This is a genomic window from Streptomyces sp. NPDC055013 (genome assembly GCF_053608645.1).
Map to the genome: position 1 here is coordinate 1 of NZ_JBSGVW010000036.1, position 57,671 is coordinate 57,671.

Sequence of the window (57,671 nt, forward strand, 5' to 3'; positions counted from 1 at the left end):
ACGTGGTGGCAGCTGCCACCACGGCCCCCTCGGCACATGGATCACCTGTCCAGCTCGCAGGGACCTGCCATCGCAGCCTCCTGACAAGGCGAAAGCCACCAAGCGGGCCTCTGTGATTGAAGACTGGAGCGCCAGAAGCAGCCAATCAGGGGGATGCCATGGAGTTCCGAATTCTCGGTCCGGTGGAAGCCCGCAGGCACGACGAGCGCGTCGTCCTGTCGGGAACCAAGATCAAGACCGTGCTCGCGGCCCTGCTGCTGGCCAGGGGGCGAGTGGTCTCCGATACGCGGCTGAGTCATCTGTTGTGGGGGTGGAACCCGCCGGCCACGGTGAGCGCGCAGATCTACACGTACATCTCGCGGCTGCGGATGCAGCTCGGTGACGGCGTGCGGATCGTCCGCCAGTTGCCCGGCTACACGTTGGAGACCGCGAACGCCCGGGTGGACTTCCTGGACTTCGAGCGGCTGGCCCGACTCGGCGCCGAGGCCTACGAAGCAGGCGACCTGGAGCGGGCCGACGCACACCTTCGGGGCGCGCTCGAGCTGTGGCGGGGGACTGCCCTGTCGAACGTCACGGAGCCCCTGGCGGACGCCGAACTGCCCAGGCTGGAGGAGGCACGGGCCGCCGCCACCGAGCTGCGGATCGAGGTGGACCTGGCGCTGGGGCGGCACCGGCAACTGATACCCGAACTGACCTCGCTGGTAGCCGAGTTCCCGGTGCGGGAGCGGATGCGGGCCCAGCTGATGAAGGCCCTGTACCTGTGCGGCCGGCAGGCCGACGCGCTCATCGCGTACCACGAGGGGCGCCGGGTGCTCGCCGAGGAGCTGGGTGTGACCCCGGGCGCCGAGCTGGCCGAGGTCTACCAGGCGGTCCTGGCGGGGGAGCCGGTCATGGAACCGTCCGCGCTCCCGGCCGCCACCCGGGCGGTGACACCGGCGATGCTCCCCCCGGACATTCCCGATTTCACCGGCCGCGAGGCCGAGTTGGCCGAACTGCGCAGGCTGCTGCCGCCGAGCGGGCAACGCACCTGGCACGCCCGTCGGTTCCTGCTGACGGGGATGCCGGGGAGCGGCAAGACGGCCCTCGCGGTGCGCGCGGCCAACGAGGTTCTGGGGGCCTTCCCCGACGGGCAGTTGTACGTGAACCTGAGGTACCAGGACGGCTCGCCCCGCAGCCCCCGGGAGGTACTGGTCAGCCTGTTGCGGGCACTCGGGGAGCCGGTGGGCGCGGCCGAACCGGATCTGGACGAGCTGATCCGGCTGTACCGGACCCGCACGGCCCGGCGCCGGCTGCTGATCCTCCTGGACAACGCGGTCAGCGAGCTGCAGTTGTCCGGGTTGCTGCCGGGGGCGCCGGAGCCTGCCGTGCTGATCACCAGCCAGACCGCCCTGGGGCCGATCGGTGGACTGCACACCATGGTGCTGCCCCCGCTGAGCGGCGCGGAGAGCCTGCGGATGCTGTCCACGGCGGTGGACCCGATCCGTGTCGAGGCCGAGCCGGAGGCCGCGCGGGAGATCGCCCGGCACTGCGCCGGACTCCCGCTCGCCGTGCGCATCGCCGCGACCCGGCTGGCCGGCCGGCCACGTTCCTCGCTGCGGCGCCTCGCGGACCGACTGGCGGACCCGCACAGCCGCCTCCAGGAGCTGCAGGTACGAGGGTTGTCGGTGCCTCGCAGCATGGAGCTGTCGCTGCGCCGGCTGGGCCGCGCGGACCGCGAGCTGCTTCTGCTGCTGTCGGGGTTGAGGCACGAGGTGTTCTCGGCCCGCTCGGCCGCCCGCTGCCTCGGGCTCGAGGTCGCCGAGGTCGAGGAGGGGCTGGAGTCACTGGTCGACGAAGGGCTGCTGGCGTTCTCGGACGAGCCGGGCGAGTCCGTGTACCAGCTCAACAGTCTGCTGCGGCTGTTCGCCGAGAGCGGTCGTTCCCGGCACGAGCCGGCGGCCTGAGAGCCGCTGCCCGTACCCCGCCCGCGGCCGGGTCGTCATGCTCGGGGCGGGGTCGGGCACCAGTCCGACATGGCGGCGCGGACGTGGCGTGTTCCGGTGAAGGGGCGGCGGCCGTGGGCGAGAGCCACATTGTCGAGGAGCAGCAGATCGCCCCGGTTCCACGGGACGTCCACCGTCGCCACGGCGCCCGACTCGCAGATCTGGGTCACCTCGTCCCTGGAGATCGGGGAGCCGTCGGCGAACGTGACGTTCCAGGGCAGCCGGTCCACCGGCAGGACCCGGGACAGGACGTCCACGGGGCCGCAGCCGGCCGGATGCCAGCGGTGGATCTGGTTGAACCAGACGTCGCCCGTGACCGGGTGCGTGATGACGGCGGGGCGTATCCGTGAGACGTGGATGCCGCCGTCGGCCGTCCAGCGCCACTCGGTCCCGGTGCCGTCGAGGAAGACCTCGACCTCCTCGCGGTGGGTCGTGGCGAAGGCGTTCTGCCAGCTCACGCCGAGGCCCGAACCGTCGTGCAGGTAGCGGACGTACCGGACGCCGGGGGAGAACCGTTCGCGCAGGTCGAGGGCGAGTGAGCTGAGCCAGCGTGCGCCGTCCACCAGCATGGTGGCGCCGCCGGCGGCGGGGGCCGTGTGGCAGAACAGCGCGATCCGGGCGGGCCAGGCGTGCGTACAGCTCATCTTGTTGTACGGCCGGACCGCGATATGAGGCTGTTCCCCTGAGACCTTCCAGACGTTGGCGGTCTTACGTTCGCGTGCGGGCCGCAGAGCCCGTCCGAACCTGTTGGGCAGGATCCGGTCGAGTACGTCGTCGAGGGTCTCCGAGGTGATGTCGAAGCCCCGGAAGACGACGGCCTTCTCCTCGGTGAGGAGTTCGCTCAGCGCTGCCGGGCCCATGGCGTCCAGGCGTTCGACCAGCTCTTCCGGGCCGCCGACGCCCTCCGGGTCGATGTCCAGAGGAGTCCAGGGCTCCACCATCGCCACACCGGCCTCTCTCGGAAATCTCGACAGCCGGCCGGAGCAGGGCCCCGGCAGCCTACGGCACGTCACCCATCGAAGAACGACCCCCTACGGGGTTCCTATGGCGTGGGCTGCTGCCCGGCCCGGCTACTCCCCGGAGCCGATCGTCTCGCGTCCGGGCCGGGTGCCGGGTGTAGCTGTCGTGTAGAGGACGAGGGGAGCGTGAGCCGTCGACGTGACCGTCCGTCCCCTGCCCTGTGAGGTACGCGTGAACTCGACCGCCACCGCCCTCCGCTTCGACCGGAGCCGTTTCCGGGATGTGCTCGGCCGGTTCTGCACGGGGTTGACGATCATCTCCGCCGTCCATGAGGGCGAACCGGTCGGCTTCGCCTGCCAGTCCTTCGCCTCGCTCTCGTTGGAACCGCCGCTGGTGTCCGTCGCGGTGGCGCAGGCCTCGGCGACCGGGCACCGGATCGAGCAGACGGGTGCGTTCTGCGCAACGGTGCTGCGCGCGGACCAGGCCGAGCTGTGCCGGGGGTTCGGTCGCAGCGGAGCGGACAAGTTCGCCGGGGTGGCCTGGAGTCCGGCCGAGGTGACCGGCTCCCCGCGCATCGGTGGCGGTCTGGCCTGGGTGGACTGCCGGGTCGAGAGTGTGGTGCCGGCCGGGGACCACCGGATCCTGGTCGGCCGGGTGGTGGACCTGACCGTGCCCGAGGAGGGCGAGGACTCCGGCCCGCTGCTCTTCTACCGCGGCTCGTTCCTGGGTCTGGCACGGGACGTGGCTTCGGTGCCCGTCCGCAGCGCGGCGCCGGTCCGTACCCGCGAGGTGTGACCAGGGGACCGCGGACGTCAGGCGACGGCCGGACCGTCGGGCGGCACAGCGCGGCGTGCCGCACTGCGGAGCCCAACAAGCCTTCAGAGCAAGGAGGTTCAGCAGTCCGCCAGTCGGCGGCCGACCACGCCCGGGCCGTCCGTGGAGTCGGCCCGTGTCGGGTCCAGCAGACCGGAGTGGTCGGCGTCCGGTTCTCCGCCGGTGCCCGGAATCTCGTCGATCCAGCCGAGGCCGGCCGCGCGCAGTCCGGCCTGGAACCGGCTCTTGGCCCCGAGCCGCCCCATCAGGTCGGCGGTGATACGTCGTCCGGTACGGACCGAGACCCCGAGCTTGCGCGCCACGCCCTCGTCGGTGAAGCCTTCCCCGAGAAGGCGCAGGACGGCCTTCTCCTGACTGGTCAGCCCCTTGTCGTCGGTGCTGGTCCGCTGACGACGGGCACTGGTGACGGGCGCCGCCCGGTCCCACACCAGCCGGAAGAGCTCGGACAGGCCCGCGAGTACGCCCCTGCCGCGGAAGAGGAGAGCCCCGTCCCCGCTGTTGTCCGGGTCCATGGGCAGGATGGCGGCCTCACCATCGAAGATGATCATGCGGGCCGGGAGCCAGGCCACGGTTCGGACATCGTTTCCCAACTCCACCAGCCAGCGGGCGTGTTCGACCGTGGCGGGGTCGTTGTAGATGCTGTCCAGATAGATGGTGCGCACCGTCACTCCGCGGTCCCTGAGGGACTCGGTGAGCGGACGGCTGGCCTCCCGGTTGTCCGAGGTCTGGTGCCCGCCGGGGGCGAAGCTGACCAGGCTGCGCTCACAGCCCAGGGTGAGTTCACCGATGCGATCGCGAATCTGGTCGAGCCCTTCCAGCTGCTCGACCTCGTTGTGCCGGCGGCGGCTGCGGGTGGCGGCGAACTCCTCGGAAAGGCGGGCCACTTCCACCCGGGTCTCGGCTATCTGGCGCTCCCGGGCCAGCAGCGCGGATTCCTGACGGGCCAACAGGGCCTGGAGGGCGACATCCGGGCTGACCGCGTGCACGCGGCCGGGAGTCTCCCAGGACGGGCGGATCAGGCCCAGCCGTACGCATTCGTCCAATGCGGCGCGTACGACCTCTATCGGGCGGCCGACCAACCCGGTCAGTTCCTCGACCGAACCGCATGAATTAAGTAACGAGGCCCTGTATACCTCTGTGGCTTCCGCGCTCAATCCTATCGGTTCAAGCAAGTCTCCCCACCCCCGTCTCAGGAAACCCCCGAAGTCCTTCAACGGCGGCAGGGTAACACGGGTCACACGCAGAAAGATCACCCCGTACCGGCGTCTCCGGGACGGGGTGATCCTGTTCGTCAGGTGCCGGAAAGGATCATTCGGTGGAGTCCGCCGGAGGGTTCTGCCAGCCCGGCTCACCCGGCAGTCGCTGCCAGCCCGGCTCGTCGAGTAGGTCGGTGACGGTCTCCCCGACGCGCGCCACCGGCGACTGCCAACCCGGTTCATCGGCCGATGCGGTGCCCGCGGTCACCGGCACGAGCACCAGTGCGACCACGGCGACACTGATGGCGGAGACCTTCTGGAATGCGGACTTCATTTATGAACTCCAAATTCTTCCGTACGTGGATCGCCGAATAATTCCCGTATGCGTCGCGTTAACCTCGGTCCGGAGGCGGCATCGCGTTTGCATGAGAAGAGTCTTGCTTCGCGCATCGCGCTCCACCAGGGAAAAGGCGTGACAGCCTACTGCGTTGGCAGCGAACTGACAGAGGTCGTGAACCGAGCTCTACGCGCGTTGGCCCCGGCTGCCAGCGAAAACCGAAAGTGGAATCTTCACGTCCTGCTCGTTCGGCTCGAGCGGAACACTGCATTCCTCATAACTGCCCCATGCGGCTGGCAGGTTGTGGCCAGGAGATTCAGGCAAGGTCATTGTCATAGGAATGCCGTAGGCCTGCGTCCGAAGGTCGTTCCGACCGCAGTTCCGCCCGCATTTGTGAGGTGTCATCGTGGCCAATCCGTTCGAGAACGACGAGGCGTCGTACTTCGTCCTCGTCAACGACGAGGGCCAGCACTCGCTGTGGCCGGCGTTCGCCGAGGTCCCGGGAGGCTGGCGCACCGTGCACGGCCAGGACACCCGTGCCGCCTGCCTCGCGTACGTCGAGGAGAACTGGACCGACATGCGTCCGCTGAGCCTGGTCCGGGCCATGGAGAGCAACGCGGCCTGATCCGCGAACGGGCAAGGGGCCGAGGCGGTGTTCCCGCCTCGGCCCCTTGCCCGTGGTCGTGTCCGTCAGGCGGCCTGCGGCCGTCGCTCGGCCAGCTCGTCGGCCAGGTACTGGGCCAGCTCGCCGACGGTCGGGTAGTCCCATATCGCGGTGGGATCGACGGGTATCCCGAGCTGCTCCTCCACGTCGGCGGCGAACGCCACCACCGCTATGGAGTCGAGGCCGTACTCACCGAGCTGCCGAGAGGGGTCCACGGCCTCGCCGAGGTCCGGCAGGTACTCGGCGACGCGCTCGAGGAGCCAACTCTGGATCTCGGACGGGCCGGCGGGGTCGAAACCGTACGTGGTCATCGGTATCTCCTTGGAATGTGCGGTGGTGGATGGGGACTTCACGCGTACGGGCGGCCGGTGAGGCCGAAGGACAGGCCGCGGTCGTCGCGGTCCAGCAGCTCCTCGATCAGCGCGTCCTCGACCGCAGGCGACAGGCCGGCGGGGATGACCCGCTCCATGCCCGCGAGCCGGGTGAGCGCGGCCTGAAGCCACTCCGGCCGGGACAGGAACCCTCCTGCCGGGGCCGTGCGTCGGACGCCCAGACACGCGGCGGCGGCGAGCGACACCGTGTAGCGGGCGGCCAGCTCGCGCACCGGCACCTCGGCCGTGATCGACAGCTCCCGAGGCCGCAGGGTCGCACCGGCCTCGCACAGTGCCGCGAAACCGCGTACGTGCTCCTCGGCGAGCGGCCGTACGGCCGTCGGCAGGTCCTCGTCGAGGGCGGTGCCGAGCGAGGCGGCGAGCGGGTCGCGGCCGCCCGCGACCAACCGCAGCCCGGGCAGGTCTGCCTCGGGCAGCTCGGCCTCCGCAGTGAACAGGGCTGCCGGGGCCGGGGCCGGAGCGCGACGGGCGCGGCCGAGCAGTCCGGGCAACTGGGGCAGCAGGGCGGACAGGCACGCCGCGCGGGCGATGTGACCGAAGCCGACCGGCCGGACGTCCCGGACGATCTTCTGGAACACGGCGTGCTCCCCGTCACGGCGGTAGAACTCCGCACCCATCACCGTCGACAGCCGTTGCACCGCGTCCGTGAGCACTCCGGCCACCAGGTACTTCACCGCGGGCGCGTGGACGCTGCCGGCTTCGGGGCACAGGTGCAGGGCGCGGGCCGCGCTGCGCGAGAGGGCTTCGCAGAGCAACAGGTCCGTGAAGGCCTCGGCCAAGGTGGTGCGCACCATCGGTATGGCGGCGGCCTCGCGGCCGTACAGCCGTCGTCGACGGGTGTGATGCAGGGTGACGCGCAGGGCGGTGTCCAGCAGGGCGGTGCTCATGGCGGGCAGCGCCAACCGGGTCACCTGGAAGGCGCGGGAGGCTGTTTCGACACCGGTGCCCGGTGCGCCGAGCAGCACTCCGTCGGGGACCGGCAGACCGGCCACCTCCATGCCGCCCAGGCGTACTCCGCGCATGCCGACGGAGCGGAACCTCGGCAGCATGCGCACCTGGCCGGTGGCGAGCAGGTCGGCGGGCAGGAACAGCTGCGAGTGGGCGCGAGGCCCGTCGGCCGGGTCGGTGCGTGCTAGGACCACCAAAGCATCGGCCCGGTCCAGGTTGGCGATGGACTCCTTGCGCCCGTGCAGGCTCAGTCCGGAGCCGGCGCGGTGGGCGGCGAACTCGTTGCCGGCGATGTCGTTGCCGTGGGCGAGCTCGTGGAAGGCGCAGGCGATCCGGCGGTTGTCGAGCAGCAACTCGGCCGCGGTCCGGCGCTGTTCGGGCGAGCCGGCGGTCCAGACGTTGACGCTCGCGAGGAGTTGGCCGACGCGCGCGAGGCCCAGGGCCGGGTCCCGCCGGTACACGGACCGCATCAGCTCGATCATGTGGTCGATACGGTCGAGACGGCCGCCGAGCGCCCGGGGGACGAACTCGGCGAGCAGGCCGAACTCGTCCAGAACCGCCTCCGCCGCCGGTGCGGTCTCCTCGCGCTCGTCGGCGGCCACGGCCGCGGCGAAACCGGCGGGGTTGTCCGCGTCCCAGGGTGAGCCGAGCAGTTTCTCCAAATGGTCCGCGCGGGTTGCGACGTCGGTCATGCGGCGGGCACCTCCATCGATCCGTCGCGCGCCGGCTCGTCCGGCACGGTGTCGTCGAGCACGCTCACCGGGACGCCCGGCGTGCAGCTCAGGAGCGTGCCGAGCCGGTCGTAGACCTGCATGGCCGCGGTGGGCCTGTTGCCCAGGCCCTCCAGGACCAGGGCGAGACAGCCGCGCAGCCACAACCCGTCCTGCCCCCACAGGCCGTCGTGCAGGCGGGGCCTTGCGCGGTGCAGGGCGAGCGCGGCGGCGCCCGCGAAGCACCACTCGTAGCGTTCGGCGAGTCGCATCGCGGCGGTGCTCGGCGCACCACCGGTGGGGCGCACACCCTCGAGGTCGGCGCCCAGGCTTTCGTACGCGGTCAGCAGGGCGCGGGCCAGGGAGGCGGTCTCGGCCGCCGTGCTCGACGTCCCGTCCTGCTCGGCGAGTTCGGCCACCAGCGTGGGCAGCGCCCCGAGAACGGAGTCGCGGGGAGCCGACAGGCGCAGCCGGCGTGCGTCGAGGGGGGCGGGGCGGTGCTCCTCGCGCAGCCAGTGCACCGGCGACGCGGCCGCGGACGTGGTGGCCCGCCGGCCGGGCCGCAGCAGGGGCAGGACGCCGGCCAGGCCGGCCCGGTTGACCCAGGTGCTGCCGTCGAAGAGCGGGACGACCTGGTGGTCGCGCTCCAGCTTGGCGAAGCCGCCGTACCCCTCGACGCCGGTGAGGAAGCCGCGGGCGCCGAGCAGGTCGCCGACCAGCCGCAGTTGGTCCTGCACCAGGGACGGAACGAACGCCTTGGCGACGGCGGAGATCACGCTCAGCTGCTCCGGCACCTCGTGGGCGGCCCGGGCGGCGGTGTGGGCGACGGCCTCGGCGAGGAACTGACGGGCCACGGCCCGGCCGGCCGTGACGCGGACATGCGGGAGTGCCGCCAGATCCCGCCCGTAGAGCCGCCGTTCACTCAGGAAGCGGCGCAGCAGCCCGAGCGCGTGGTCACCGGCGCCCAAGGAGAGGGAGACACAGACGATCCGGGTCATCTGGAGGGACTTGAGGACGAGTTCGAGGCCGCCGCCGAGCGTGCCGACGAGAGCATGGGCGGGGACCCGGGCCCGGTGGAACTCCACGCCGCTGATGTCGGCGCCCCGGATGCCGTGGGTGGGCATCTTGGGCAGGGGGCGCACGGTGCCGGCGGCGGTGGCCCGCTTGTCGATCAGGAAGACGCTGAAGCCGCGGGGACCGCCCTCCGGGGCGGTGCGGGCCAGGACGCACAGCAGATTGCCCCGAGTCGCGTTGTTCACCGGCCACTTGCGGCCGCTCAGCTGCCAGCCGGCGCCGTGGCGGGTCGCGGTGAGCGAGCCGGCGAGCAGGTCGCTGCCGCCGTCGGGCTCGGTGAGTCCCCAGGCCACCGGCTCGCCCGCGAGCACGTGCCGGGCCAGCAGGTCGGCCGGGCCGTCCTCGCCGGCGACCCACGCGCAGACACTGCCGAGGAAGGTCTTGCCGTGGGCCACGGCAACTGTCAGGTCGCGGGCGGCGATCCGGCGCAGCAGGGCGAGGAACTCGTCGAGGCGGTCCTGGCGGCCGCCGTGGCGGACCGGGACGTAGTGGTCGGGCAGCCCCCAGGTGTCGAGGGCGGCACACGCCTCGGCGGGGAAGGACTCCGCCTCGTCATGGGCGGTCAGCACAGCGGGGTCGAACGGGCCGCCCGGCCGGGACCACTCGGTGAGCCGTGCCTCGAGGTCGGCCGCACTCATATGTGCTCTCCCGCCCCGACGGCGACGGCCTGCTCGGCCGCCGGGTAGCCGTCGGCCCACAGGGGCTCCAGTTCGCCGTTCGCGTACAGGGCCTGCATGGCGGACCGCTGGACCTTGCCACTGGTCGTACGGCGGACCGCGCCGCGGCGCACCAGCAGGACCGAGTCGGCGCGCAGACCGAACTCGCGGGCCACGGTGGTGCGCATGCTCGCGGCCAGCCGGGCCAGTTCCTCGTCGACGGCGCGGCGGCGGACCTCGTGGATGACCACGAGCCGGCCCTCGGTGTCGTCGACGTCGGTGGGGACGGTGACGACCGAGCCGACGGTGTCGCGCAGTTCCTCATGCTGTCGGCGCAGCTCGTGCTCGATGTCGTGGGGGTAGATGTTGCGGCCCCGGACGATCATCATCTCCTTGATGCGTCCGGTGACATGGATCTCGCCGTCCACGAGGGCTCCGAGATCCCCGGTGCGCAGCCAGCCGCCTTCGTCCTCGGGGTCGTCGGCGAGCCGGTTGCCGAAGGTGGCCTCGGTGGCCTCGGCGTTGCGCCAGTAGCCGTCCACCACCAGTTCGCCGCGCAGCCAGATCTCGCCGACCGAACCGGCCGCAAGGGCGCGGCCGGTGGCAGGGTCGACGACGCGGGCCTGAAGTCCGCGCGGCTCACCGCAGCTGACCAGGGCCCGGCCGGCGCCGTCGGCGGCGGGCACCACACGGCCCGCTTCCAGCGCGGCGACATCGCAGGTGAGCACGAGCGGGGCACGGTCGGACGTGGTCGAGATCATCAGGGTGGTCTCGGCCATGCCGTAGCAGGGGGTGATCTGTTCGGTGGTCAAGCCCGCGGCGGCGAAGCGTTCCGCGAAGTCCTCCAGGACGCTCGCCTTGACCGGCTCCGAACCGCTGATCGCCTGGCTCCAGCGGGACAGGTCCAGGTCGGCGATCGAGTCCTCGGGGACGCGGGTGAGGCACAGCTCGTAGGCGAAGTTGGGGGCGGCGGACAGGCCGATGTCGAAGTGGTCGATCAGCTCCAGCCAGGCACGGGGGCGGCGCAGGAAGGCGGCCGGCGTCATCAGGGCGATGCCGTGGCCGACGAGCAGCGGGGACAGGATGTGCCCCATGAGGCCCATGTCGTGGTAGTTGGGCAGCCAGCCACCGTAGCGCTGGCCTTCCCGGACCGGCAGGTAGGTGTCGATCGCGACGGCGTTGAGCAGGAGGTTGCGGTGGGTGACCTGGCTGCCCTTGGGGTCGTTGGTGGAGCCCGAGGTGTACTGGAGCAGCGCCAGGTCGGTGGGTCCCGCGGCGTGCGGGGTGAACGGCTCGGTGAGCGGGGCCGGGTCGACGTCCGGGATCAGCACCGGGACGTCCAGGTCCTCCGTCTCCGCCCAGTTGCGCACGTCGCCCAGTTCGTCGGGGGCGGTGAGCACGCAGCTCACCTCGGCGTCCCGCGCGATGCCGCGTACGCGGCGCTGGTCCTGCTTGAAGCGGCCCGGCATCGAGGAGGGCACCGGCACCACGCCGGCATAGAAGCAGCCGAGGATGCCGACGACGAACTCGGCGGAGTTCGGCAGGAGCAGCAGGGCCCGGTCGCCGGGGCGGCAGGAGCGCAGCAGCTCCCGGGCGCAGACCCGGGCCGCCCGGTCCAGCTGCTGGTAGGTCAGCCACTGGGCGGTGGCCGGGTCGGAGGGGTCGCGCACGATCGCGACCACGCGGTGTTCGCCGCGCGTGCGAGCGTGCTCCGTGAAGATCTCGACGACGTTCGAGGCGCCGGACAGGTCAGCCATGCTGCGCGTACTCCTGTGATCGTGGGGTCGGGCAGGGCCCGGACGGTGCCGGGTCACGAGGCCCGGTGGGCTGTCGAGCGGCGGTGCGGAAGCCAAGGGGCGAGCACGTCGAGGACGGGTGCCTCGTCGGCGAGGTAGAAGTGGCCGCCGGTCAGCACTCGGGTGCCGAAGGCGCCGCCCGCGCAGGCCCGCCAGTGGGTGAGGTCCGCGGGGGCGACATCCGGGTCGGAGCTGCCGCCGAGGGCGAGCAACGGCGCCCGGACGGGTACCGGCGGGGTCCGCAGATAGCGGGCGACCACGCCGAAGTCGGCGCGGATGGAGGGCAGGACCAGGTCGAGGAGTTCCGGGGAGTCCAGCAGATCGCCGAAGTCGTCGTTCAGCCGACGCAGCTCCTCGATCAGGGCGGCGTCGTCCAGTTCATGCCGCTCGTGCTCCTCGCGCTGGTGGGGAGCCCGCGAACCGGAGACGGCGAGCAGATCCACGACCTGCCCGTGCCGGCGTTCGAGTTCGAGGGTGACCTCGTAGGCGACGACGGCGCCCATGCTGTGGCCGAACAGGGCCAGCGGTTCGCCGAGGAAGGGCTCCACCGCGTCGGCGACCGGGCCGACCAGGTCGTCCATGGAGGTCGGAACGGGTTCGCCGAGCCGGTCCTGGCGGCCGGGGTACTGCACGCCGAGCACCTCGACGTCGGCCGGCAGACCGGTGGGCCAGGTGCGGTACGCCTGTGCGGTGCCGCCCGCGTGCGGGGCGCACACCAGCCGGCACCGCGGCCGCGCCACCGGCTTGAACGCCCTGAGCCACCGTGATCGCGTGTGCAGGTCCGGAACGGTCACTGTCATCGCCTCCCATCGCGCTTGCGCCGCTCAGCACAACCAGGAGGGCTATGGGTGCTCTATACGCGCACACGCGGAAGCGGCCCCGGGGAGATCCCCGGGGCCGCTGTGCAGCGAGGTGTGCGTCTGTGACGAGGTGTCTGTTACGCCGCCTGCCTGCGCAGCGTCTTCGCGGTGACGGCGAGTCCGGCGAGGACGGCCGCCACGAGGGTGCCGATGACGGCGACGGTGAGGGTGCCGGTGCTCAGGTGCAGGCTCACGTCGGACGAGGTGGCCTGGGAGAGGCCGGAGGCCATGCCCGCCAGCGGGGGCAGGGTCACCAGGATGCCGAGGGCGGCGCCGATGACGATGACCAGGCACGTCTCGCCGACCGAGACCAGCAGCAGCTGGCGGACGGTGCCGCCGGCGGACTTCATGACCCCGAAGTCGCGGCGCCGGCCGTGGGCGGCCATGGCCATGCTGTTCGCGACGGCGATCACGCTGTAGCCGACGGCGATGACGATCAGCATCATGGCGAGGCTGTCGGTGAGCTTGGCGTCGGTCTCGTAGTCGGCCAGCGCGTACTCGGCGGCGTCGTGCAGGGCGGTGCCGGGGACGGCGGCGGAGGCCTTGGCGTCGCCGGGGACGAAGATGTCGTCGGTGAGCGCGGCCGGGTCGTGGGCGCGGACCAGGTCGCGGGCGACCACGAAGGCGCCGCGGGCCGGGTCGTCGGGCAGGACCGCGCCGACGCGCAGGGTGACGGCGGTGCCGTCGGCGAAGCGGACCGGAACCTCCTGGCCCTTCGTCAGGCCCAGCTGCTTGGCGGTGCTCTCGCCGAGGACGGCCTCGCCCGGCTTGCTCCAGCGCGGATCCCGGCTGCCCAGGATGTCCAGGACAGTGGCGTCGGCCGTGTGCTGCGCCTGCTCCGGGTCCTTGGCGGCCTTCGCGTCCTTCAGCACGAAGGCGCGGGTCGGCAGGGCGGCCTTGCCCACCGGGTTGGCGGCGACGACCTCGTCGGTGTTCCCGGGCGTGCCGTCCGGGGTGACGATCGTCTGGCCCGAGACCTTCAGGGCCTCGCCCGCCGGGTAGGCCACCCGCATGGTCTCCACCATGCCGCTGAGCAGTACCGCGAAACCGACGGCGGCGATCACCGGGGCCACCAGGGAGGCGGCCCGGCGCGGGTTGGCGACCAGTTCCGCCCGGATGAGGACCGGGCCCGCGGAGCCGCTGCGCTGGAACGGGGCGGTCAGGAACCGGCCGACGGCCCCGATGAACACGGGGGTCAGCAGGGCGGCCGCGACGATCAGCGTCATGGTGGCGAAGATCGCCATGTTGATGCGGTTGTCGGCGCTGGAGGTGGCGGTGCCGATGGCGAGGAGCACACCGGCACCGAGGACCGTGAGGCCCGCGATCCAACGGCCACGCCCCATGCCCTTGTTGGCGGAGCGGCTGTCCAGGAGAGCCTCGATGGGGGCGACCTGGGCGGCCTTGCGGCCGGCGGTCCAGGCGCCGATCACACTGACACCGACACCGATCACGGAGGCCGTGAGCAGCGGCCAGGCGGCGACGGTGACCTCCATGCCCGGCGGAGCCACCTCCAGGCCTTCGAGGATGGAGTGCAGCAGCGGGGCGGCGGCCACGCCGGCCAGGCAGCCGGCGATCGAGCCGAGCAGGCCGACCACCGCGGCCTCGCCGATGATCATGCGCTTGACCTGCTGAGGGGCGGCGCCGATGGTGCGCAGCAGGCCGATCTCGCGGCGCCGCATCCCGGTCGCGAGGACCAGCATGGAGGCGACCACGAACACCGTGGTGAACAGGCCGAGGATGGCCATGGCGCTGATGAGCTGGACGCCCAGGAACCGCTTGTGCTCGATGTACTGCGGCTGCAGCTCGGACCGGCCGTCGCCAAAGACCACGTCGCCCTTGTCGCCGAGCACCTTCTTCGCGGCGGTGACGATCGCGCCGGTGTCGGCCCCCTTGTCGGGGATCAGCGCGATCGTTCCGACACCGGGCTGCTGCCGTGCGGCGAACGCCTCGCTGAAGTAGTAGCCGGGGCCGTCCACGGTGCCGACGACGGTGAACTGCTCACGTCCCTCGGTGATGTTGACGGTCAGTTCGCTGCCCACGGTCGCGCCCAGGGCACGGTCCACCACGACCTCGTCCGCGGTGCTCGGGGCGCGGCCGGAGAGCAGCTTGTAGGGCGCCATCTGCGCGCTGCCCCAGCCGTGCCCGGACTCCAGGGCACCCTCGTCGGTGACGGGCTTGCCGTCCTTGATCGCCTGGGCGTAGAAGGAGCGGTCCACCACGGCGTCGGCGACGCCCGGAAGCTTGTCGAGTCCGGCCACCAGCGGCTCGGCCTCGGCCTTGCTCCACGCCATCCGGTCCTCGGGGCTGCCGTCGGCGTCGACGGCCTGCTGGGGCAGCGCCAGGGCGGCGGTGCCGGTGTAGCGGGGCTGGACCTCGGCCCGGGCGGAGTCGTAGATGACCAGGGTGGTCGTGATCAGGGCGACGCCGACCAGGACGGCGAGGAAGGCTCCGAGGAAGCCGGACCAGCGTTCGCGTACGTTCGCGAGGATCAGCATCACGCCTCCAGCCGGGCCATGTGGGTGGCGATCGCGGCGGCGTTGTTGCCGCCGGAGTGACGGTCGAGCGGGATGCGGTCGGCGATCCGCCCGTCCTTGAGGAAGACCACGACGTCGGCCATGGACGCGGCCACCGGGTCGTGCGTGACCATCAGGGTGGTCTGGCCCTCCTGGTCGACCAGCATCCGCATCATCCGGAGCACCTCCTGGGAGGTGACGGTGTCCAGGGCGCCGGTGGGCTCGTCCGCGAAGAGGACGTCGGGGCGGGTGACCAGGGCCCGGGCGAGGGCGACGCGCTGCTGCTGACCACCGGAGAGCTCACTGGGGCGGTGCCCGGCGCGGTCGGCCAGACCGACCGCGTCGAGCGCGCCCGCGACCTGCTCGCGGCTGACCTTGCGGCCTGCGAACCGGGACGGCAGCTCGACGTTCTGCGCCGCCGTCAGGGACTCCACCAGGTTGAAGGCCTGGAAGACGAATCCGACGTGGTCCCGGCGGAGCTGGGTGCGCTCCTTCTCGTTCTGCTGGCCGATGTCCACGCCGGCGAGGACGATCCGCCCCTCGGTCGGCTGCTCCAGCCCTGCCGCGCACTGCAGCAGGGTCGACTTCCCGGAACCGGAGGGGCCCATGATGGCGGTGAAGGTGCCGCGGGGAAAGCCGAGGGAGACGCCGTCCAGCGCGGTCACCTGGCGTCCGCCGGTGCCGTGAACCTTGCGCACGCCCTGGAGTTCGACCGCGTCCTGTACGGGGGTTTGCCTCGTTGTCGTCATGCGTCGATTTCACTGCACGGGGGGTGGCCGGGGCACTGATCCGCTCTCTACTCCTGAGGTAGAGGTAGCTCTACCTTTGCGGCCCTCGGGCGGCTGCCTCGGCGGACGCGTCTCCAAATCCCTTTTCCCGCGGTTACGTTGATCGCATGCAACCCACAACAGCCTGGCAGGCCATGGCTCAGCGTCCCCTGAGCTTCCTGACCTCGAGCTGGCCCTGGCGGTCGCTGGCCTATCTGAGCGGGGGCGTCGTGGTCGGCGCCGCGGCCGTGCTGGTCTTCGCCCTGGGCCTGGCCGCGGGGCTCGCCCTGCTGGTCGTGCTGATCGGCGTCGCACCGCTGGTCGGCATGGTGCTGGCCGCCACGTTGGTGGCCCGGGTGGAGCGCCGCCGGCTGCGGCTGGTGGACCTGGACCACCTCCCCGATCCGCACCGCGCCCCGGACGGCCGCGGCCTGCGTGCCTGGGCGGCCACCCGGCTCAAGGAGCAGGTGACGTGGCGGGAGTTGATGTTCACGCTGCTGTCGGCGGCGGCGCTGTGGTGGATGGACCTGATGGTCCTCGGGTTCTCCTTCGGGATCCCCGCCACCACCATCGCCTCGACCGACGGCGACACCTGGCCGTGGACGGTGTTCGGGGCGATCGTGCTGCTCGCCTCGCCGTACACGGTGACCTCATGGGCGGGGGCGCGGGCCGCCATGGCCCGCACCTTCCTCGCGCCGCGCGACAAGGAGCTCGGGGAGGAGCTGCGCGAGGTGCGTGCCACGCAGTCGCGGCTGCTCGACTCCTTCGACGCCGAGCGGGTGCGCATCGAACGTGACCTGCACGACGGGGCGCAGCAGCGGCTCGTCTCGCTCGGGATGACGCTCGGGCTGATGCGCCTGGAGGTCCCGGAGGGCTCCGCGCAGGCCGAGCTGCTGACCCAGGCCGAGTCCCAGCTCTCCACCGCACACCAGGAGTTGAGGGCGCTGATCCGCGGCCTCAACCCGCCGGTCCTCGCCGACCACGGACTGGTCGCGGCGATCGAGGACTACGCCGGCCGGTTCCCGATCCCGGTGACGGTGGATCTGCAGCTGCCCGAGCGGCTGCCCAGGAAGCTCGAGACGACGATGTACTACCTGATCAACGAGGCCATGACGAACATCGCCAAGCACAGCGGGGCCAGCGGTGCCCAGGTGCGCGGGCGCTACCATTCCGATCTGTTGATCCTCGACATCACGGACGACGGTCACGGTGGGGTCGATCCCGAAGCGGGCAGCGGCGTGACCGGGCTCGCGGACCGGGTCACGGCGCTCGACGGCCGGATGCGGGTGTCGAGTCCCGTCGGTGGTCCCACCCTGCTGCATGTGGAGGTTCCGTGTCGCTTCGCCTGATCGTGGCCGAGGACGCCGTCCTGTTGCGCGAAGGCCTGGTCGGGCTGCTGCAACGGGTCGGCCACGAGGTGGTGGCGGCCGTCGGGGACGCCGACGCGCTGGTGGCGGCGGTGCGCGCCGACCGGCCGGACCTGATCGTCACCGACGTACGGATGCCGCCGTCGCTCAGCGACGACGGGCTGCGCTCGGCGGTGGCTCTTCGCGAGGAGTTCCCCGGCCTGCCCGTGCTCGTCCTCAGCCAGTACGTCGAGCGCTCCTACGCGCTGCGCCTGCTCGACTCGGGCGCCGGCGCCGGTGTGGGTTATCTGCTCAAGGAACGGGTGAGCGCGGTCGTGGACTTCGTGTCCGCGATCGAGCGGGTGGCCGCCGGCGGCACCGTGGTGGACCCGGAGGTCATCACCCAGCTGGTGCGGCTGCGCCAGGACCCGCTGGAGCGGCTGAGCGCGCGGGAGCGCGAGGTGCTCGCGCTGATCGCGGAGGGCCGCACCAACGCCAGCCTCGCCAAGCATCTGTTCATCAGCGAGGCGGCCGTGAACAAGCACATCGGCAACATCTTCAACAAGCTGGACCTGCCGGTGGACACCGAGGGCCACCGCCGGGTCCTCGCGGTCCTCGCCTTCCTGCGGGCATGACGGCGCGGCTCCGCCCTCCCCGGTCACCGGGGCGGACGGAGCCGCGCTGCGCCGCGCAGGACGGGTCAGTCGGACATGGCGACCAGGATGCGGCGGGTGCCCTCGAAGGGGCGGCGGCCGTGCCCGGTGAGCACGTTGTCGATCACCAGCACGTCGCCGAACCGCCAGTCCACGTCCACGGCCAACTCCAGGCCCCGGTCGCGGATCTGGGTGATGTACTCGTCCGGTATCGGCGTGCCGTCGGCGAACGTGACGTACTGCGGGAACTCCTCGGGCGCGAGGATGTCGTACAGCTCCCTGGAGGTCTCGTCGCCGAGGCCGGCCGGGTGCCACTGGTCGGCCTGGTTGAACCAGACCTCGGTGCCCGTCACCGGGTGCTTGGTCGTGGCGCTTCGGTGCTGCACCACGCGGATGCCGTCCGGGCCCCATTCCCACTCGGCCTCGGAGGCCTTCAGGAACCGCTCCACCTCGGCACGGTCGTCCGTCTCGAAGGTGTCCTGCCAGCTCTTGCCGAGTCCGTAGCCGTCGTGCAGGTTCTGCACGTAGCGGATCCCGCCGGCGAAGGCCTCGCGCACCTCGGCGTCGAGGGACTTGAGCCACAGCTCGCCGTCCACGACCGGGGTGGCGCCCCCGGACTCGGCGGCCTTCTCGCAGTAGAAGGCGAGCCGGGCCGGCCACTTGCGGGCGTAGTTCAGCTCGTTGTGCATGGAGATGGTGAAGCGCTGCGGGTACTCGGTGGAGGTGTAGAGGTTGCCCCGCACCCGGGTGCGGGGGGAGTTGCCGTGCACGTAGGGCAGCCGGTTGGGCAGCAGCCGGCCGAGGACGGGCTCGATCGAGTCGGGCGTGACCCCGAACCCGCGGAAGACGAGCGCCTTGTGCTCCGTCAGCAGTTCCGTGAGACGGTCGGCGCCGAGTTCGGTGAGGTGTGCGGCCAGGTCCTCGGCCCCGGCGTCGGTGATCTCGTGCGGGGCCCAGGTCCGGCCCGCACTCAGGGTGGTGCTCATGACGTCTCCTGTCTCATCGGGAGATGATCTCGTTCAGCTTTCCGAGCTTGTCGATGCCGTCGAGCACGGCCCGGGACTCCACTCCGAAGTCCACGAGGCAGCCGATCTCGTCGACGCCCAAAGCCCGTATGTGCGGGAGAAGTTCGGCGGCCCGCTCGACGCTGCCGAAGAGCCCGCCGGTCTCGAAGTAGCGGTCGAACGCGCGGGCCGCGAGGTAGTCCATGTCGTCCGCGTTGAGCTCGGACAGGTCCATGTCCTTGCCGGTGAACGACTTGGCGGTGAGGTTGGCGGAGCTCTTCAGGTAGTTCGTGAAGGGCTCGCGCACCTGCTCGCGGACCTGGTCCAGATCGTCGCCGAGCAGGGTGTGCAGCATCAGCACGACATGGCCGGACCAGCCGTCGTGCTCCTCGGCTGCCACCCGCCGGTACTCGGCGATCTTGGCGGCCACTTCCTCCAGGGACTGGCCGAGCAGATGGGTGAGGATGCCGGCCCGCATCCGGGCGGCGGCCCGGAAGGTGTCCACGCCGCCGGCCGACGTCAGCCACACCGGCAACTCGGGCTGGACGGCGGGCGGGTAGGCACGGATGTCGACGGGCCGGCCGAGACCGTCGGTGGTGGCGAGGGACTCCCCGCGCCACAGCCGGCGGACCTCCTCGGCGGTGTCGCGCACCAGGGTGCGCCGGTCGGCGTGGTTCTCCGGCCGCAGCGCGAAGTCCACGGTGTTCCAGCCGGAGGCGAAGGCGACACCGGCACGGCCGCCCGAGAGGTTGTCCACCACCGACCACTCCTCGGCGATCCTCGCCGGATGGTGGAGCGGGGCGACGACACTGCCGGCCCTGATGCCCACCCGCTGGGTGCACATGGCCACGGCGGCGCCGAGCACGGCCGGGTTGGGGTAGGCCCCGCCGAAGGGGTCGAAGTGCCGCTCCGGGGTCCACACGGCGGCGAGCCCCGACCGGTCGGCGAGTTTCGCTCCCTCGATCAGCAGCTCGTACCGGCCGGCTTGCCCCGGCGCGGTGGAGTCGTGCGCGAAATAGAACAGGCTCAGATCCATGGACGGTCCTTCGGGTGGTCCGGGTGGTTGCGACGGGCACAGGCTGCGGACGGTGGTGGGCGGGCGGGGTCAGGCGGCCGGAGCTGTCTCGGGGCGCGGCGCGGCCGGGATGCGGGCCCGCCGGACGGCCGGGACCAGCCCGGCCACCAGGGCGGTCAGGGCCATCCCGGCGGCGGTCACCAGCAGGGCGGACCGGCCGCCCCAGGCGTCGAGGAGCTCCCCGGCGGCGAACGCGCCGGCCGTGCCGCCCAGGGCGATGACGAGTCCGGACAGGGCCGCGACCCGGCCCTGCAACTCCTGCGGGGTGGTGGTCACCTGGTAGACGGCCGTGGCCACCCCGAAGACCGCCCCGATCAGGTTCATCACGGCGAACAGCACGCCGAGCAGCACCGGCCCGGTGCTCCAGGCCATGGCGGCCATCAGCGCGGCCCACAGGGCCAGGCCGCCGACCAGGAGGGCGGACAGGTGGAGCCGGGCCATGAACCAGCGTCCGGTGAGGGCGCCCAGCAGGCCCCCGCAGCCGCTGATGCCGAGCACCAGACCCACCGTGGACTCCGGCTGCCCCTGTTCCTTGACCAGCACCACGACCAGGCCCAGCATCACCACCTGGAGCAGTGCGGTGGACACGGTCACCACCGGCAGCATGGCGCGCAGCGCCTGCTGTCCCCGCAGCCAGCGCAGGGCGTCGGTCAGGTCCCGGTGGATCGGGCGGCGCCGCGCCGGGGGCTCGGTGCGCAAGTCGGCCCGGATGTAGCGGAGGTTGACGGCCGCGATCACGGCGCCGACCGCGGCGGCGAGAAACGGGCTCCAGCGTGTCCAGGTGAACAGCACGGTGCCGGCCGGCCCGCCCAGCAGGCCCGCGATCCGGCCGCGGGCCTCGTTCTGGGAGAGCGCGGCGGGCAGGTGCTGCCCCGGCACGACGGTGCGTACGGCGGCCCGCTCGGCGAGCGAGGCGACGATGGCCAGGGACACGTCGGCGGCGATCAGCGCGAGGAGCAGGCCCATGCCGAGCCCGTCGAGGGCCATGGCACCGGCCACCGTGCCGAGCACGAGGATCCGGCCGAGCGCGCACAGGCGCATCACCGCGCGCCGGTCCCAGCGGTCGACCAGAACCCCGGCCGGCAGCTGGACGACGGCCTGCGGCAGCACGGCGGCGGCCGAGGCCAGGCCGACCGCCTGAGCGGACCCGCCGGAGATCTGCAGCGCCAGCAGCGGATAACAGACGCTGCTCATCCGGGAGCCGAAGAACTGCAGCCAGTTGCCGGTCCACAGCAGGAGGAAGTCGCGGTTGCGGCGCAAGGGGATCGCCGCAACCGCCGTCTTGTCGACCACCGTCATGCGCCGAGCCTGCGCCCGGGGTCTACGGCGTTTCTACGTGCCCCGGCCGCGACCTCGTCGAGTGCCGCGAGGCGGTCCGCGAGCAGCCGGCCGACGTGGGCGATCGGCCCGGGCCGGGTCATCAGGCCCTCGTGGTCCGAGTCCACGTCGTGGTTGACGATCTCTCCCGCGACGTGCGCGCTCCAGGCCCGGTGCCCCCGCTCGCGGGCGAGGGCCCCCTGGTCGCGTCGGGCGGTGACGAACAGCATGTCCCCGCCGAAGCGGCCCGGGGTGTGGGACCACATGAGCCGGGTGTTGTTCACGTAGACGTCCTTCATGGCGAGGATCTCGTGCTCGTCGAACCGCGCCATCACCTTGTTCTCGCGCGCCAGGAAGGCCCGGTAGCGCTCGATGGGGAAGGTTTCCGGGGTGAGTTCGTGCTCCTGGAAGTCGAAGCCGATCGCCCGCAGGTTGCGCGCGATGATCGCGGCCTCGGACGGCGGCTCGGTGCCTGCCGCGTCGGCCACCGGGTAGGCGTCGAGCACGGCAAGCAGTTCCACCTGCTCGCCGCGGCGCTCCAGTTCGGCCGCGATCGCGTGGGCGATGGTCCCGCCGACCGACCAGCCGAGCAGCCGGTAGGGGCCCTGGGGGGCCGCGGTGCGGATCCGGTCGGCGTAGTCGGCGGCCATCTCCTCGATCGAGACGGGCAGTGGCCCGGCGCCGTCGGTGCCGCGTGCCTGGAGCCCGTACAGCGGGTACTCGGGACCCAGGTGGGCGAGCAGTCCGAGGTAGCACCAGCTGAGGCCGGCCGCCGGATGCACGCAGAACAGCGGCACCCCGGCACCGGCGGCGCGCAGCGGCACCAGAACCCCGTGCCCGTCGCGCTCACCGTCCGGCTCGAGGTCGCGCAGCAGCTCGGCAGGGGTGGGCGCCTGGAAGAGCCGGCGCAGCGGCACCTCCGTGCCGAGGACGGCACCGACCCGGCCGACCAGCCGCGTCGCCAGCAGTGAATGCCCGCCGTGTTCGAAGAAGTTGTCGTCCAGGCCCACCCGCGCGAGGCCGAGGACCTCGGCGAACAGGGCGCACATCAGCTCTTCGCGCGGGGTGGTCGGGGCCCGCCCCACCGTCCGTGCCCCGAAGTCGGGCACCGGCAGCGCCGCACGGTCGACCTTGCCGTTGGGGGTCAGCGGCAGGGCGTCCAGGACGACGACGGCCGCGGGCACCATGTGCGCGGGCAGGGTGTCCTTGAGCCGGTCGCGCAGGACGGGACCGAGCCCGGTGTCGTCGCGGCGGCTCGCCGGGTCGTTGGCCTCGGGCCGGGCGTCGGGCCCGGGTGCGGGCCGGTAGGCCCCGGCGACCGCCAGGTCCACGGGCCCGGCGCCGCGGACGAACAGGGCTTCCAGTGCGCCGTCCTCGGCGTCGGCGGCCGCCCAGCTGACGGCCACCTGGTGGCCGGTGCGCTCGGCCAGGGCGTACAGGTCCTCGGGGTCCACGGCGCCGACGTCCGGGGCCTCCTCGTCGAACAGGGCGTGCACGGAGGCCACTTCGTCGCGCACCCGCAGGTTGGGGATGCCCGTGACGCGCAGGGCCGTGTCGCGGGCGGCCAGTTCGGCGGCCAGTTCGTCCAATCCGCTCAGCTGCTCGCCCCAGGTGACGACCGCCCCCTCGGGGCCGTCGGCGGCGGGAGCGGTGTGCAGCACCACGTCGTAGCGGTGCCGTGTGAGCTCGTTGTGGTGGACGCCGCGCCGGACGCGCAGGTCAACGCCGCTCACGCCGGCGAGGCCGGTGAACCACTCGGGTGCGAGCAGCAGTTCCTTCTCGCGGGCCACGGCCCGCTCGACCCCGGCGCGCAGCATGTCTCGTCCGGCACCCTTGGGCAGAGCGTCCTGCCCGGTCAGTGCGACGGCCCCGCGCAGCGTGCGCAGCGTGCGCAGGTTGCGGACGTCGCCGACGAAGACGGTACCGCCGGGGGCGAGCAGCTGGGTCACCTTGGCCAGCACCTCGGCGAGGTAGTCGGCGCTGGGGAAGTACTGGACCACGGAGTTGAGCACCACGGTGTCGAAGGCGCCCTTCGGCAGCCCGCCGATGTCGTGGGCGGGCTGGGTGGTCAGGGTCACCCGGCCGGCGAGCTCGGGCCGTTCGGCGACCTGGGCGCGCAGCCGCTCGACGACGGAGCCGGACAGGTCGGTGCCCCAGTAGCTCTCGCAGTGCGGGGCCACGTGGGCGAGGATCAGACCGGTACCGGCGCCGATCTCCAGGACCCGGCGGGGCCGGTCGGCGAGGATGCGCTCGACGGTGCCGGCGCGCCACTCGCGCATCTGCTCCAGCGGGATCGGGTCCCCGGTGTACGTGCTGCGCCAGATGCCGAAGTCCTCTCCGAAGCTGTCGGAGCCGGGCTCGCCGTAGAGGGCGTCGTAGGCCGCCTCCCACTCGCGGACCTGGGTCGCCTCCCGCTCGGTGTCGCGGGTCCCGTCGCCCCGGTCCGGCACGGCGTACGCCACCAGCCGTTTGTCGCCGGGCGAGTCCTCGCGGGCGACGACGACCGCCTGGGCGAGCCCCTCCTGGACTCTCAACGCGGCCTCGATCTCGCCGAGTTCGATACGGAAACCGCGCACCTTGACCTGGTGGTCGGTGCGGCCGATGTACTCCAGGTCGCCGTCCGCACTCCAGCGGACCAGGTCGCCGGTGCGGTACATCCGGCTGCCGGCGGGGCCGAAGGGGTCGGCGGTGAACCGCTCGGCGGACAGGCCGGGCCGGTTCAGATAGCCGCGCGCCACACCGGTGCCGGCGATGTACAGCTCGCCGGCCTCGCCGGGGGCGACCGGGCGCAGTCCGGCGTCCAGGACGTAGACCCGGGTGTTGTCCAACGGCCGTCCGATGGGCGGCCGTTCGCAGGTGTCGGCGTCCAGGCGGGCGGCCGTGGACCAGATGGTGGTCTCGGTCGGGCCGTAGACGTTGGTGAGCGAGCCGCCCAGGTCGTGCAGGGCGCGGCCGAGCGGGCCGGGCAGCGCTTCGCCGCCGACGAGCTTCACGAGGTCGCGCAAGGCCTCGGGGCGGGTGGTGACCAGGCTCTGCCATGCCGTCGGGGTCGCCTGCAGGACGGTGGCGCCCGACTCCTCGACGAGCCGGGCGAGGGCCACCGGGTCCTTGACGGTCTCCCGGGCGGCGAGCACCAGGCGGGCGCCGTGCGCGAGCGGCGTCCACAGCTCCAGGTTGGAGATGTCGAAGCCGATGGTGGTGACGGCGAGCAGCCGGTCGTCCTCGGTCAGCGCGAGGTGGTCGCGCATCGCGGTCAGCAGGTTGAGCAGGTTCTCGTGGCCGACGACCACGCCCTTGGGCCGGCCGGTGGACCCGGAGGTGTAGATGACGTACGCCGGGTGGTCCGGGTGCGGCGGTGCGATCCGGCGGACCTGCGCCACCTCGGCGTCGGTGACGGCGTCGAGGGTGCGGACGGTGTGCGGGTCGTCCAGGACCAGGCGCGGCACCTCAGGGGCGGTGTCCTCGGGGAGCGCGCCGACGGTCTCGCGGTCGGTGAGCAGCAGGACGGGAGCGGCGTCGGCCAGCATGTAGGCGACGCGGTCGGCCGGGTACTCGGGGTCGACCGGCACGTACGCCGCACCCGCCTTGAGGACGGCGAGCAGCGCGACGACCATCGTCGCGGTCCGGGGCAGCGCCACGGCCACCAGGTCCTCGGCGCCGACGCCGCGGGCGGCCAGCGAGTGGGCGAGCCGGTCGGACCGGACGTCCAGTTCGCGGTAGTCGAGCGTGAGGTCCTCGAAGTCGAGGGCACGCGCGTCGGGGGTACGGGCGGCCTGTGCCCGGAACAGGGCGGGCAGATGGTCGGCGGGCAGCTCGCGAGCGGTGTCGTTCCAGCTGACGAGCAGTCGGCCCCGGGCTTTCTCGGGCAGCGTGTCGAGGGCGCCCACCGGGGCGTCGGGGCGGGCGGCGGCGGCCGTCAGGACGGCGACGAGGCGGTCCGCGAGGCCCCGGGCGGTCTCCCGGTCGAACAGGTCGGTGGCGTATTCGAGGACACCGGCCATCCCGCCGGGGGAGCCGTCCGCGGTGTGCCGTTCGCCCAGCCGGAACATCAGGTCGAAGCGGGCGACTCCGGTGCCGACGTCCTGCCCGGCGGCGGCCACGTCCGGCAGCGGTCCGGCAGCGCCGGCGGCGGTGTTGCCGGAGGCGTCGCGGGCGGCGACGTTGTCGAAGGTCAGCATGGTCTGGAACAGCGGGTGGCGGGCCATGGAACGGGCGGGGTTGAGTACGTCGACGAGCCGTTCGAAGGGCACGTCCTGGTGGGCGTAGGCGGTCAGGTCGGTCTCCCGGACCCGGGCCACGAGGTCGGTGAACGTCTCGTCGGCGACCACCTCGGTGCGCAGCACGAGGGTGTTGGCGAAGAACCCGACCAGGTCCTCCAGCGCCTCGTCGGTGCGGCCCGCGATCGGGGTGCCGATCGGGATGTCGGTGGCCCCGCTCAGCTTGGACAGCAGAGCGGCCAGGGCGGCCTGCACCACCATGAAGAGGCTCGCGTGGTTCTCCCGGGCCAGATCGGTCAGCAGGGCGTGCGTCTCGGCCGGGATCTCCACGTCCAGCAGGTCGCCACGGTAGGAGGCGACGGCCGGGCGGGGCCGGTCGGCGGGCAGGTCCAGCTCCTCGGGCAGCCCGGCCAACGTGTGCTGCCAGTAAGTCAGTTGGCGAGACGCGAGGCTGTCCGGGTCGCCCTCGGAGCCGAGCAGGTCACGCTGCCACAGGGTGTAGTCGGCGTACTGCGCCGGCAGCGGACTCCATGCGGGTGCCTCGCCCCGGCAGCGGGCGGTGTAGGCGGCCGTGAGGTCGCGTACGAGGAGCGGCATCGACCAGCCGTCGGTGGCGATGTGGTGGACCAGGAGCAGCAGGACGTGCTCGTCGGGACCGACGGCGAACAGAACGGCCCGCAGCGGGGGTTCGGTGCCGATGTCGAAGGCGTACCGGGCCTGCTGCTCCAGTGCTCCGAGCAGATCGTCCGCGGTGGTGTCGAGCACCGTCAGATCCGGGCGGGCGCGCTCCGGGTCGAGCACGGTCTGATACGGGCCTTCGGCGTCCTCCGCGAAAACGGTGCGCAGGGTCTCGTGGCGGGTGACGAGGTCGGCGAGGGCGGCGGCCAGCGCGTCCCGGTCCACCGTGCCGGAAAGGCGCAGGGCCGTCGGCACGTTGTAGGTGTGGCTGCGGCCCTCGAACCGGCCGAGGAACCACAGGCGTTGCTGGGCGAAAGAGAGCGGGATGCGCTCGGGACGGTCGCCCAGGACCAGCGGTGTGCGGGCGGGGCCGCCGGAGCCGAGGGCGGCGGCGAGTCCGGCCACCGTCGGCGTCTCGAAGAACTGGCGGATGGTCAGCTCCTCGCCGAGCGTGGCGCGGATGCGGCCCGCGAGGCGGGTGGCCAGCAGCGAGTGGCCGCCGAGCGTGAAGAAGTCGTCGTCGAGGAACACCCGCGGGACGCCGAGGACGTCGGCGAACAGGCCGCACAGGATCTCCTCCTGCGGCGTGCGCGGCGCGCGGCCCTCCTGGGCCGGACCGTACTCGGGTGCGGGCAGCGCGGCCCGGTCCAGCTTGCCGTTGGGGTTCAGCGGCAGGGCGTCCAGGGCGACGAACGCGGAGGGCACCATGTGGTCGGGCAGGGCGGCGGCCACGTGAGCGCGCAGCCGCGCCCGGTCCAGGGTGCGGCCGGTGGACGCAACCACGTAGGCCACCAGCCGCTTGTCGCCCGGCCGGTCCTCGCGGACGAGGACGGCGGTGCGGACGACGTCCGGGTGGCCGAGGACGGCGGCCTCGATCTCGCCGAGTTCGATGCGGAAGCCGCGGACCTTGACCTGGAAGTCGGTACGGCCGAGGTAGTCGAGGTTGCCGTCGGCGCTCCAGCGGACCAGATCGCCGGTGCGGTACATACGGGTGCCCGCCGGGCCGTGCGGGTCGGCGACGAACCGCTCCGCCGACAGGCCGGGACGGCGGTGGTAGCCGCGTGCCAGGCCCGGTCCCGCGATGTACAGCTCACCCGGGACGCCGACCGGGACCGGCTGGAGGGCCGCGTCGAGGACGTAGAGCCGGGTGTTGCGGATGGGGGCGCCGATCGGGGGCACACCGGTGATCTCGCCCTGTGTGTACCAGGCCGCCGCGTAGACGGTGGCCTCGGTGGGGCCGTAGATGTTGGCGAACCGTTCGGCACCGACAGCCCGCACGACGGCGGTGGCGTCGCGGGCGGAGACTGCTTCCCCGGCGAGGACGACTTCGCGGGCGCAGACCAACGCGCTCTCACCGCCGACGAGTTGGGAGACGGCTGACGGGACCCCGCTGATGAGCGACACCGAGCGGCCGGCGTGGGCGGGGTCGCCCAGCTCCAGGACGTCCCGCATCACCTCGACGGTGCCGCCGCACAGCAGCGGGCCGAACATCTCGAAGACGGACACATCGAAGTTGAGCGAGGTGGAGGCCACCACATGGGCCATGCCGTCGGCGCCGAACTCGCCGACCGCCCAGGCCGCCAGGTCGGCGACGTTCTCGTGCGGCACCACCACGCCCTTGGGCAGTCCCGTGGAGCCGGAGGTGTAGATCGCGTACGCGGCGTGCGCGGGCCGCAGGGGCGCGGTGCGCTCCGCGTCGGACACATCGTGCGCGGACAGCGCGGAGAGTGCGGCTTCGGTGGCCGGCTCGTCGAGGACGAGGTGCCCGGCGCTCTCGCCGGGCAGCCGGTCGAGCGCGGCCCGGGCGGTGAGCACCAGACCGGGGGCCGCGTCGCGCAGCAGGTGAGCGATGCGGTCGGCCGGGTATCCGGGGTCGATGGGCACATACGCCGCACCGGACTTGAGGACACCGAGCACCGCCACGAGGGTGAGTTCGGTGCGTGGCAGGGCGATGCCCACGAAGCCCTCGGGCCCGGCTCCGTGCTCGATGAGGAGCCGGGCCAACTGGTTGGCGCGGGCGTCGAGTTCGGCGTAGGAGAGGGTGCGGTCGCCGTGACGCACGGCGGGGGCGTCGGGGGTGCGGGCCGCCTGCGCCTCGAAGAGGGCGGGCAGGGTCGCGTGGGGCACGTCCCTCGCGGTGTCGATCCAGGTGCCGAGAATGCGGCGGCGCTCGTCCTCGGTGAGGATCCCGACGCGGCTCAGGGGCAGTTCGGGGTTGTCGGAGAGGGCGTCGAGCAGCAGGGTGAGCCGGCGTACGAGGGTCTCGGCGGTGGTCCGGTCGAACAGGTCCTCGTTGTATTCGAGGTGCCCGGTGATCCCGGCGGGGGTGCCGTCGTCGGCGCGGCCGTCGGCGACGGCGAGCAGCAGGTCGAACTGGGCGACGCCGGTGCCGACCCGGTCGCCGGAGACGGTCAGGCCGGGCAGGCGGCCTTCGCCGAGGGCGGCCCTCTGGTCGACGTTGTTGAAGGCGAGCATGGTCTGGAACAGCGGGTGACGGCCCATGGCCCGCGGCGGGTTGAGCACTTCCACGAGTCGTTCGAAGGGCACGTCCTGGTGGGTGTATGCCGCGAGATCGGTCTGCCGGGCGCGGGCCACCAGGTCCGTGAAGGCCGGATCGCCCGAGACGTCGGTGCGCAGGACGAGGGTGTTGACGAAGAATCCGACCAGGTCCTCGAGGGATTCGTCGGTGCGCCCGGCGATCGGGGTGCCGATCGGGATGTCGGTGCTGCCGCTGAGCTTGGACAGCAGGGCGGCGAGGCCGGCCTGGACGACCATGAAGAGGCTGGCCCGGTTCTCCCGGGCGAGGTGCTCCAGACGCCGGTGCAGGCCGGCCGGCAGCACGACCGGGACGGTGCCGCCGCGGTAGCTGCTCTCGGCGGGGCGCGGCCGGTCGGTGGGCAGCGGCAGCTCCTCGGGCAGGTCCCGCAACGCCTCGCTCCAATGGGCGAGCTGGTGGCTGACGAGACTGTCGGGGTCGTCCTCGGAGCCGAGCACCTCGTGCTGCCACAGGGTGTAGTCGGCGTACTGGACCGGCAGCGGTGACCAGGCGGGCGTCTCGCCGGCACAGCGGGCGGCGTAGGCGGTGGTGAGGTCGCGCACCAGGACCGGCGTGGACCAGCCGCCGTCGCTCGCGATGTGGTGGACGAGCAGCATCAGGACGTGCTCGTCGGGGCTCAGCTCGAACAGGTGGACGCGCAGCGGCGGCTCAGCGGCCAGGTCGAAGCCCTGCCGGGCGGCCCGGCGCAGCTCCTCGTCCAGGCCCGCCTCGTCGGTGCGCACGACCTGGGGCTCGGGCCGGGCCCGCCCGGGAGCGAGGACGATCTGATGGGGGCCTTCCGCGTCCTCGGCGAAGACCGTACGGAGAGTCTCGTGGCGGGCCACGACATCGGCCAGCGCGGCGGTGAGGGCCTCCCGGTCAAGGGAGCCGGAAAGGCGCAGCGTGGTGGGGATGTTGTGGGCGGCGGTCGGTCCCTCCAGGCGGCCCAGGAACCACAGCCGGCGCTGGGCGAAGGAGACCGGCACCCGCTCGGGCCGCGGACGGGCCTCGAGCTCTGGACGGGCCGCGCCGCCGGATCCGAGCAGCCCGGCGAGGCCGGCCACGGTCGGCGTCTCGAACAGCTGCCGGACCGGGAGGTTCACACCGAGGGTGGCGCGGACGCGGGTCATGAGCCGCAGCGCCAGCAGGGAGTGGCCGCCGCGGGAGAAGAAGTCCTCGTCCACCGACACCCGCGGCACGCCGAGGACCTCGGCGAACAGGCCGCACAGGATCTCCTCCTGCGGGGTGCGCGGGGCCCGGCCGGTGCTCTCCAGGCCGTAGGCGGGGGCGGGCAGGGCGGCGCGGTCGAGCTTGCCGTTGGGTGTCAGCGGCAGCTCGTCGAGGGTGACGAAGGCCGCGGGGACCATGTACTCGGGCAGGCTCGCGGCCGCGTACTTGCGCAGCAGGGTGTGGTGGGGGCTGCTCTGCGCGCCGGCGGGGACGACGTAGGCGACGATGCGCTTGTCGCCGGGGGTGTCCTCGCGGACGAGGACGGCGGTGCGGGTGACGTCCGGGTGGTCGGCGATCACGGTCTCGATCTCGCCGAGTTCGATGCGGAAGCCGCGGACCTTGACCTGGAAGTCGGTGCGGCCGATGTATTCCAGGGTGCCTTCGGCAGTACGCCGTACGAGGTCGCCGGTGCGGTACATGCGGGTGCCGGTCGGGCCGTAGGGGTCGGCGACGAAACGCTCGGCGGTGAGTCCGGGCCTGCGGTGGTAGCCGCGGGCCAGGCCCTCGCCGGCGATGTACAGCTCACCTGCGACGCCGATCGGGACGGGGCGGAGCCCTGAGTCCAGTACGTACACGCGGGTGTTGGCGATGGGAGCGCCGATGGAGACGTCCCCGGAGTCGGTCACCGTCGCGGCCGTCGACCAGATGGTGGTCTCGGTCGGGCCGTACAGGTTCGTCACCGGCCGACCGCCGGCGGCGAGTGTGCGGGCCAGCGACGCGGGCAGGGCCTCGCCGCCGACCAGGACCCGCAGCCTCGTCGGCAACGTGCCGGCCTCGACCAGGGCGTGCCACAGACTCGGCGTGGCCTGCATGATCGTGGCGCCCGACTCGCGGATCAGCGAGGCCAGGGCGGCGGGGTCACGGACGATGTCCCGGGGGGCCAGCACCACTTGGGCGCCGTGCAGCAGCGGCAGGAACAGCTCCAGGCCCGCGATGTCGAACCCGACGGTCGTGACCGCGGCGAGGCGGTCGTCCCCGGTGAGCGAGAAGCGGTCCTGCATCGCCGTCAGGAAGTTGACCAGCGCCGCCTGCGGGACGGTCACGCCCTTGGGGCGGCCCGTCGAGCCGGACGTGTAGATCACGTACGCGGCATGCGCGCCCGAGCGTCCTTCGATCACCGGGTCGTCGGGGGCGTACGCCGACACGTCCGCGCCCGTGAGGACGTCCTCGGTGAGGGTCAGTACCGGGTCCGCGTCCTGGAGGATGTACGCGATCCGGTCCTGGGGGAACTCGGGGTCCACGGGGACGTATCCGGCACCCGACTTGAGTACCGCGAGCAGCGCGACCACCAGGTCCACCGACCGTGGCAGGGCGACGGCGACCAGCCGCTCCGGGCCCGCACCCCGCTCGATCAGCCAGTGCGCGAGCCGGTTCGCCCGGGCGTTCAACTCCCCGTACGAGACCGCCACATCACCGAAGGTGAGGGCGGGCGCCTCGGGCGAGGACGCCGCGCGCTGCGCGAACAGCTCGGCGACACAGGACGGTTCGACGTCCCGGGAGGTCGCGTTGGCGAGCTCCAGGACCTCGTGCCGCTCGTCGGGGGTGAGCAGGTCCACACGGGCGACCGGTGCGTCCGGGGCGGCCGCCACCGCCGCGAGGACGCGGGTGAACCGTTCGGCGATGCGCTCGGCGGTGGCCCGGTCGAAGAGGTCCGTGCTGTAGTTCAGGGCGCCGCTCAGGCCCTCCGGCGCGCCGGAGGACGCCTGGCGCTCCTCGACCGTGAAGGAGAGGTCGAAGCGGGCGGTGCGGGTCTCGGCCGTGTGCCCGCCGACGGTGAGGCCGGGCAGTTCGGCGGCGGCCGTGCGGGCCTGCCGCTGGTCGTTGTCGTTCCAGGTCAGCAGGGTCTGGAAGAGGGGGTGGCGGGCCATCGCCCGGGGCGGGTTGAGCACTTCCACGAGCCGTTCGAAGGGCACGTCCTGGTGCTCGTAGGCATGCAGATCGGCGTCCCGGACCCGGTCGAGCAGTTCCCGGAACGTGGGTGTGCCGGACAGGTCAGCGCGCAGCACCAGGGTGTTGACGAAGAACCCGACCAGATCGTCCAGGGCCTCGTCGGTGCGGCCCGCGATCGGAGTGCCGATCGGAACGTCCGTGCTGCCGCTCAGCTTGGACAGCAGGGTGGCCAGGGCGGCCTGGACGACCATGAACAGACTCGCTCGGTTCTCCCGCGCCAACTCCAGGAGTCGCGTGTGCACGTCAGCCGGTACCGCGAGGGGCAGGGTGTCGCCCTGGTGGGAGGCGGTCGCCGGGCGGGGCCGGTCGGTCGGCAGGCCGAGCTCCTCCGGCAGGTCGGCGAGGGTGGCACGCCAGTACGTGAGCTGCCGGGTGATCACGCTGTCGGGGTCGTCCTCGGAGCCGAGCAGCTCCTGCTGCCAGACGGTGAAGTCCGAGTACTGGACGGGCAGTTCGTCCCATCCGGGCGCCCGGCCGGCCTGCCGGGCCGCGTACGCCCCGAGCAGGTCGCGGACGAGGACGGGGATCGACCAGCCGTCGCCCGCCACGTGGTGCAGCAGCACCAGCAGGACGTGTTCGTCCGGCGCGAGCTCGAACAGGGTGCAGCGGACCGGGGTCTCGCCGAGCAGGTCGAACTCGTGCCGGGCCGCGGTCGCCAGGGCCCGGTCCAGGCCGGCCTCGTCGGTGGGCACCACCGCGAGGGCGGGCGCGGCGGCGTCGGTGTCCGCGGCGAGGACGACCTGGTGGGGCCCCTCGGGCCCGTCGGCGAGCACCGTGCGCAGGGTCTCGTGACGGGTGACGACGTCGGCGAGGGCGGCGGTCAGGGCGTCCCGGTCGAGGGAGCCGGAGAGCCGCAGGGCGGTGGGGATGTTGTAGATCGCGCTCGGGCCGTCCAACTGGTTGAGGAACCACAGGCGGCGCTGCGAGAAGGACAGCGTGGTCACGAGTTCTCCTTGTTCCCGGTACGGCGGCGCAGCGCGGGACGGGTGGTGGTGGCCTGCACGCTTTCGAGGCTCTCGGCCAGGGCGGCGACAGTGGGCTTCTCGAAGAAGCCGCGGATGCTCATTTCCTTGCCGAGGGCGGATCGGACCCGGGCGGCCAGGCGGTTCGCGAGCAGCGAGTGGCCACCGAGGACGAAGAAGTCGTCGTCGATGCTCACTTCGGCGACGCCGAGGATCTCGGCGAACAGCCCGCACAGGGTCTCCTCCTGCGGGGTGCGCGGCGCGCGGCCCTCGCCGAGCGCGCCGAGCGCGGGGGCGGGCAGGGCGGCGCGGTCGAGCTTGCCGTTGGGTGTCATCGGCAGCTCGTCGAGGGTGACGAACGCCGCGGGGACCATGTAGTCGGGCAGGCTCGTCGCCACGTGCTTGCGCAGCACGTCCCCGTCCGGGGTCCCGTCGGGGGCGGGGACGACGTAGGCGACGATGCGCTTGTCGCCGGGGGTGTCCTCGCGGACCACGACGGCGGTGCGGGTCACGTCCGGGTGGTCGAGGACGGCGGCCTCGATCTCGCCGAGTTCGATGCGGAAGCCGCGGACCTTGACCTGGAAGTCGGTGCGGCCGAGGTAGTCGAGCCGGCCGTCCGCGGTACGCCGTACGAGGTCGCCGGTGCGGTACATGCGGGTGCCGGTCGGGCCGTAGGGGTCGGCGACGAAACGCTCGGCGGACAGGCCGGGGCGGCGGTGGTAGCCGCGGGCCAGCCCCGCACCGGAGATGTACAGCTCACCCGCGACGCCGACGGGGACCGGGCGGAGCCCTGAATCCAGTATGTACACGCGGGTGTTGGCGATGGGAGCGCCGATGGAGACGTCCCCGGAGTCGGTGACCGTGGCGGCCGTCGACCAGATGGTTGTCTCGGTCGGGCCGTACAGGTTGGTGACCGAGCGACCGCCGGCGGCGAGTGTGCGGGCCAGTGCCGCGGGCAGGGCCTCGCCGCCGACCAGGACCCGGACGGTGCCCGGTACTCCGCCGGCCTCGACCAGGGCGTGCCACAGACTCGGCGTGGCCTGGACGATCGTGGCGCCCGACTCGCGGATCAGCGAGGCCAGGGCGGCGGGGTCACGGACGATGTCCCGGGGGGCCAGCACGACTTGGGCGCCGTGCAGCAGCGGCAGGAACAGCTCCAGGCCCGCGATGTCGAACCCGACCGTGGTCACCGCCGCGAGACGGTCCTCCTCACCGAGCGGGAAACGGTCCTGCATGGCGGTCAGGAAGTTGACCAGCGCCGCCTGCGACACGGCGACACCCTTCGGGTGGCCCGTCGAACCCGACGTGTAGATCACGTACGCCACGTCGTGACCCGAACTCCGTACGCCCACGGGGTCGTTCGCGTCGCGGTCCGACAGATTCGCCTGCGCGAGGACGTCCTCGGTCAGGGTCAGCACCGGGTCCGCGTCCTGGAGGATGTACGTGATCCGCTCCTGGGGGAACTCGGGGTCCACGGGGACGTATCCGGCGCCCGACTTGAGTACCGCGAGCAGCGCGACCACCAGGTCCACCGACCGTGGCAGGGCGACGGCGACCAGCCGCTCCGGGCCCGCACCCCGCTCGATCAGCCAGTGCGCGAGCCGGTTCGCCCGGGCGTTCAACTCCCCGTACGGGACCGCCACATCACCGAGGACCAGAGCAGACGCCTGAGGCGAAACCGCCACACGGTCGGCGAAGAGCTCCGCGAGAGAGGCGTCCGGGACCTCGCGGTCGCTGTCGTTCCACTCACCGAGAACCCTCTCCCGTTCACCCGGGGCCATCACGTCCACGTCCGACACCGGTGTTCCCGGCGCCTCCACCACCGTGCGCAGCACCCGCGTGAAGCGCTCCACGAAGCTCTCGGCGGTGGCCCGGTCGAACAGGTCCGTGGCGAACTCCAGGTGGCCGTGGAGGCCGGCCGGGTCACCGTCCGCGGAGTAGGCGTCCTTGAGGGCCAGGGTGAGGTCGTACTTGGCGACCCTGGTGCCGAGCGGCAGTGTCTCGGCGGTCAGGCCGGGGAACCGGTCCGCGACGCCGGCGGCGATGCGGTCGTCGTTGTTGTTCCACATCAGCATGGTCTGGAACAGCGGGTGGCGGGCCAGCGACCGGGCCGGGTTGAGCACCTCCACAAGGCGCTCGAAGGGCACGTCCTGGTGGGCGTAGGCCGCGAGTGAGGTCTCGCGCACCCGGTCCACCAGCTCGGCGAAGGCGGGATCGCCGGACAGGTCGGCACGCAGGACGAGGGTGTTGACGAAGAAGCCGACCAGATCGTCCAGGGCCTCGTCCGTGCGTCCCGCGATCGGCGTGCCGATCGGGATGTCCTCGCCCGCTCCCAGCCTGGACAGCAGGGTGGCCCAGGCCGCCTGGACCACCATGAAGAGGCTGGCCCGGCTCTCGCCCGCGAGGGCGGCGAGGCCCGCGTGCAGGTCGGCCGGTACGTGGAAGGGCACGGCGTCGCCGCGGTGCGTGGCGACCGGGGGCCGGGGGCGGTCGGCGGGCAGGGCCAGTTCCTCGGGCAGTTCCGCCAACGCCTGCTTCCAGTAGGAGAGTTGGCGTGCCGCGATGCTGTCCGGGTCGCTCTCGGAGCCGAGTGCGTCCCGCTGCCACAGCGTGTAGTCGGCGTACTGGACCGGCAGTTCGACCCAGCCGGGCGCCTCGCCGGCCTGACGTGCCGCGTACGCCTCGGTGAGGTCACGGGCGAGCACGGGTGCCGACCAGCCGTCGGTGGCGATGTGGTGGAGCAGGAGCAGCAGCACGTGCTCCAGAGGGCCGGTGCGCAGCAGGGTGACCCGCAGCGGCGGCTCGGCGGCCAGGTCGAACGGGCGGGATGCCGCCTCGGCGAGCCGGTCCGCGAGATCCGCGGGTGTCACCTCGGTGGCGCGCAGGGCGCCGAGGGCGGCGACGGTCTCCTCGGGCGTACGGATCAGCTGGTGGCCGTCGTCCGCGTCGTCCGCGGAGTCGGCGATGACGGTGCGCAGCGACTCGTGCCGGGTGACGACGTCAGCGAGGGCCGCACCGAGGGCGTCCTCGTCGAGGGCGCCGGTGAGCCTCAGGGCCGTGGGCATGTTCCAGGTCGCGCTCGGTCCCTCCAGGCGGTGCAGGAACCACAGCCGGCGCTGGGCGGGGGAGAGCGGGATCCGCCCGGGCCGCTCGCGGCGTGTCACGGCGCGGCGGGCGCCCTCGGCGTGGTCCAGAAGGGCGGCGAGCCCGGCCGGCGTGGGCTCCTCGAACAGGCCCCGGACGGCGAGTTCGACGCCGAGGACGGTGCGGATCCTGGCCACCAGGCGGGTGGCGAGCAGGGAGTGGCCGCCCAGCTCGAAGAAGTCCTGGTCGACGCCGACCGCCGGACGTCCGAGGACCTCGGCGAACAGACCGCACAGGGCCTCCTCGCGCGCCGTGCGCGGGGCGCGTGCGGTGGTGGCCGTCTCATGGGCCGGGGCCGGCAGTGCCGCCCGGTCCAGCTTGCCGGTGCGGGTCAGCGGCAGCTCGTCGAGGAGGACGTACGCGGCGGGCACCATGTGGGCCGGCAGCCGGCTCGCGAGGTGGGCGCGCAGCGTGGCGGCGGCCGGGGCCGTGCGGTCCCGGCCGGCCACCGCGTAGGCGACCAGGCGCCTGTCGCCGGGAGTGTCCTCGCGGACCACGACGGCGCACCGGGTCACCTCCGCGTGGGCGGTCAGCGCGGCCTCGATCTCGCCGGGCTCGATGCGGAAGCCGCGGAGCTTGACCTGGTGGTCGGCGCGGCCGACGTAGACGAGGTCGCCGTCGGCGGTCGTCCGTACCAGGTCGCCGGTGCGGTACATGCGGGAGCCCGCGGGGCCGTACGGGTCGGCGACGAACCGCTCGGCGGTCAGGTCGGGACGGCCGAGGTAGCCGCGCGCCAACGCCTCGCCGGACAGGTGCAGTTCACCGACGACTCCGGGTGGCACGGGCAGCAGACCCGCGTCCAGGACGCGGACGCCGACGCCGTCCACGGGGCGGCCGACGGGCGGGGTGTCCGGCCAGTCGGCCACGTCGACGGGTAGCGTCCACGCGGTCACCACGTGGGTCTCGGCGGGCCCGTAGTGGTTGTGCAGCCGGGTCGTGGTCCGCGTGTGGTGGGCGCGGACCGGCTCGCGCAGGGTCAGGGCCTCACCGGCCTGGACGAGGTGGCGCAGTCCGGACAGGTCGGCACCGCACTCGCGGGCGGCCTCCAGGACGCCGTCGATCACCAGGTTCGGGGCGTACAGCTCGGCCACCCGATGCCGGGCCAGCCAGCGGGCCAGCTCGCGCGGGTCGCGGCGGGTGTCCTCGGGGCAGACCGCGAGGGTCTTGCCGGACAGCAGCGCGGAGAGGATCTCCTGTACGGACACGTCGAAGCCGACGGCGGTGAACTGGGCCACCACGGTGCCGAATGCGCCGGGCACCGCCCGCTCGTGCCAGTCCAGCAGCCCGGCCAGGGCGCGGTGCGGCATCACGATGCCCTTGGGGCGCCCGGTTGAGCCGGAGGTGTAGATCACATACGCGGGGTGCTCGGGCAGCGCTGCGGGGAATTCCGTGTCCTTCCCGGCCGCCGGGCGCGGTTCCTCGACGAGGATCCGGGCGGCGTCGCAGTCCGGCAGGTCCGCACCGATCGCGGCGGTGGTGATCAGTGCCCCGGGCCGGGTGTCGGCGAGCATCAACGCGATGCGCTCGGCGGGGAGTTCGGGATCGACCGGCACATACGCGGGACCCGCCGTGAGCACGGCGACGAGGGCGACGGCCAGGTCGGTGCCGCGCGGCAGCGCGACCGCGACCCGGTCCTCCGGGCCGAGCCCGAGGCCCCGCAGCTCGACGGCCAGGGCGCGTGCCCGCTCGTGCAGTGCGCGGTACGTGAGGCTGCCCCGGTCGTCGGTGACCGCGACCGTGTCGGCGGTCCGGGCGCCCTGTTCGGCGAGGAGCGGGGCGAGCGGCCGGTACGGACGCGGCCGGGCGCCCTGCGAGGCGGTGCGCAGCTCGGTGCGGGCGGCCTCGGGAAGCACGTCGACGCGGTGCACGGGACGTTCGGCGTCGGCGGCGACCGCGGTGAGGACCGCGAGCAGACCGGAGGCGAACAGCTCGGCCGTGGCCGGGCCGTACAGGTCCGTCGCGTACTCCAGGCGGACGGTCAGGCCGTCCGGGGCGCCGCGCTCGGTGCGCAGGTCGGAGAAGGCGAACAGCAGGTCGAAGGTGGCCACGCCGGTGCCGACCTCGCCGACGCGCATGCGCAGGTCGGGCAGGTCCTCGGCGAGCCGCCCCGTGGTGTCGTGGCCGGCGTTGTTCCAGGTGACCATCGTCTGGAAGAGCGGGTGCCGGCCCAGCGAGCGGTCCGGGTTGAGGGTCTCCACCAGCCGCTCGAACGGCACGTCCTGGTGCGCGTACGCGTTCAGCGAGGTGGTGCGGACCCGGTCCAGCACCTCGGTGAACGAAGGGTCGCCCGACAGGTCGGTGCGCAGCACGAGGGTGTTGACGAAGAAGCCGATGAGGCCGTCGAGCGCCTCGTTGACCCGGCCCGCACTGGGGGTGCCCAGCGGGATGTCGTCACCGGCGCCCAGCCGGGACAGGGTCACCGCGAGCGCGGCCTGGACCACCATGAACAGACTCGCCCGGTGCTTCTGGGCCAGGGACTCCAGCTCCGCGTGCAGCTCCGCGGGGATGTGGAAGCGCAGGTCGGCGCCCTGACCGGTGCCCTGGCGCGGGCGCGGGCGGTCGGCGGGCAGGGTGAGTTCCTCCGGCAGATCAGCCAACGCGTCACGCCAGTAGGCAAGTTGACGGCCCAGCTCACTGTCCGGGTCTGCGGCGGAGCCGAGCACCTCGCGCTGCCACAGGGTGTAGTCGGCGTACTGGACGGCCAGTGGCTGCCAGGCCGGTGCGGTGCCGCCGTGCCGGGCCGCGTACGCGGTGGCCAGGTCCTTGACGAGCAGTGGAACCGACCAGCCGCCGTCGCCCGCGATGTGGTGCATGACGAGCAGCAGGGCGTGCTCGTCGGGGGCGAGGGCGAACAGGCGGGCGCGCAGCGGGATGTCCGAGGCGAGGTCGAAGCCCGTCCGGGCGGCCTCGGTGAGCAGGGCGGGCAGCTCCTCCTCGGTGGCGGGCCGTACCTCCGTCGGGACCGGCCGGGGGTCGAGGACGATCTGGTGCGGGCCCTCGGCGTCCTCGGCGAAGACCGTGCGCAGGGTCTCGTGGCGGGTGACGACGTCGGTCAGGGCCGCGGCCAGCGCGTCCTGGTCCAGGGTGCCGGTCAGGCGCAGCACGACGGGCACGTTGTACGTGGGGCTGCCCGGCTCCTCGAAGCGGCCGAGGAACCACAGGCGTTGCTGCGCAGGCGAGGCGGGCAGGCGCTCCGGGCGGGGCCCGGCCACCAGCGGTGCGCGGCTCGCGCTCGCCCCTGTGACGCGGGCGGCGAGGGCCGCCACGGTGGGTGCCTCGAACAGGACGCTGATCGGCAGGTCCACGTCGAGGACCGACCGGATGCGGCCGACCAGGCGCATCGCGGCCAGCGAGTGGCCGCCGACGGCGAAGAAGTCGTCGTCGATGGAGACCCGGGGCCGGCTGAGGATCTCCGCGAACAGGCCGCAGAGGATCTCCTCCTGCGGGGAGCGCGGCGGCCGTCCCGCGGTGTCGTGGGTCTCGGCCGGGTCGGGCAGCGCGGCGCGGTTCAGCTTGCCGTTCGCGGTCAGCGGCAGCTCGGGCAGCAGCACGAAGGCACCCGGGACCATGTACTCGGGGACGGCGCCGGCCACATGGGCGCGCAGCGCCGGCAGGTCCAGGTCGGCCACCACCCAGGCGACCAGGCGGGGTTCGCCGGCCGCGTCGGGTCGTACCGCTACGGCCGCGGCCGTGACGTCCGCATGGGCGGCGAGCACGGCCTCGACCTCGCCGGTCTCGATACGGAAGCCCCGCAGCTTGACCTGCTGGTCACCGCGGCCGACGTAGCCGAGGCGGCCCTGTGCGGTGCGCCGGACGACGTCGCCGGTGCGGTACATCAGGGTGCCGGCGGCGCCGAACGGGTCGGGCACGAACCGCTCGGCGGTGCGGCCGGGCTGGCCGAGGTAGCCGCGGGCGAGTCCGGCGCCGGACAGGTACAGCTCACCGGGCACACCGGGTGCGACCGGCCGCAGCAGGTCGTCCAGGAGGTACACACCGGTGTTGTCCAGCGGATCGCCGAGATGGATGTCGGCCGGGTCGGTGATCCCGGCGGCGGTGGACCAGACGGTGGTCTCGGTGGGGCCGTACACGTTCAGGACCGACTGTGCGGCGCCGGTCAGGGTCGCGGCCAGGTCGGCGGGCAGCGCCTCGCCGCCCACCAGGACGCGGACGCCGGCGAGGAACGAGGCGTCCCGTCCGGCGGCGGCCCGCCACAGGGTGGGGGTGGCCTGCATGACGGTGATGCCGTGGCGGGTGACGGCCGCGCGCAGTGCCTCCGGGTCGCGGACGGTGTCGGGGCCGGCGATGACGACACTGCCGCCGCAGGCCAGCGGCAGATAGAGCTCCAGGGCCGCGATGTCGAACCCGATGGTGGTGACGGCGAGGAGGCGGTCGTCCGCGGTCGCCTCGCACCGGTCGGCCATCGCCCGCAGGAAGTTGTCCAGGGCGCCGCGAGGGACCACCACACCCTTGGGGAGGCCGGTGGAACCGGAGGTGTGCAGGACGTACGCGGCGCCGGTGGCCGGGACGCGGACGTCGAGGTCGGAGGCCTCGTACCGGGAGAGGCCGGCCTCCTCGGCGAGGACGGTGGGTACGGGGACGGCGGGCAGGCCGGGCAGCAGCTCCCCGGTGGTGACGAGGACGGCCGGGTCGGCGTCCGTGATCATCCGGCGGATGCGGTCCGCGGGGAAGTGGGTGTCGATCGGCAGGTAGGCGGCGCCGGCCTTCTGGACGGCGAGCAGCGTGACGAGCAGTTCGGTGGTGCGCGGCAGGGCGACGGCCACGAAGCGCTCCGGGGCGGCGCCGCGCTCGATCAGCAGCCGGGCCAGGGCGTTGGCCCGGGCGTTGAGCTCGGCGTAGCTGAGCGTCGACTCGCCGGCGGACACGGCCGGCGCGTCCGGGCGCTCGGCTGCGTGCCGCTCGAACCGGTCCAGGAACCAGCGGTCCTCGGCCGCGCGGGCAGTGTCCGCCGGGCCGGTGAGGGCGGCCGCGCCCTCCCCGTCGAGCAGGACGTCCAAGGCACCGATGCGCTGTCCGGGCTCGGCGACCAGGCGGGCCAGGACAGTGACGAAGCGGTCCACCAGGCGCTCGGCGGTGGCGTGGTCGAAGAGGTCACCGGCGTACTCGAGGATGCCGGTCATGCCGTCCGCGGAACCGTCCGCGGTGTGCCGTTCGCGCAGGTTGAACGCGAGGTCGAACTTGGCGACGCCGCTGCCGACGCCGCCGCGGGCGGTCACCGAGAGGTCGCCGAGCCGGGCCTCGGCCGGCCCCGAGCCGGCGCGGTCGCCGGTGTTGTTGAAGGCGAGCAGGGTCTGGAACAGCGGGGAACGGGCGAGGGAGCGTGCGGGGTTGAGCACCTCGACGAGCCGCTCGAAGGGCAGGTCCTGGTGGGACCAGGCGGCCAGGTCCAACTCACGCACCCGGGAGAGAAGTTCGGAGAAGGTCGGGTCGCCGCTGACGTCGGTGCGCAGCACCAGCGTGTTGATGAAGTCGCCGACGAGGTCGTCGAGCGCCTCGTCGAGCCGGCCCGCCACGGGGGAGCCGAGCGGGATGTCGTCACCCGCGCCGAGCCGGGACAGGGTCACCGCGAGCGCGGCCTGGACCACCATGAACACGGTGGCGTCGCCGGCCCGGGCGCACTCGGCGACGGCGTGGTGCAGCGCGGCCGGCACTGTGATCGCCACGTTGTCGCCCCGGTAGGAGGCGACGGCGGGGCGCGGCCTGTCGGTGGGCAGGGCGAGTTCCTCGGGCAAGCCGTCGAGGGTCTCGCGCCAGAAGGCCAGCTGCCGCGAGGCGCGGCTGTCCGGATCGTCCTCGGAGCCCATCAGTTCGTGCTGCCACAGCGCGAAGTCGGCGTACTGGACGGGCAGTTCCTCCCACTGCGGGGCTTCTCCGGCGACGCGGGCGGCGTACGCGCGGGTCAGATCGCGGGTGAGCAGCGGGGTGGACCAGCCGTCTCCGGCCACGTGGTGCAGCAGGACGAGGAGTTCGTGCCGGTCCTCGGCGAGTTCGTACAGGAAGAGCCGCAGCGGGATCTCGGTGGACAGGTCGAAGGGGTGCCGGGCGTGCTCGGTGAGCAGCTGCGCCCACTCCTCCTCGGTGCAGCGCACATGGACCGGCTCGGGGCGCACGTCGGCCAGGACGACCTGGTGGGCGCCCTGCTCGTCCTCGGCGATGACCGTCCGCAGGCTCTCGTGGCGGTGCAGGACATCGGCGTAGGCCGCGCGCAGGGCGTCGTGGTCGAGCGGCCCGGTCAGGCGCAGCGCCGAGGCCAGGTTGTAGACGGGGTTCGGGCCCTCCATCCGGTGCAGGAACCACAGCCGCTGCTGGCCGTAGGAGAGCGGCAGGCGCTCGGGGCGCTCCCGCCGGGCGAGCACCGGGCGCGCGTCCTCGGTCTCGCCCAGGGAGCGGACCAGGGCCGCCGGGGTGGGGTTGCGGAACAGGTGCTTGACGGAGAGCTCGACACCGAGGCTCGCGCGCAGCCTGCTGACCATCCGGATGGCGAGCAGGGAATGGCCGCCGAGGTCGAAGAAGTCGTCGTCGGGGCCGACGGCCGCGAGGCCCAGCACCCCGGCGAACAGCTCGCGCACCAGCTCCTCGCGCGGGTCGCGCGGCACCCGCTGCACGGGCAGCGCGGTCGCGGTCTCCTGAGGGGCGGGCAACGCCTTGCGGTCCACCTTGCCGTTGGGGGTCAGCGGCATCGCCGGCAGGGCGACGATCGCGGCCGGGACCATGTAGGCGGGGAGGGCGTCGGCGAGGTGCGCGCGCAGTGCCTCGGTGTCCACGGTCTCGGGGGTCACCCAGGCGATCAGGCGGGCATCACCCGGCCGGTCCTCGCGGGCCAGGACCACGGCCCGGGTGACGTCGGCGTGAGCTGCGGTCACGGCCTCGATCTCGCCGGGCTCGATGCGGAAGCCGCGCAGCTTGATCTGGTCGTCGGCCCGGCCGGCGTAGACGAAGGTGCCGTCCGTCCGGCGGCGGGCGAGGTCGCCGGTGCGGTACATGCGGGCGCCGGGTGGGCCGTACGGGTCGGCGACGAAGCGCTCGGCGGTGAGGTCCGGGCGGCCGAGGTAGCCGCGCGCGAGGACGACGCCGGAGATGTACAGCTCCCCGGCGACGCCGGGGGCGACCGGGCGCAGGGCCGCGTCCAGGACATAGGCGCGGGTGCCGGCGAAGGGGCGGCCGATCGGGACGGGTCCGTCGGCCGGTTCGGTGCCCGGCTCGATGCGGAACTCCAGGCAGTTGACGGTGGCCTCGGTCGGGCCGTACGCGTTGATCACCGTGGCGTCCGGGTGCGCCGCGCGCCAGGCGTGCAGGGCCTCACCGCGCAGGGCCTCGCCGCCCAGGACGAGGGTGCCGGACGGGGAGACCTCCGTCGGCAGGGTGTCGAGCAGCTCCAGGTGGCTGGGGGTGCCCTTGAGGAAGGTGGGACGGGGACCGCCGACGGCGTCCGGGAGCTCGGACAGGTGGGCGCAGCCTCCGGCCACCAGCGGGGTGTACAGGCCGGTCACGGTGAGGTCGAAGGTGACGGAGGAGTGCACGAGGGTGAGGCCGGCGGCGTCCGGATACGCCTGACGGGCCCTGAGGAGGTAGGCGCCCACCGAGCGGTGCTCGACGACGACGCCCTTGGGGCGGCCGGTGGAGCCGGACGTGAAGATCAGGTAGGCCGGGTCGTGCGGGTGCGGCGCCGCAGTGAAGGAGGCGGTCTCCTCCTCGGTGACGGTCAGCGTCGTGACCCCGGGAAGCTCGGCGCCGGGCTCGGTCAGGGCGAGCACGGGGGCGGCGTCGGCGAGCACCGCCGCGATCCGCTCGGCCGGGTGCTCAGGGTCGAGCGGTATGTAGGCGCCGCCGGACTTCGCGACGCCGAGCAGCGCCACCACGAGGTCGACGCCGCGCGGCAGCAGCACGGCCACCGTCCGGCCGGGGCGAACCCCGCGCTCGATCAGGGTGCGGGCCACGAAACTGGCCCGGGCGTCGAGTTGCCGGTACGTCAGGACCTGGTCCCCGGCACGGACGGCGGGGGCGTCCGGGGTGGCCGCGGCCTGGGCGGTGAACAGCTCGGGCAGGGTGCGCAGTTCGGCGTCCCCCGCCAGGCCTGCGGGTCCTGCCGCAGCGGCCAGGGCACGGGCGGTCTCGTCCGCGCCGATGACGTCGATCCGGCCGAGCCGGCGCTCCGGTTCGCTCACGAGGGTGTCGAGCAGGGCGAGGAAACGCTCGCCGATCGTCGCGGCGGCCGCGTCGTCGAAGAGGTCGCGCTGGTGGAACAGCTTGAAGCGCAGGGCGTCCTGCGGCATCCCGACGAGGCTGAGCGGGAAGTGGTTGGCCGAGTGGCTCTCGGCGCCCACGACCCGCAGCGGGTCGGCCTCGTCGGAGACCGCGGGGCCGGACTCGAAGGGAAAGTTCTCGAAGACGACGGAGGTGTCGAAGAGCGGGCCGAGACCGGTGCGGTGCTGCACCTCCGACAGGCCCAGATACTGGTGGGCGATCAGCTCGGCCTGGGCGCGGTGCACCCGGCCGAGCAACTCGCCGGCGGTCTGCTCGGGGCGCAGCCTGATGCGCAGCGGCAGGGTGTTGATGAACAGGCCGACCATGGACTCGATGCCGGGCAGTTCGGCGGGGCGGCCGTTGACGGTGACGCCGAAGACCACGTCGTCGGTGCCGGTCAGGCCGGCGAGCACGAGCGACCAGGCTGCCTGCACCACGGTGTTGACGGTGACGCCCGCGGAGCGGGCCCGCGCCGTGAGGGCCCGGGTCTGCTCCGCGGTGAGCCCGAACTCGTGGCGTCCGGGGTCCTGCGGGGTGTGCTCGGTGGTGCCGGCCACCAGGGTGGGGGCGGTCAGCCCGTCGAGCATGGTGTCCCAGGCGGCGCGCGAGGCGTCCGCGTCCTGGCGGGACAACCAGGCGAGGTAGTCCCGGTACGGGGCCACCGGCGGCAGCCCCTTCGCGTCCCCGCCCGACAGGTACAGGGCGTGGTACTCCTTCAGCAGCGTCGGCAGGGACCAGCCGTCGAGCACCGTGTGGTGGATGGTGAGGACCAGGCGGTGGCTCTCGCCGCCGAGCCGGATCAGGGTGAACCGGATCAGCGGCGGACGGCCGGTGTCGAAGCGCTGCTCACGATCGGCGAGCGTGGCCCGGCGGGCCGCCGCGTCGGCCTCCGACTCGGAGAGGTGGCACAGATCGATCTCGGTCCACGGCAGCTTGTACCGGGCCGCGACGAGCTGCACCCACTCCCCGTCCTTGCGCTGGCGGAACGCCACCCGCAGGCTCGCGTGCCGGCGCAGCAGGGCCTCGGCGGCCTCCCGGGCGCGGCCCGCGTCCAGCGGGCCGGCCAGGTGGAAGGTCGACTGGACGGTGTAGATGTCCGGAGTCGACTCGTCGGATACATCGAAGACACTGTGGAACAGCAGGCCGCTCTGGAGCGGGGAGAGAGGCAGGATGTCATCGACTGCGCGGGTACTTCTCGCCACTTCAAATCTCCCAGTCCGAGGCCAGTTCGTCCTCGAACTCTTCAATCTCGCTCTGTGTGATCTCTATAAGCCCCACGTCGGTGGGGGTCAGGCCGCCCGCGTCGGGCCGCTGGGCGTGCTCCGCCAGAGCGGTCAGCGCCTCGAACCAGCCGTCGGCCAGCGCGCTGACCTCGTCCTCGGTGAGGACTGCGGCGGCCCAGGTCCAGGTCGCCCCCAGACGCGGCCCCTCCGGGCTCTCCTCGATGTACGCGTTGATCTCGACGGCATGGGCCAGCGGGGTCGCCGGGTCCTCGCCGTCGGGGCGCGGCGCGTCGGAGGCCACTGACCAGTCGCCGGTCTCCCCTGGCACGAACCGGCCCAGGTAGTTGAAGCCGATCCCGGCGCTGCCGAGCCCCTCGAAGGCCGCGGCGGTCTCCGGGTTGAGGTGGCGCAGCAGTCCGTAGCCCAGGCCTTCCGAAGGCACGGCCCGCAGCTGCTCCTTGACGTGCTTGAGGACGGTGCCGGCGGCGTGGCCGCCCGCGAACGCCTCGTCGAGGTCGACGCCGGCGGCGTCCAGGAGCACCGGGTACAGGGCGGTGAACCAGCCCGTGGTGCGGGACAGGTCCGAGACGCCCTCGCGTTCGCGGCCGTGGCTCTCCACATCGATCAGGACGGACGCGTGGGCGTCGCGGCGCCGGCGGGCCTCGGCCAGCGCGAGGCCCGCGAGCAGGACGTCGTCCACGCCCGCCCCGACCACGGCCGGGGCCGTGGTGAGCAGGTGCCCGGTGACCTGGGCCGGCAGCGTGCGGCGCAGCCGCCGCGCGTCGGCGAGTACGTCCACCGCCGGGTCCAGCGGGCGTGAGCCGATCTGAGTCCGCCCACGCCGCAACGTGCCGGTCCAGTGATCGAGCTCGGCCAGGGTGCGCGGTGCGGCGGCGCGCTCCGCCGCCCGCTCGGCCCAGCGGCGCAGCGACGTACCGCCGGAGTCGAGTGCCACTTCGCGTCCGGCCAGGACGTCGCCCCAGGCCCGGAACAGGTCCGGCAGCAGGATGCGCCAGGAGACCCCGTCGATGGCCAGGTGGTTGACGGCGACCAGGAGCAGCCCGTGCCGCTCACCACGGTCGAACCAGACGACCTCCACCATGGCTCCGTCGGCGGGGGAGAGCCGGCCGACGGCCGCCTCGCCGTGGGCACGTACGGCCTCGGAGAGTTCGGCCTCGGAGAGCTCCGTGGCGTCCACCCTGCGCACCCGGTCCTCGGCCCGTACGGCATCCGGTCCGGGGACCTCTACGTGCCAGGTGGCGGCGTCGCCGGGGTCGTTGACGGCCACCTTGAGCCGCAGGCTGTCGTGGCGGGCGAGCAGTGCCCCGATCACGGCGTGCAGCCGGTCCAGGTCGAGCTCGGCGGGCGCGCGCAGCACGGTGGTCTGGTTGAAGCGGTCCACCGGGACCCGCCGCGCGGCCAGCCAGTGCAGCATCGGCCAGGCGGGCAACTCGCCGACGGCCTCGTCCGGTTCGGTGTCCTCGGGCTCCTCGGCCGCCGCGGCGGCCCGTGCCAGTTCGGCGACCGTCCGGTGCGTGAAGACGTCGGCGCCGGTGATCCTGAGGCCCTCCCGGCGGGCGGCGCTGACCAGCTGGATGGCCATGATGCTGTCGCCGCCGAGGTCGAAGAAGGCACTGTCGGCGTCGACGGCCTCCCCGGGCAGCCCCAGGGTCTCGGTGAACAGCCGGACCAGGATCTCCTCCTCGGCGTTCGTGGCGGCCCGGCCGCCGGCGCTGCCGAACTCCGGTGCGGGCAGTGCCCTGCGGTCGAGCTTGCCGATCGCGGTCAGCGGCAGTTCGGTCAGTTCGACGATCGCCGCGGGCACCATGTAGTCGGGCAGGGTGCGGCCCAGGTGGGCGCCGAGTGCGGCCCGGTCGTATCCGGGTCCCGCCACCGTGTAGGCGACCAGGCGCTTGTCGCCCGGCCGGTCCTCGCGGACGATCACCGCGCAGGCGGTCACCCCGGGTCCCGCGGCCAGCGCCGCCTCGATCTCGCCGAGCTCGATACGGAAGCCGCGCAGCTTGACCTGCTCGTCGGCACGCCCGGCGAACTGGACAAGGCCGCCTGCCGTCCAGCGGGCCAGGTCGCCCGTGCGGTACATCCGGGTGCCGGGCGGCCCGTACGGGTCGGCGACGAACCGGTCGGAGGTCAGGTCCGGGCGGTTCCAGTAGCAGCGGGCCAGGCCGGAACCCGCCGCGTACAGCTCGCCGGTGACGCCCGGCGGCACCGGCCGCAGCGCGTCGTCCAGGATGTAGTGCCGCATGGCGTCCAGGGAGCGGCCGATCGGGACGCTGTGCGAACGGGGGTCGAGCGCGTCCGGGTCGACACGGTGGGACAACGCCATCACGGTGACCTCGGTGGGCCCGTAGGCATTGACGACCCGCAGGTCGGGGGCGTGCTCCAGGATGCGGCGTACGGCCGTCCCCGACACCACGTCACCACCGGTGGCGACCTGGCGTACGGCGGCGAACGCCTCCGGGATCTCCTGGGCGAGCACCCGGAAGAGACCGGCGGTCAGGAACAGCGAGGTGATCCCGGAGTCCGCGATCAGCGTCTTCAGGTCCGTGACGTCCAGGTCGCCGGGCGGGGCCACGAGCACCTCGCCGCCGCGCAGGAGCGGCACCCAGAACTCCAGGATGGAGGCGTCCCAGGCGTGCGGGGAGTGCAGCGGCACCCGGTCGGTGACGCCGTCCCAGCATCGGTCGGCGGCGAGCTGGACGATGTCCCCGTGGCAGATGGCGACCCCCTTGGGCAGGCCGCTGGAGCCGGAGGTGAACATCAGGTAGGCGAGCCGCTCCGGGGTCACCGTCACGGCGGGTGCCTCGGCGGGCAGGGCTCGGAGGTCCGCCTCGGCGTGCACCAACTCGGCCCGCATGGCCAGGCCTTCGGCCCGTCGGCGGCACGCCTCGTCGACGACGAGAAGCGGTGCCTGCACCTGGTCGAGGAGCCACACCAGGCGCTCGTCGGGGTTGGCCGGGCTGAGGGGCACGTAGGCGCAGCCCGCCTTGACGATGCCGAGCAGGGCGACGGCCAGCGCCTCCGAGCGCTCCATCAGTACGCCGATCCGCGCCTCCGGGGTGACTCCCCGGGCCAGCAGGGCGTGCGCGAACCGGTTGGCGCGCGCGTCCAGTTCGGCGTACGTGAGGGTGGCGCCTGCGAAGGTGACGGCGGGTGCGTCCGGGTGCTCGGCCGCCCGGCGGGAGATGGTCTCGGGCAGACTCGCCGGGGCCACCGGGGCGGCGTTCTCCAGCCAGCTGCCGAGAATGTCCTCGCGCTCCCCGTCCACCAGCACGTCATGGGCGGAGACCGGGGCCTCGGGCCGGTCGGTCAGGAGGTCCAGGAGCCGCACCAGACGGCGGGCCATCCGGCTCACCGTGCCGGCGTCGAACATGTCGGCGCTGTACTCGACGGCACCGCTCCACTCGACCGGGCCCCCCTGGTCGTCGAGCTGCTCGGTCAGCGTGAAGGTGAGGTCGAACTTGGCGACCGAGGGCGCCACCGGGCGCGGATCGACCGTGAGGCCGGGCATCCCGGCGATCTCGGCCAGGGCCGTGCCGCCGGCGCTGTCCAGGCTGAGCGCCACCTGGAACAACGGGTGGCGGGCGGCGGAGCGCTCCGGACGCAGCGTCTCCACCAGACGCTCGAACGGCACGTCCTGGTGGGCGAACGCGGCCAGGTCGAACTCCCGCACCCGATCGACCAGTTCGGCGAGACTCGGGTCGCCGGACACGTCGGTGCGCAGCACCAGGGTGTTGACGAAGAAGCCGACCACGTCGGCGAGGGCCTCGTCGGAGCGGGAGACCACGGGCGAGCCGAGCGGGATGTCGGTGCCGGCGCCCAGCCGGGACAGCAGGGCCGCGAGTGCGGCCTGCACCACCATGAACGGGGTGGCCCTGAGCTCGCGGGCCACCTGACGGACGCGTTCGTACAGGTCCTGCGGCACGGCGAAGACGTGCCGGCCCGCACGGTGCGGTCCGACCGCCGGACGCGGCCGGTCCACCGGCAGCGTGAGCTCTTCCGGAAGGCCGCTCAACGCATCGGCCCAGAAGCCGAGTTGCCGCGACATCTCGCTGCGCTCGCCGTCGCCCGGGCCGCCGGTCCCGGCGCCGAGCAGCTCGCGCTGCCACAGGGCGTAGTCGGCGTACTGGACGGGCAGCGGCTCCCAGGCGGGGGCCGTGCCCGCGAGGCGGGCCGTGTAGGCGGTGGCCAGGTCCTTGGCGAGTACGGGCATGGAGGTGCCGTCGCCCGCGATGTGGTGGACCACGACGAGCAGCACGTGCTCCTCGGGGCCGACCTCGAACAGCCGAGCGCGGATGGGGACTTCGGCGGTGAGGTCGAAGCCGGCGGCGGCGCCGGCGGCGATCCGCTCGTCGAGGTCCGCCGCGCGCACCCGCACGACCGGCAGGTCGACCAGGACCTCGGGCAGCACCCGCAGCCAGGCGTCGGCACCCTTGCCGCCCCGGTCGTCGACCAGGGTGCGCAGGCTCTCGTGCCGGGCCACCACGTCCCCGAGCGCCTCCCGCAGCCGGTCCGCATCCAGGGCGCCGGTCAGGCGCAGCGCGATCGGGATGTTGTAGGCGGCGTCGAGTCCGCTGAGCCGGTCGAGCAGCCACAGGCGCTGCTGCGCGTGCGACAGAGGAATCCGCTCCGGGCGCGGCCGCGCGGTCGGCGCGGCCCTGCCGCTGCCCTCGGCGCCGGCGGCGCGGCGGGCCAGGGCGGCCGGGGTCGGCGACTCGAACAGGTCGCGCACCCCCAACTCCGCGCCCAGGGCCGCCCGCACGCGGGTGACCAGGCGCATCGCGAGCAGCGAGTGCCCGCCGAGGTCGAAGAAGGAGTCGTCCACACCGACCCGGTCGACGCCGAGCACCTCGGCGAAGGCGTCCACGAGGAGCTCCTCGGCCGGGCCCGAAGGGGCACGGCCCTCGGCGCGGACGGTGGTCTGCGGGGCGGGCAGCGCCTTGCGGTCGAGCTTGCCGTTGACCGTCAGCGGCAACCGGTCGAGCACGACCACCGCCGACGGCACCATGTGCGTCGGCAGCACCTCGGCGGCCGCCTCGCGCAGGGCCGCCCCGGTGGCCCCGTCGGCCGTGGACTCGGTGACCACGTACGCCACCAGGCGCCGGTCGCCGGGGTCGTCCTCGCGGACCACGACGGCGGCCTGGGCCACCGGTTCCAGCGCGAGCAGCACCGACTCGATCTCGCCGGGCTCGATGCGGAAGCCGCGCACCTTGACCTGCGCGTCGGCCCGGCCCAGGTACTCCAGGGAGCCGTCGTGGCCGCGCCGGGCGAGGTCACCGGAGCGGTACATCCGGGTGCCGGGCGCGCCGAACGGGTCGGCGACGAAGCGACCCGAGGTCAGCCCGGGCCGACGGGCGTAACCGCGGGCCACGCCCGCACCGGAGACGTACATCTCGCCGACGACGCCGGGCGGGACCGGCCGCAGCCGCTCGTCCAGGACGTGCACTCCGAGGTCGGGGATGCCGACCCCGATGGCGCCGGCCACTCCGGCGCGCACCTCGGCCGCGGTCAGCGCGCGGTGGGTGACGTGCACGGTGGTCTCGGTGATCCCGTACATGTTGACCAGGACCGGGCCGTCGTCGGCGTGCCGCTCGTACCAGGGCAGCAGACGGGCCGGGTCCAGGGCCTCACCGCCGAAGACGACGTAGCGCAGCGCGAGGTCGGCGCCGCCCGCCTCCTCGTCGGCGCGGATCAGTTCGTGGAAGGCGGACGGGGTCTGGTTGAGGACGGTGACCCGCTCCCGCTGAAGGAGCTCCAGGAAGGCGGCGGGCTCCCGGCTGACGGCGTGCGGGACCACCACGAGCCGGCCGCCGTGCAGCAACGGGCCCCACAGCTCCCACACCGAGAAGTCGAAGGCGTAGGAGTGGAAGAGGGTCCAGGTGTCCTCGGCGCCGAAGCCGAACCAGTGGTCGGTGGCGTCGAAGAGGCGCAGCACATTGCGGTGGGTGACCACCACGCCCTTGGGGGTGCCGGTGGAGCCGGAGGTGTAGATGACGTACGCGGCGTGGTCGGCGGCGGCGACCGGCGCCGGGTCGGCGCACCCACGTCCGGCGAGGTCGGCGATGACGTCCTCGTCGTCCAGGGCCAGCCAGCTGTCGTCGCCGCCGAGGGCGGCCACGGTGGCCCGGGTGCCGATGGTGACCACCGGCCGGGTGTCGCCGAGCAGCAGGGCCACGCGCTCGGCCGGGTAGGCCGGGTCGACCGGCAGGTAGCCGGCGCCGGACTTGAGGACCGCCAGCACGGCCACCACGAGTTCGGGCACCCGGGGCAGGGCGAGCGCGACGAACTGCTCGGGCCCGGCGCCCCGTGCGCGCAGCAGCGCGGCGAGCCGGTTCGCCCGGGCGTTGAGCTCCGCGTACGTCAGGGAGCTCGCCCGGCCCCGCTCGTCCTCGCCGGTGACGGCGACGGCGTCCGGGTGGGCGGCGGCGGCCGCCTCGAAGCGACCGACGACCGTGTCACCGGCGGTGATCGGCCGATACGGCTCGGCCGGGGTGTGCGCCCAGTCGGTCAGCAGGAGGTGCCGCTCGTCCGCGGCCAGTACGTCCAGGTCGGTCACCGGCCGGGCGGGCTCGGCGAGTGCGGCGCCGAGCAGCCGGACCAGGCGCTCGCACAGGCTCGCCGCGGTCGACGCGTCGAACAGGTCGGCGCTGTACTCCAGGTCCACCGTGATGCCCGCGGGGGCGTCCTCGGCGGTGTGCCGCGGGCGCAGGTGCAGTACGAGGTCGAACTTGGCGGTCTCCATGGGCAGGCGGAGCGGCTCGACGGCGAGATGCGGCAGGTCCTCCAGGGCGTTCAGGGCGCGGGTCTCGTCGTCGCCCCATTCGACGACCACCTGGAACAGCGGGTGGCGTCCGGCGGAGCGCTCCGGGCGCAGCGCCTCCACCAGACGCTCGAACGGCATGTCCTGGTGGGCGAAGGCGGCCAGATCCGTCTCCCGCACCCGGCCCACGAGTTCGGCGAAGCTCGGGTCGCCGGTCACGTCGGTGCGCAGCACCAGGGTGTTGGCGAACAGGCCCACGACGTCGGTCAGAGCCTCGTGGGAGCGGCCGGCGATCGGGGAGCCGATCGGGATGTCGGTGCCGGCGCCGAGCCGGGACAGCAGGGCCGCCAGCGCGGCCTGCACCACCATGAACGGTGTGGCCTTCAACTCCCGCGCCGTCCGGGCCAGTTCGTCGTGCAGCCCGGCCGGGATCTCCATGCGGTGGCGGCCCGCGCGGTGCGGTCCTGCCGCCGGGCGCGGCCGGTCGGTGGGCAGCGTCAGCTCTTCCGGCAGCCCGGCGAGCGTGGTGCGCCAGTGGTCGAGCTGCCGGCCGAGCACGGATTGCGGGTCGTCCTCGGCGCCGAGCACCGACCGCTGCCACAGCGCGAAGTCGGCGTACTGAACGGGCTGCGGCGCGCCGCCGGGGCGTTCGGGCGCGGCGCCGGCGAGGCGGGACCGGTAACCGGCGACGAGGTCGCGGGCGAGCACCGGTACGGAGGCGCCGTCCCCGGCGATGTGGTGGACCACGACGAGCAGTACGTGCTCCTCGGCGCCGACCCTGAACAGCCGGGCGCGGACGGGAACTTCGGCCGTCAGATCGAAGGGACGGGCGACCTCCTCGCGCAGCGCGCCGTCCAGCTCGCCGGCATCGACCTCGGTCCGTTCGAACGGCAGGCCGGTGGACACGATCCGCTGGTAGGGGCCCTCCTCGTCCTCGGCGATCAGGGTACGCAGGCTTTCATGACGGGCCATCAGATCGTCGAGGGCGGCGGTGAGCGCCGCCTCGTCGAGGACGCCGGTCAGGCGCAGCGCCATCGGGATGTGGTACGCGCTGTTCGTGCCGTCGAAGCGGTCGAGGAACCACTGGCGCTGCTGCGCGTAGGACAGCGGCAGCCGGGCCGGGCGGGGCAGGTCACCGGGGGCGTCGGAGGCGGTGGCGAGCGGGCTGCCGGCGGCCAGGCGGGCGAGCTCCCGCACGGTGGGCGTCTCGAACACCTCGCGTACCCCGAGTTCCGTGCCGAGCACGGCGCGGACCCTGGCGACCAGGCGCATGGCGAGCAGCGAGTGGCCTCCGAGGTCGAAGAAGGAGTCGTCCACCCCGACCCGGGCCACGCCGAGCACCTCGGCGAAGACCCCGGCGAGCAGCTCCTCCGTGGGACTCCCGGCCTCGCGCCCGGCGGTGTCGTGGCGGGGGGCGGGCAGGGCGGCGTGGTCCAGCTTGCCGTTGACGGTGACCGGGAGCCGGTCGAGGACGACGACGGCGGCCGGGACCATGTGGTCCGGGAGCGTCTCGCGCAGCCGGGCGCGCAGCGCCGCGGGCACCACCGTGGCGCCCGGGGCGGGCACCGCATAGGCGACCACCCGGCGGTCACCGGGCCGGTCCTCGCGAACGACGACGGCGCTCGCGGCGACCCCGGGGGCCGCCACGGCGGCGGCCTCGATCTCGCCCGGCTCGATGCGGAACCCGCGCAGCTTGATCTGCCGGTCGGCGCGGCCGACGTAGACCAGCTGCCCGTCCTCGCGCCAGGAGACCTGGTCGCCGGTGCGGTACATCCGGCTGCCCGGGGCGCCGAACGGGTCGGCGACGAACCGCTCGGCGGACAGCGCCGGCCGGTCGAGGTAGCCGCGTGCCAGGCCCGCGCCGGACACGTACAACTCGCCCACGACACCCACCGGGACGGGCTGCAGATGCGCGTCGAGGACGCGGACCGCAAGCCCCGGCAGGGCGGTGCCGATGGGCGGCACGCCGAACCCGGACAGCGGGGCGCTCATGGTGGCGCACACGGTCGTCTCGGTCGGGCCGTACGCGTTGACCATGTGACGGTCGGCCGACCAGAGCTCCGCCACCTGCGGCGGGCACTGCTCACCCGCGACGGCCAGGCTGCGCAGGGTCGGCAGGTCCGCGGGCCGCATTTCGCGCAGGGCGGCCGGCGGCAAGGTGGCGTGGGTGACGCCGTGCTCGGCGACGGTGCGCGCCAGCGGGGCGCCGGGCAGCAGCTCCTCGCGCGAGGCGAGGACCAGGCGGGCGCCGGCGAGCAGGGTGACGGCCACCTCGGAGACGAAGGCGTCGAAGCTCGGCGAGGCGAACTGGAGCACCCGGCTGTCCTCGGTGACGTCGAAACCGTCGCGCTGGGCCCGGGCCAGGCCGGGGATGCCCGCGTGGGTGACGACGACGCCCTTGGGGCGGCCGGTCGAGCCGGAGGTGTAGATGACGTACGCGGACTGCTCGGGGCGGACGGGCCGGACGAGGCCCTCGCCGGACCGGTCGGACAGGTCCAGGTCGAGCAGGTCCAGGTCGAGCCGGCGCAGGCCTGTCTCGGGCAGCGCGGTCGCGGCCGTGGTGAGGACCAGTTCGGGCGTCGCGTCGGCCAAGGTCTGCGCGATCCGCTCGGCCGGGTGGGCCGGATCGACCGGTACGAACGCGCCGCCCGACAGGGCGACCGCGTGCAGGGCAACCACCATCTCGACCGAGCGCGGCAGCACGATCGCCACCCGCTTCTCGGTGCCCACCCCGGCCTCGGCGAGGACCCGGGCCAGGGCCCCGGCGCGGTCGGCGAGTTCGCGGAAGGTGAGAGTCTGCGCGGCCGTGACCAGGGCCGGCGCGTCGGGCGTACGACGGACCTGGTCGAGGAAGAGCTCGGGCCAGGTGTCCGGGTTCGCGTCGTCCTCGGGGCCGTGGCCCAGTGACAGGAGTGCGGCCCGGGAGGCAGGGGTGTGCCCGGAGATCCGGCCGACCGGGGTGGCGGGCTCGGCGACGACGGTGTGCAGCAGCCGGGGCAGCAGTTCGGCGATCTGCCCCATCTGCTCCTCGGTGAGCACGTCGGGGCGGTGGTGCAGCCGCAGCCGCAGGCCGTCGGCGCCGGCGCTCGCCTCCATGGCGAGGGCGTAGTGGGTGACGGCGTGGTGCGCGACCGCGCCGGACTCCAGACCGGCGCGGCGGGCCACCGCCGACAGGGCCGCCACGTCCAGCGGGTAGTTCTCGAACACCATGGAGGTGTCGAAGAGCTCGCCGTGTCCGGCGAGGCGCCGGATGTCCACCAGGCCGAGGTGGTGGTGCTCCACCAGCCGGGCCTGTTCCAGCTGCAGCCGGCGGGCGAAGTCTCCGACCGGCTCGTCGGCGCGCAGGGTCGCGCGCAGTGGCACGGTGTTGACGAACAGGCCGACCATGTCGGCCGCCCCGGGCAGGTCGGCGGGCCGGCCGCTGACGGTGACGCCGGTGACCACGTCGTCGCGGCCGGTGAGCCGGGCCACCAGGAGCAACCAGGCCGCCTGGACGAGGGAGTTGACCGTGACGCCGAGGCGGCGGGCGGCGGCCTGCACGTCGAGTCCGTCGACGGCGAGGTCGAGCCGGCCCGGCTCCTGCCCGGCCGGGGCCGGGCCGTCGGACAGCAGGGTTCCGCCGTCCAGGCCGGCCAGGGCCTGGCTCCAGGCGGCGCTCGCCGCAGTTCGGTCCTGCCCGGCGAGCCATGCCAAGTGGTCGCGGTGCGGCCGGGCCCGGGGAAGCGGGTCGCCCAGGTAGAGGGCCATCAGCTCGCGCATCACGATGGGCATGGACCAGCCGTCACGGATGCTGTGGTGGGCGGAGACGACGAGGGTGTGACGCTCGCCGAGGGAGGCCAGCGTCCAGCGGATCAGGGGCGCGGAAGTGATGTCGAAACCGCGCCGGCGGTCGGCCGCGCAGACGGAGTCGAGGTCGCCCGGCCCGGTCAACTCCACCTCGGTGAAGTCGAGCCGGGGGTCGCGCAGCACCACCTGCACGGGTGTGCCCTGAGAGGTGCGGCGGAACGCGGCCCGCAGCGCGGGGTGGCGGCGCTGCACCTCGGCGGCGGCGGCGCGCAGCCGGGCGCGGTCCAGGGCGCCGGTCAGCTCCACGCGGAGCTGGGAGATGTACGGGTCGTCGGCGCCGTCGCCGTACTGGTGGTGGAAGAGCAGGCCCTCCTGGAGCGGGGCGAGCGGCAGCAGCTCGACCACGTCACCGTCCGCCTCCAGCTCCCGTATCTCCGCCTGCTCCAGCGGGATGAGCAGGTCGGACGGGGTGTGGCCGCCGGCGGCGGGGCGCTCGCCATGGGCGGCGAGCCCGCGCAGGGCGGTGCTCCACAGCTCGGCGAGGCGGGCCGCGTCGGCGTCGGAGACCAGGGCGCGGGCCCAGGTCCAGGTGGCGACCAGCTCCGGCCCCTCGGGGCCTTCGTGCGCCGCGACGTTGACCTCGACCGTGTGGGAGAGCGGCACTTCGGGGGCGTCGTCGGCGCCCACGGATGCCAGCTCCCAGCCGGGGGCGAGTGCGCCGGCCAGGCTCACGCGGCCCAGGTAGTTGAAGCCGATCTGCGCCTCGGGGAGCTCCGCGAACAGTGGCTCGGTGCGCGGGTCGCCGAAGCGGGCGAGGCCGTGGCCGATGCCCTGACGCGGGGTGGCACGCAACTGTTCCTTGACGGCACGCAGAGCGTCACCGGCGGCGTCCGCACCCGCCAGGACGGCGCGCCGGTCGGCCGCAGGGGTGTCGAGGCGTACGGGGTGGGCGACGGTGAACCAGCCGACGGTGCGGGAGAGTTCGGCGCCCGGGACCAGGTCCTCGTGACGGCCGTGGCTCTCGACGTCCACCAGCAGGCCGGCCCGGTCGCCGCGCCACAGCGGCACGGCGACGGCGAGCGCGGTCAGGAGCACGTCGTCCGGGCCCGCGTGGAAGGCCGAGGGCAGGTCCGTGAGCACCGCGCCGGTCACGCCGGCGGGCAGCCGCAGGGTCAGCCGGCCGGCATCGCCGCGCAGGTCGAGGCCGGGGTCGAGGGGACGGGACCCGATCAACGGGTCGCCCGCCGCGAGCAGTTCGCGCCAGTGCTCCGCGTCGTCGGTGGGCAGTGCGGTGAACTCGCGGGCCCAGTGGGCGAACGAGGTGCCCACCGGCGCCGGGTCGGGCCGGCCGCCCGTGGTGACGGCCTCCCAGGCCGCGGCGAGGTCGGGAACGATGATGCGCCACGACACACCGTCGACGGCCAGGTGGTGCACGACGAGCAGCAGTCGCCCCGCACGCGCGGCGCCCCGGTCGAACCAGACGGCGCGCAGCATGCGCCCGGCGGCCGGGTCGAGGCTGTCGCGGGCGGCACCGGTGTGCTCGGCCACGAGGGCGGCGAGCTCCTCGTCGGAGGCGTCCGTGGGCGCGTCGACCCGGGTCAGCAGGGAGTCGGCGAGGGCCGCGGGCCCGTCCGCGCCCACCGGGGTGATGGTGAAGCCTTCCACGTCCGCGACGCGCATCCGCAGGGTCTCGTGCCGCTCCAGGACGGCGCCCAGGGCGGCGGCCAGGTGCTCCCGAGTGGTCGGGGGCAGGGTCAGGGTGACCGACTGGTGGTACTGGGCGTATCGGCCACCGCGCGTGACCAGGCGGCGCATCAGGGG

21 protein-coding genes are annotated in these 57,671 nt (G+C 73.4%); 5 read left to right on the top strand and 16 right to left on the bottom strand.

Annotated elements, in window-relative coordinates; all coding sequences use genetic code 11:
* Positions 1-158 precede the first annotated feature (158 nt).
* Positions 159-1,943 carry a BTAD domain-containing putative transcriptional regulator gene (locus tag ACWGDB_RS33385; protein WP_453825883.1) on the top strand — a complete coding sequence of 595 codons (1,785 nt, stop codon included), beginning with the start codon at positions 159-161 and terminating at the stop codon, positions 1,941-1,943.
* A gap of 35 nt (positions 1,944-1,978) precedes the next feature.
* On the opposite strand, the gene ACWGDB_RS33390 is transcribed toward ACWGDB_RS33385, so the two are convergent.
* On the bottom strand, positions 1,979-2,923 hold the full coding sequence (locus ACWGDB_RS33390; RefSeq protein ID WP_453825921.1) for a TauD/TfdA family dioxygenase: 945 nt from the start codon (positions 2,921-2,923) through the stop codon (positions 1,979-1,981).
* Between the two features lie 217 nt (positions 2,924-3,140).
* Between ACWGDB_RS33390 and ACWGDB_RS33395 the strand changes: the two genes are divergently transcribed.
* Positions 3,141-3,737, top strand: a complete 597-nt coding sequence (locus ACWGDB_RS33395) for a flavin reductase family protein (protein ID WP_453825884.1) — start codon at positions 3,141-3,143, stop codon at positions 3,735-3,737.
* A 98-nt stretch (positions 3,738-3,835) separates the two neighbouring features.
* On the opposite strand, the gene ACWGDB_RS33400 is transcribed toward ACWGDB_RS33395, so the two are convergent.
* Both ACWGDB_RS33400 and ACWGDB_RS33405 read right to left on the bottom strand, forming a co-directional pair.
* Positions 3,836-4,855 carry a LuxR C-terminal-related transcriptional regulator gene (locus tag ACWGDB_RS33400; protein WP_453825885.1) on the bottom strand — a complete coding sequence of 340 codons (1,020 nt, stop codon included), beginning with the start codon at positions 4,853-4,855 and terminating at the stop codon, positions 3,836-3,838.
* Between the two features lie 229 nt (positions 4,856-5,084).
* Positions 5,085-5,306 (bottom strand): hypothetical protein, encoded by a 222-nt coding sequence (locus ACWGDB_RS33405; RefSeq protein WP_453825886.1) that lies wholly within the window; start codon positions 5,304-5,306, stop codon positions 5,085-5,087.
* A gap of 409 nt (positions 5,307-5,715) precedes the next feature.
* On the opposite strand from ACWGDB_RS33405, the gene ACWGDB_RS33410 reads away from it, so the two are divergent.
* Positions 5,716-5,934 carry an MbtH family protein gene (locus tag ACWGDB_RS33410; RefSeq protein ID WP_453825887.1) on the top strand — a complete coding sequence of 73 codons (219 nt, stop codon included), beginning with the start codon at positions 5,716-5,718 and terminating at the stop codon, positions 5,932-5,934.
* Positions 5,935-5,999: 65 nt separating this feature from the next.
* Here the strand turns inward: ACWGDB_RS33410 and ACWGDB_RS33415 are convergent, their stop codons facing one another.
* The 7 genes from ACWGDB_RS33415 to ACWGDB_RS33445 all read right to left on the bottom strand — a co-directional run bounded on the left by ACWGDB_RS33415 (position 6,000) and on the right by ACWGDB_RS33445 (position 15,671).
* Positions 6,000-6,284 (bottom strand): acyl carrier protein, encoded by a 285-nt coding sequence (locus ACWGDB_RS33415; RefSeq protein WP_451179054.1) that lies wholly within the window; start codon positions 6,282-6,284, stop codon positions 6,000-6,002.
* 38 nt (positions 6,285-6,322) lie between these two features.
* Positions 6,323-8,005 carry an acyl-CoA dehydrogenase gene (locus ACWGDB_RS33420; protein WP_453825888.1) on the bottom strand — a complete coding sequence of 561 codons (1,683 nt, stop codon included), beginning with the start codon at positions 8,003-8,005 and terminating at the stop codon, positions 6,323-6,325.
* Entirely contained in the window at positions 8,002-9,735 is a 1,734-nt protein-coding gene (locus tag ACWGDB_RS33425) for an acyl-CoA dehydrogenase family protein (RefSeq protein WP_453825889.1), read from the bottom strand. The genes ACWGDB_RS33420 and ACWGDB_RS33425 overlap by 4 nt, the downstream gene beginning before the upstream one ends.
* Complete coding sequence (locus ACWGDB_RS33430) at positions 9,732-11,510, bottom strand: fatty acyl-AMP ligase (protein WP_453825890.1); 1,779 nt, start codon at positions 11,508-11,510, stop codon at positions 9,732-9,734. Before ACWGDB_RS33430 ends, ACWGDB_RS33425 begins: the two co-directional genes overlap by 4 nt.
* Positions 11,511-11,563: 53 nt before the next feature.
* Positions 11,564-12,349 carry a thioesterase II family protein gene (locus ACWGDB_RS33435; RefSeq protein WP_453825891.1) on the bottom strand — a complete coding sequence of 262 codons (786 nt, stop codon included), beginning with the start codon at positions 12,347-12,349 and terminating at the stop codon, positions 11,564-11,566.
* A gap of 137 nt (positions 12,350-12,486) precedes the next feature.
* Positions 12,487-14,904: an ABC transporter permease gene (locus ACWGDB_RS33440; RefSeq protein WP_453825892.1), complete on the bottom strand. Its 2,418-nt coding sequence runs from the start codon at positions 14,902-14,904 to the stop codon at positions 12,487-12,489.
* Complete coding sequence (locus ACWGDB_RS33445; RefSeq protein ID WP_453825893.1) at positions 14,904-15,671, bottom strand: ABC transporter ATP-binding protein; 768 nt, start codon at positions 15,669-15,671, stop codon at positions 14,904-14,906. The genes ACWGDB_RS33440 and ACWGDB_RS33445 overlap by 1 nt, the downstream gene beginning before the upstream one ends.
* Positions 15,672-15,817: 146 nt before the next feature.
* Here ACWGDB_RS33445 and ACWGDB_RS33450 point away from each other — a divergent pair, with 146 nt between their 5' ends.
* Complete coding sequence (locus ACWGDB_RS33450; protein ID WP_453825894.1) at positions 15,818-17,038, top strand: sensor histidine kinase; 1,221 nt, start codon at positions 15,818-15,820, stop codon at positions 17,036-17,038.
* Positions 17,038-17,670 carry a response regulator gene (locus ACWGDB_RS33455; RefSeq protein WP_451179075.1) on the top strand — a complete coding sequence of 211 codons (633 nt, stop codon included), beginning with the start codon at positions 17,038-17,040 and terminating at the stop codon, positions 17,668-17,670. The genes ACWGDB_RS33450 and ACWGDB_RS33455 overlap by 1 nt, the downstream gene beginning before the upstream one ends.
* Positions 17,671-17,735: 65 nt before the next feature.
* Here the strand turns inward: ACWGDB_RS33455 and ACWGDB_RS33460 are convergent, their stop codons facing one another.
* The 6 genes from ACWGDB_RS33460 to ACWGDB_RS33485 all read right to left on the bottom strand — a co-directional run bounded on the left by ACWGDB_RS33460 (position 17,736) and on the right by ACWGDB_RS33485 (position 57,665).
* Positions 17,736-18,674, bottom strand: coding sequence for a TauD/TfdA family dioxygenase (locus ACWGDB_RS33460; RefSeq protein ID WP_453825895.1), 939 nt, complete (start codon positions 18,672-18,674; stop codon positions 17,736-17,738).
* A 13-nt stretch (positions 18,675-18,687) separates the two neighbouring features.
* Positions 18,688-19,728 (bottom strand): MupA/Atu3671 family FMN-dependent luciferase-like monooxygenase, encoded by a 1,041-nt coding sequence (locus tag ACWGDB_RS33465; RefSeq protein ID WP_453825896.1) that lies wholly within the window; start codon positions 19,726-19,728, stop codon positions 18,688-18,690.
* A 69-nt stretch (positions 19,729-19,797) separates the two neighbouring features.
* A complete protein-coding gene (locus ACWGDB_RS33470) occupies positions 19,798-21,066 on the bottom strand; it encodes an MFS transporter (protein WP_453825897.1) in 1,269 nt (422 codons plus the stop codon).
* Positions 21,063-32,639: an amino acid adenylation domain-containing protein gene (locus tag ACWGDB_RS33475; RefSeq protein ID WP_453825898.1), complete on the bottom strand. Its 11,577-nt coding sequence runs from the start codon at positions 32,637-32,639 to the stop codon at positions 21,063-21,065. The genes ACWGDB_RS33470 and ACWGDB_RS33475 overlap by 4 nt, the downstream gene beginning before the upstream one ends.
* Complete coding sequence (locus ACWGDB_RS33480) at positions 32,636-45,265, bottom strand: amino acid adenylation domain-containing protein (protein ID WP_453825899.1); 12,630 nt, start codon at positions 45,263-45,265, stop codon at positions 32,636-32,638. Before ACWGDB_RS33480 ends, ACWGDB_RS33475 begins: the two co-directional genes overlap by 4 nt.
* Position 45,266: 1 nt before the next feature.
* The gene (locus tag ACWGDB_RS33485; RefSeq protein ID WP_453825900.1) at positions 45,267-57,665 is read right to left on the bottom strand and encodes an amino acid adenylation domain-containing protein; all 12,399 of its coding nucleotides are present in this window, start codon (positions 57,663-57,665) and stop codon (positions 45,267-45,269) included.
* Positions 57,666-57,671: the final 6 nt, after the last annotated feature.

Coding starts and splice junctions, on each gene's coding strand:
- ACWGDB_RS33385 (WP_453825883.1), top strand. CDS start 159: ATGGAGTTCCGAATTCTCGGTCCGGTGGAAGCCCGCAGGCACGACGAG.
- ACWGDB_RS33390 (WP_453825921.1), bottom strand. CDS start 2,923: ATGGTGGAGCCCTGGACTCCTCTGGACATCGACCCGGAGGGCGTCGGC.
- ACWGDB_RS33405 (WP_453825886.1), bottom strand. CDS start 5,306: ATGAAGTCCGCATTCCAGAAGGTCTCCGCCATCAGTGTCGCCGTGGTC.
- ACWGDB_RS33415 (WP_451179054.1), bottom strand. CDS start 6,284: ATGACCACGTACGGTTTCGACCCCGCCGGCCCGTCCGAGATCCAGAGT.
- ACWGDB_RS33420 (WP_453825888.1), bottom strand. CDS start 8,005: ATGACCGACGTCGCAACCCGCGCGGACCATTTGGAGAAACTGCTCGGC.
- ACWGDB_RS33425 (WP_453825889.1), bottom strand. CDS start 9,735: ATGAGTGCGGCCGACCTCGAGGCACGGCTCACCGAGTGGTCCCGGCCG.
- ACWGDB_RS33430 (WP_453825890.1), bottom strand. CDS start 11,510: ATGGCTGACCTGTCCGGCGCCTCGAACGTCGTCGAGATCTTCACGGAG.
- ACWGDB_RS33435 (WP_453825891.1), bottom strand. CDS start 12,349: ATGACAGTGACCGTTCCGGACCTGCACACGCGATCACGGTGGCTCAGG.
- ACWGDB_RS33440 (WP_453825892.1), bottom strand. CDS start 14,904: ATGCTGATCCTCGCGAACGTACGCGAACGCTGGTCCGGCTTCCTCGGA.
- ACWGDB_RS33445 (WP_453825893.1), bottom strand. CDS start 15,671: ATGACGACAACGAGGCAAACCCCCGTACAGGACGCGGTCGAACTCCAG.
- ACWGDB_RS33450 (WP_453825894.1), top strand. CDS start 15,818: ATGCAACCCACAACAGCCTGGCAGGCCATGGCTCAGCGTCCCCTGAGC.
- ACWGDB_RS33460 (WP_453825895.1), bottom strand. CDS start 18,674: ATGAGCACCACCCTGAGTGCGGGCCGGACCTGGGCCCCGCACGAGATC.
- ACWGDB_RS33465 (WP_453825896.1), bottom strand. CDS start 19,728: ATGGATCTGAGCCTGTTCTATTTCGCGCACGACTCCACCGCGCCGGGG.
- ACWGDB_RS33470 (WP_453825897.1), bottom strand. CDS start 21,066: ATGACGGTGGTCGACAAGACGGCGGTTGCGGCGATCCCCTTGCGCCGC.
- ACWGDB_RS33485 (WP_453825900.1), bottom strand. CDS start 57,665: ATGCGCCGCCTGGTCACGCGCGGTGGCCGATACGCCCAGTACCACCAG.